The sequence below is a fragment of the Clostridium sp. CM74B_53 genome, assembly GCF_036318045.1.
Lineage (GTDB): Bacteria > Bacillota > Clostridia > Lachnospirales > Lachnospiraceae > Pilosibacter.
Window position 1 is genome coordinate 1 of sequence record NZ_JAWQDE010000004.1, and the last position, 57,671, is coordinate 57,671.

General features: G+C 50.0%; 52 protein-coding genes (1 of these 52 running past the window's edge). 39 read left to right on the forward strand and 13 right to left on the reverse strand.

Going from position 1 to position 57,671, the window contains the following annotated elements:
• Positions 1 to 129: 129 nt before the first annotated feature.
• Both V2546_RS04265 and V2546_RS04270 read right to left on the reverse strand, forming a co-directional pair.
• Complete coding sequence (locus tag V2546_RS04265; protein WP_329751628.1) at positions 130 to 1,941, reverse strand: AAA family ATPase; 1,812 nt, start codon at positions 1,939 to 1,941, stop codon at positions 130 to 132.
• 172 nt (positions 1,942 to 2,113) lie between these two features.
• Positions 2,114 to 2,893 (reverse strand): type III pantothenate kinase, encoded by a 780-nt coding sequence (locus tag V2546_RS04270; RefSeq protein WP_021904227.1) that lies wholly within the window; start codon positions 2,891 to 2,893, stop codon positions 2,114 to 2,116.
• Positions 2,894 to 3,088: 195 nt separating this feature from the next.
• Between V2546_RS04270 and coaBC the strand changes: the two genes are divergently transcribed.
• The 13 genes from coaBC (at position 3,089) to V2546_RS04335 (ending at position 18,380) form a co-directional block, all read left to right on the forward strand.
• The gene (coaBC, locus tag V2546_RS04275) at positions 3,089 to 4,282 is read left to right on the forward strand and encodes a bifunctional phosphopantothenoylcysteine decarboxylase/phosphopantothenate--cysteine ligase CoaBC (RefSeq protein WP_329751629.1); all 1,194 of its coding nucleotides are present in this window, start codon (positions 3,089 to 3,091) and stop codon (positions 4,280 to 4,282) included.
• Positions 4,283 to 4,556: 274 nt separating this feature from the next.
• Positions 4,557 to 6,149, forward strand: coding sequence for a peptide chain release factor 3 (locus tag V2546_RS04280; RefSeq protein WP_118530600.1), 1,593 nt, complete (start codon positions 4,557 to 4,559; stop codon positions 6,147 to 6,149).
• Positions 6,150 to 6,234: 85 nt separating this feature from the next.
• A complete protein-coding gene (locus V2546_RS04285; protein ID WP_118530602.1) occupies positions 6,235 to 6,684 on the forward strand; it encodes a GatB/YqeY domain-containing protein in 450 nt (149 codons plus the stop codon).
• Between the two features lie 158 nt (positions 6,685 to 6,842).
• The gene (gene pepV, locus V2546_RS04290; RefSeq protein WP_329751630.1) at positions 6,843 to 8,246 is read left to right on the forward strand and encodes a dipeptidase PepV; all 1,404 of its coding nucleotides are present in this window, start codon (positions 6,843 to 6,845) and stop codon (positions 8,244 to 8,246) included.
• 42 nt (positions 8,247 to 8,288) lie between these two features.
• Positions 8,289 to 9,110: an amidohydrolase family protein gene (locus V2546_RS04295; RefSeq protein ID WP_118530605.1), complete on the forward strand. Its 822-nt coding sequence runs from the start codon at positions 8,289 to 8,291 to the stop codon at positions 9,108 to 9,110.
• Between the two features lie 131 nt (positions 9,111 to 9,241).
• Positions 9,242 to 9,622, forward strand: coding sequence for a YlmC/YmxH family sporulation protein (locus V2546_RS15645; RefSeq protein ID WP_486463559.1), 381 nt, complete (start codon positions 9,242 to 9,244; stop codon positions 9,620 to 9,622).
• 153 nt (positions 9,623 to 9,775) lie between these two features.
• Positions 9,776 to 10,906 (forward strand): agmatine deiminase, encoded by a 1,131-nt coding sequence (aguA, locus tag V2546_RS04305; RefSeq protein WP_215703278.1) that lies wholly within the window; start codon positions 9,776 to 9,778, stop codon positions 10,904 to 10,906.
• A gap of 187 nt (positions 10,907 to 11,093) precedes the next feature.
• A complete protein-coding gene (gene aguB / locus V2546_RS04310; protein WP_118530611.1) occupies positions 11,094 to 11,960 on the forward strand; it encodes an N-carbamoylputrescine amidase in 867 nt (288 codons plus the stop codon).
• Between the two features lie 299 nt (positions 11,961 to 12,259).
• Positions 12,260 to 13,342, forward strand: coding sequence for a 3-isopropylmalate dehydrogenase (gene leuB, locus V2546_RS04315; protein ID WP_329751632.1), 1,083 nt, complete (start codon positions 12,260 to 12,262; stop codon positions 13,340 to 13,342).
• 616 nt (positions 13,343 to 13,958) lie between these two features.
• Positions 13,959 to 15,047, forward strand: a complete 1,089-nt coding sequence (serC, locus tag V2546_RS04320; protein WP_329751633.1) for a 3-phosphoserine/phosphohydroxythreonine transaminase — start codon at positions 13,959 to 13,961, stop codon at positions 15,045 to 15,047.
• Positions 15,048 to 15,082: 35 nt separating this feature from the next.
• On the forward strand, positions 15,083 to 16,249 hold the full coding sequence (locus V2546_RS04325; protein WP_215703280.1) for a phosphoglycerate dehydrogenase: 1,167 nt from the start codon (positions 15,083 to 15,085) through the stop codon (positions 16,247 to 16,249).
• Between the two features lie 350 nt (positions 16,250 to 16,599).
• Complete coding sequence (gene trpS / locus V2546_RS04330) at positions 16,600 to 17,688, forward strand: tryptophan--tRNA ligase (protein WP_118298647.1); 1,089 nt, start codon at positions 16,600 to 16,602, stop codon at positions 17,686 to 17,688.
• Positions 17,689 to 17,762: 74 nt separating this feature from the next.
• Positions 17,763 to 18,380, forward strand: coding sequence for a DedA family protein (locus V2546_RS04335; protein WP_329751635.1), 618 nt, complete (start codon positions 17,763 to 17,765; stop codon positions 18,378 to 18,380).
• Positions 18,381 to 19,101: 721 nt separating this feature from the next.
• On the opposite strand, the gene V2546_RS04340 is transcribed toward V2546_RS04335, so the two are convergent.
• The 3 genes from V2546_RS04340 to V2546_RS04350 form a co-directional block, all read right to left on the reverse strand.
• Positions 19,102 to 20,010, reverse strand: coding sequence for a radical SAM protein (locus tag V2546_RS04340; protein ID WP_329751636.1), 909 nt, complete (start codon positions 20,008 to 20,010; stop codon positions 19,102 to 19,104).
• Between the two features lie 193 nt (positions 20,011 to 20,203).
• Positions 20,204 to 20,371 carry a hypothetical protein gene (locus V2546_RS04345; RefSeq protein ID WP_182426555.1) on the reverse strand — a complete coding sequence of 56 codons (168 nt, stop codon included), beginning with the start codon at positions 20,369 to 20,371 and terminating at the stop codon, positions 20,204 to 20,206.
• Between the two features lie 191 nt (positions 20,372 to 20,562).
• A complete protein-coding gene (locus V2546_RS04350) occupies positions 20,563 to 21,054 on the reverse strand; it encodes a DNA-deoxyinosine glycosylase (protein ID WP_329751637.1) in 492 nt (163 codons plus the stop codon).
• A gap of 243 nt (positions 21,055 to 21,297) precedes the next feature.
• On the opposite strand from V2546_RS04350, the gene ftsH reads away from it, so the two are divergent.
• The 5 genes from ftsH (at position 21,298) to V2546_RS04375 (ending at position 28,269) form a co-directional block, all read left to right on the forward strand.
• Positions 21,298 to 23,388 (forward strand): ATP-dependent zinc metalloprotease FtsH, encoded by a 2,091-nt coding sequence (gene ftsH, locus V2546_RS04355; RefSeq protein WP_329751638.1) that lies wholly within the window; start codon positions 21,298 to 21,300, stop codon positions 23,386 to 23,388.
• Positions 23,389 to 23,714: 326 nt separating this feature from the next.
• Complete coding sequence (locus V2546_RS04360) at positions 23,715 to 25,289, forward strand: S8 family peptidase (RefSeq protein ID WP_329751639.1); 1,575 nt, start codon at positions 23,715 to 23,717, stop codon at positions 25,287 to 25,289.
• Positions 25,290 to 25,440: 151 nt separating this feature from the next.
• Positions 25,441 to 26,586 (forward strand): aldo/keto reductase, encoded by a 1,146-nt coding sequence (locus V2546_RS04365; protein ID WP_329751640.1) that lies wholly within the window; start codon positions 25,441 to 25,443, stop codon positions 26,584 to 26,586.
• Positions 26,587 to 26,691: 105 nt separating this feature from the next.
• Positions 26,692 to 27,669: an EamA family transporter gene (locus V2546_RS04370; protein ID WP_329751642.1), complete on the forward strand. Its 978-nt coding sequence runs from the start codon at positions 26,692 to 26,694 to the stop codon at positions 27,667 to 27,669.
• 126 nt (positions 27,670 to 27,795) lie between these two features.
• The gene (locus V2546_RS04375; RefSeq protein WP_329751643.1) at positions 27,796 to 28,269 is read left to right on the forward strand and encodes a YbaK/EbsC family protein; all 474 of its coding nucleotides are present in this window, start codon (positions 27,796 to 27,798) and stop codon (positions 28,267 to 28,269) included.
• Between the two features lie 176 nt (positions 28,270 to 28,445).
• Here V2546_RS04375 and V2546_RS04380 read toward each other — a convergent pair whose 3' ends face one another.
• Positions 28,446 to 29,810: a sodium-dependent transporter gene (locus V2546_RS04380; protein WP_118530625.1), complete on the reverse strand. Its 1,365-nt coding sequence runs from the start codon at positions 29,808 to 29,810 to the stop codon at positions 28,446 to 28,448.
• Between the two features lie 412 nt (positions 29,811 to 30,222).
• On the opposite strand from V2546_RS04380, the gene V2546_RS04385 reads away from it, so the two are divergent.
• Together V2546_RS04385 and V2546_RS04390 are read left to right on the forward strand one after the other, a co-directional pair.
• Positions 30,223 to 30,957, forward strand: coding sequence for an ABC transporter ATP-binding protein (locus V2546_RS04385; RefSeq protein WP_118321263.1), 735 nt, complete (start codon positions 30,223 to 30,225; stop codon positions 30,955 to 30,957).
• Between the two features lie 8 nt (positions 30,958 to 30,965).
• Positions 30,966 to 31,883, forward strand: coding sequence for a SufB/SufD family protein (locus V2546_RS04390; RefSeq protein WP_486463523.1), 918 nt, complete (start codon positions 30,966 to 30,968; stop codon positions 31,881 to 31,883).
• 185 nt (positions 31,884 to 32,068) lie between these two features.
• Here V2546_RS04390 and V2546_RS04395 read toward each other — a convergent pair whose 3' ends face one another.
• The 4 genes from V2546_RS04395 to V2546_RS04410 all read right to left on the reverse strand — a co-directional run bounded on the left by V2546_RS04395 (position 32,069) and on the right by V2546_RS04410 (position 35,442).
• Entirely contained in the window at positions 32,069 to 32,926 is an 858-nt protein-coding gene (locus V2546_RS04395; RefSeq protein ID WP_329751644.1) for a YitT family protein, read from the reverse strand.
• Positions 32,927 to 33,074: 148 nt separating this feature from the next.
• Positions 33,075 to 33,842, reverse strand: a complete 768-nt coding sequence (locus V2546_RS04400) for a carboxymuconolactone decarboxylase family protein (protein ID WP_215703287.1) — start codon at positions 33,840 to 33,842, stop codon at positions 33,075 to 33,077.
• A 77-nt stretch (positions 33,843 to 33,919) separates the two neighbouring features.
• Complete coding sequence (locus V2546_RS04405) at positions 33,920 to 34,390, reverse strand: flavodoxin (protein WP_329751645.1); 471 nt, start codon at positions 34,388 to 34,390, stop codon at positions 33,920 to 33,922.
• A 128-nt stretch (positions 34,391 to 34,518) separates the two neighbouring features.
• The gene (locus V2546_RS04410) at positions 34,519 to 35,442 is read right to left on the reverse strand and encodes a LysR family transcriptional regulator (RefSeq protein ID WP_215703288.1); all 924 of its coding nucleotides are present in this window, start codon (positions 35,440 to 35,442) and stop codon (positions 34,519 to 34,521) included.
• Positions 35,443 to 35,739: 297 nt separating this feature from the next.
• Between V2546_RS04410 and V2546_RS04415 the strand changes: the two genes are divergently transcribed.
• From V2546_RS04415 to V2546_RS04435, 5 genes are all read left to right on the forward strand, one after another.
• Positions 35,740 to 36,216, forward strand: a complete 477-nt coding sequence (locus tag V2546_RS04415; RefSeq protein WP_118530832.1) for a pyridoxamine 5'-phosphate oxidase family protein — start codon at positions 35,740 to 35,742, stop codon at positions 36,214 to 36,216.
• 18 nt (positions 36,217 to 36,234) lie between these two features.
• Positions 36,235 to 36,543, forward strand: a complete 309-nt coding sequence (locus V2546_RS04420) for a hypothetical protein (RefSeq protein ID WP_215703289.1) — start codon at positions 36,235 to 36,237, stop codon at positions 36,541 to 36,543.
• 36 nt (positions 36,544 to 36,579) lie between these two features.
• Positions 36,580 to 37,026 carry a MerR family transcriptional regulator gene (locus V2546_RS04425; protein ID WP_329751646.1) on the forward strand — a complete coding sequence of 149 codons (447 nt, stop codon included), beginning with the start codon at positions 36,580 to 36,582 and terminating at the stop codon, positions 37,024 to 37,026.
• 138 nt (positions 37,027 to 37,164) lie between these two features.
• Positions 37,165 to 38,607, forward strand: coding sequence for an AAA family ATPase (locus tag V2546_RS04430; RefSeq protein WP_329751750.1), 1,443 nt, complete (start codon positions 37,165 to 37,167; stop codon positions 38,605 to 38,607).
• 48 nt (positions 38,608 to 38,655) lie between these two features.
• Complete coding sequence (locus V2546_RS04435; RefSeq protein WP_329751647.1) at positions 38,656 to 39,015, forward strand: PD-(D/E)XK nuclease domain-containing protein; 360 nt, start codon at positions 38,656 to 38,658, stop codon at positions 39,013 to 39,015.
• Between the two features lie 158 nt (positions 39,016 to 39,173).
• Here the strand turns inward: V2546_RS04435 and V2546_RS04440 are convergent, their stop codons facing one another.
• Positions 39,174 to 39,785: a 50S ribosomal protein L25 gene (locus tag V2546_RS04440; protein ID WP_329751649.1), complete on the reverse strand. Its 612-nt coding sequence runs from the start codon at positions 39,783 to 39,785 to the stop codon at positions 39,174 to 39,176.
• Positions 39,786 to 40,260: 475 nt separating this feature from the next.
• Here V2546_RS04440 and murI point away from each other — a divergent pair, with 475 nt between their 5' ends.
• From murI to V2546_RS04460, 4 genes are all read left to right on the forward strand, one after another.
• The gene (gene murI / locus V2546_RS04445) at positions 40,261 to 41,034 is read left to right on the forward strand and encodes a glutamate racemase (RefSeq protein WP_118530641.1); all 774 of its coding nucleotides are present in this window, start codon (positions 40,261 to 40,263) and stop codon (positions 41,032 to 41,034) included.
• A 144-nt stretch (positions 41,035 to 41,178) separates the two neighbouring features.
• Positions 41,179 to 41,787 (forward strand): NAD(P)H-dependent oxidoreductase, encoded by a 609-nt coding sequence (locus V2546_RS04450; protein ID WP_329751650.1) that lies wholly within the window; start codon positions 41,179 to 41,181, stop codon positions 41,785 to 41,787.
• A 453-nt stretch (positions 41,788 to 42,240) separates the two neighbouring features.
• On the forward strand, positions 42,241 to 42,801 hold the full coding sequence (locus V2546_RS04455) for an RNA polymerase sigma factor (protein WP_329751651.1): 561 nt from the start codon (positions 42,241 to 42,243) through the stop codon (positions 42,799 to 42,801).
• The gene (locus V2546_RS04460) at positions 42,783 to 43,562 is read left to right on the forward strand and encodes a hypothetical protein (RefSeq protein ID WP_215703310.1); all 780 of its coding nucleotides are present in this window, start codon (positions 42,783 to 42,785) and stop codon (positions 43,560 to 43,562) included. The genes V2546_RS04455 and V2546_RS04460 overlap by 19 nt, the downstream gene beginning before the upstream one ends.
• Positions 43,563 to 43,860: 298 nt before the next feature.
• Here V2546_RS04460 and aroE read toward each other — a convergent pair whose 3' ends face one another.
• Positions 43,861 to 44,745, reverse strand: a complete 885-nt coding sequence (gene aroE / locus V2546_RS04465; RefSeq protein WP_329751653.1) for a shikimate dehydrogenase — start codon at positions 44,743 to 44,745, stop codon at positions 43,861 to 43,863.
• 481 nt (positions 44,746 to 45,226) lie between these two features.
• On the opposite strand from aroE, the gene V2546_RS04470 reads away from it, so the two are divergent.
• Both V2546_RS04470 and V2546_RS04475 read left to right on the forward strand, forming a co-directional pair.
• On the forward strand, positions 45,227 to 45,745 hold the full coding sequence (locus V2546_RS04470; protein WP_329751655.1) for a shikimate kinase: 519 nt from the start codon (positions 45,227 to 45,229) through the stop codon (positions 45,743 to 45,745).
• Positions 45,746 to 45,762: 17 nt separating this feature from the next.
• A complete protein-coding gene (locus V2546_RS04475) occupies positions 45,763 to 47,355 on the forward strand; it encodes an AAA family ATPase (RefSeq protein ID WP_329751656.1) in 1,593 nt (530 codons plus the stop codon).
• A gap of 247 nt (positions 47,356 to 47,602) precedes the next feature.
• Here the strand turns inward: V2546_RS04475 and V2546_RS04480 are convergent, their stop codons facing one another.
• Positions 47,603 to 50,524, reverse strand: coding sequence for a translation factor GTPase family protein (locus V2546_RS04480; RefSeq protein ID WP_329751657.1), 2,922 nt, complete (start codon positions 50,522 to 50,524; stop codon positions 47,603 to 47,605).
• 311 nt (positions 50,525 to 50,835) lie between these two features.
• Here V2546_RS04480 and V2546_RS04485 point away from each other — a divergent pair, with 311 nt between their 5' ends.
• The 8 genes from V2546_RS04485 to truB all read left to right on the forward strand — a co-directional run.
• Positions 50,836 to 51,303, forward strand: a complete 468-nt coding sequence (locus V2546_RS04485) for a ribosome maturation factor RimP (RefSeq protein ID WP_118298977.1) — start codon at positions 50,836 to 50,838, stop codon at positions 51,301 to 51,303.
• A gap of 15 nt (positions 51,304 to 51,318) precedes the next feature.
• Positions 51,319 to 52,503 carry a transcription termination factor NusA gene (gene nusA / locus V2546_RS04490; RefSeq protein WP_118530684.1) on the forward strand — a complete coding sequence of 395 codons (1,185 nt, stop codon included), beginning with the start codon at positions 51,319 to 51,321 and terminating at the stop codon, positions 52,501 to 52,503.
• Positions 52,504 to 52,523: 20 nt separating this feature from the next.
• Positions 52,524 to 52,805, forward strand: coding sequence for an RNase P modulator RnpM (gene rnpM, locus V2546_RS04495; RefSeq protein WP_021904668.1), 282 nt, complete (start codon positions 52,524 to 52,526; stop codon positions 52,803 to 52,805).
• Positions 52,792 to 53,097 (forward strand): L7Ae/L30e/S12e/Gadd45 family ribosomal protein, encoded by a 306-nt coding sequence (locus tag V2546_RS04500; RefSeq protein WP_118530688.1) that lies wholly within the window; start codon positions 52,792 to 52,794, stop codon positions 53,095 to 53,097. Before rnpM ends, V2546_RS04500 begins: the two co-directional genes overlap by 14 nt.
• A gap of 84 nt (positions 53,098 to 53,181) precedes the next feature.
• Positions 53,182 to 56,013: a translation initiation factor IF-2 gene (gene infB, locus V2546_RS04505; protein WP_329751658.1), complete on the forward strand. Its 2,832-nt coding sequence runs from the start codon at positions 53,182 to 53,184 to the stop codon at positions 56,011 to 56,013.
• A 22-nt stretch (positions 56,014 to 56,035) separates the two neighbouring features.
• Positions 56,036 to 56,428 carry a 30S ribosome-binding factor RbfA gene (gene rbfA / locus V2546_RS04510; protein ID WP_118298980.1) on the forward strand — a complete coding sequence of 131 codons (393 nt, stop codon included), beginning with the start codon at positions 56,036 to 56,038 and terminating at the stop codon, positions 56,426 to 56,428.
• Between the two features lie 108 nt (positions 56,429 to 56,536).
• A complete protein-coding gene (locus V2546_RS04515; protein WP_329751659.1) occupies positions 56,537 to 57,583 on the forward strand; it encodes a DHH family phosphoesterase in 1,047 nt (348 codons plus the stop codon).
• Positions 57,584 to 57,638: 55 nt separating this feature from the next.
• Positions 57,639 to 57,671 carry the 5' end (the start) of a tRNA pseudouridine(55) synthase TruB gene (truB, locus tag V2546_RS04520; protein WP_118530696.1) on the forward strand. The gene runs 870 nt beyond the window's last position, so the window shows 33 of its 903 coding nt (coding positions 1-33); the start codon lies at positions 57,639 to 57,641; the stop codon falls past the right edge of the window.

The following is a 57,671-nucleotide window of genomic DNA, read 5'->3' on the forward strand; positions in this document are numbered from 1 at the left end:
CCGGGCTTTTCGAAGCTCGGCGTTTTGTGTTGGGAATATGAAATGAGCTGCCGCACGTTAGTGCGACAGCCCCTTTGTGTTGGGAATATGAAATGAGCTGCCGCACGTTAGTGCGACAGCCCCTTCTCATTATTTTCGTTTCACAACGGCTGTTTTTCCACGAAAAGCAATCCCGATTTTTATGATCGGCCGGACACCTGCATCCCGCAATTCCGTGTCATATTTTTTCACATCTATTTGTTGGAGGGCGCGATCTGCCAGCGCATCCAGATCCACATGATCATCATTTGTGTGTTTGAATTCAAACAGGAATCCCGGAATTCCTTTTACTAATGGATTCAGTTGAATATCAAATCGGCCAAGCCCCGATTCTCGATTGGAATGAATCTGGTACCTGTTTCCAAGGATCGCACATAATCCAAGCATCATGCCATGATAAAAACTTTCATTTGCCCCATCCATAGAAGAAATACTCTGCAGCATAAAATTCTCCAGCAAAGACTGAAGCTTTTTTGCATTTCCGGAGAATATCGCCTGATTGATAGAAATCGCGACGCTGTTCTGATTTGTCCGATTTAAAATTTCTTTTTCATAGACACAGGCAATCTCTTTATTTGGAATTGCAACATCACACATGAAATTCCCATCATTTTGTGGATAAACTTCTGCAACTTTTAAGTAACCCGCAACAAGAAGAAAACTATAGATCGTGTATGGATTATTCTGGATCTCCGGATAGATCACGCTGGTATCTATATACGTAGTGATTTTTTCACCGCAGAGCAGTTTATGAAGTCCTTCCGTTATCTCGGGTGTAGCTGTCGCGATAATCTCACCAATGATTTCGTTGCTGCCGGTAGACTGCCAGAACGCCTTTGGGAAGCACTGATCGGTAATGTAATTGATCACAGACCATGGATTAAAGATTTCTGTATGACCAAATCGGTATCCGTCATACCAGCTGCAGATCTCCTGATATTTGTCCTCTTTCCCATAGTAGTGCAGAATATCTTTTACTTCTTCAGTTGTAAAGCCGAAATATTCACTGTAACTGTCGTCCAAAATCGAATTGGTTTTCAAATTATTCATGCCGCTGAAGATGCTTTCTTTTGCAACACGGAGAATGCCTGTGAGAAAGCCAAAAGCCAGATGTGGATTATCCTTCAGGCCGCCGGAAAAGAAATTACGCATGAAATTCACGATTTCAGGATAAAAATTGCAATGATGTCCCTGCTGGATCGGTGTATCGTATTCATCAATAATGATAATACATTCTTGTCCATAATGCTTGTGCAGCAACAGAGATAAGATTTGTAATCCCATCTGGCAGTCTACTTCATTCGCATTGTCACTGGCAAGGCGATGGTACTGTTCTTTTTCATAGATTCCAAGTGCAGTACTTTCCTCAAGTTCACTGTGCCGTATAAATTCCAGTGAAATCAGCTTACGGATCTTCTGAAATGTCTCCTGCCATGTCAGACATTTTACATCCTTAAATGTCAGGAATATGACCGGATACTTTCCCTGATGCCGGGTATAATCAGAACCACACTGCCATATCTGCTTATCCTTGAAATAAATGGAGGTGTCCTCCTGTGTTTTTTCAAAAAAGACCCGAACCATATCCATATTCAATGTTTTACCGAAACGTCTCGGACGGGTAAACAACGATACCATAGGTTTCGTATCCAGAAAATCACGGATCAGCAAGGTTTTATCTACATAATAATAGCTTGTGGTCGCCGTCTTGAAATCAGAAATCCCAATGGGCATCGGCTTTTTCTTTTCGCCTGAATCTGGCCAAACTGCATTTTTTGGAATCAGCCAGGAATGTCCCTCTTTCACAGCTCCGGAAATTTCGCCCTGCTTACACATCTGCTGGACTCTGCGTACAGTGATTCCCATTGCTTTTGCCGCTTCCATGCTGGATAAATAGTTCATTGAACACCTCCAAACGTAATTCTATCATAAGTATATCCCATTAAACGAAATATTACAACTCTGCATTTCGCTTATATTTCGTTTCAAACGAAATGTATAGACAGCAACAGTCGGGAGGACAATTCTGAATAAAAAAGCCGAATGAACGTTAATTTCATTCGGCAGTGAAGCTTTACGCATCTTTTGTTTCTGTATTTTGTCTGTACAGGATCATCAGTCCGCGGAGCAGAAGATCCGGATCATATGTAATCTTATGCGTACAGAGCGGGGTGATAAATCTTGCCATACCGCCGGTAGCAATAAGGGTTGCCGGTTCGCCGAGCTCTGCGGTCATGCGGTCGATAAGACCGTCAAGCATTGCGGCATTGCCGAGCATGATACCATTTCTCATACATTCGATGGTGTTCTTTCCGATCGCACGTTTCGGAACATCGAAGCTGATCCTCGGAAGCTGGGCTGTATTGGAAACGAGGGAGTTTAAGGCAACCTTTACACCCGGGAGAATCACACCGCCGATATAATTTCCATCGTGGTCTACAACATCGAGCGTTGTCGCGGTTCCCATATCCGCGATGATGATCGGTCCTTCATATTTGGCATTTGCAGCGACAGCGGCCACGATCCGGTCACCGCCGACGGTCTTAGGGTTATCCATCTTGATGTTTAAGCCCGTCTTCATGCCGGAACCGACAAGAAGCGGTTTCTTTCCGGTGATCTTCTTTACGGCGGAAGAAATCGGCGCGTTTAAAGGCGGGACAACGGATGCCATAATGGAACCTTCGATATCATTTTTCTTTACTTTATGGATCTCCAGAATATTCTTTAAGAGGATCGCGTATTCGAGACTCGTTTTTCGGTCATCGGTGGTGATGCGCTCCTCAAAATATGTTTTATTGTCGTCAAGACCTCCGACAACGATATTACTGTTTCCCATGTCGATCGCTAAAATCATTGAGAAAACTCCTTCCACAAATCTAAGTAACGTGTTATACTGTTTTTACGTGTGCAGTTGATCAAAGGTTCCGTATTTGCGGGATTTGTCAACCGTCACTGTGAATATGAGAAACGTGTGAGACAGGTTCCTCATAATTTTAAAGTTCGAATTATCTTACCATAAATTGACTAAAATTACAACGGAGGATTCCAAATGTTAGCAGGAAAAACCGTACTTTTATGCGTGAGCGGCAGTATCGCCGCCTATAAAATCGCATATCTCGCCAGCGCACTGAAAAAACTGAAGGCAGATGTCCATGTGCTTATGACCCGGAATGCGACAAATTTCATCAACCCAATTACATTCGAGACACTGACCGGAAATAAATGCCTGGTGGATACGTTTGACCGGAACTTTGAGTTTTCCGTTGAACATGTTTCCCTTGCGAAGGCGGCGGACGTTGTCCTCGTTGCCCCGGCTTCCGCAAATGTGATCGCGAAGCTGGCCCATGGTCTTGCGGACGATATGTTGACGACCACGGTTCTCGCATGTACCTGCAAGAAGATCATCAGCCCGGCGATGAATACGAGAATGTTCGAGAATCCGATCACACAGGACAACTTAAAGATCTGCGAACACTATGGAATGGAAGTGATCAGTCCGGCAAGCGGGTATCTCGCCTGCGGCGATACCGGAGCCGGAAAGATGCCGGAGCCGGAAGTGCTGCTCCAGTATATCTTAAAGGAAGTCCAGTACGAGAAAGACTTAAAAGGAAAGAAGATCCTTGTGACCGCAGGCCCGACGAGAGAGGCCATTGACCCGGTCCGCTATATTACAAACCACAGTACCGGAAAGATGGGATATGCCATCGCGAAGACGGCAGCTCTCCGCGGCGCTGACGTGACTCTTGTTTCGGGACCGGCAGAGGTGGAGCCGCCGATGTTCGTAAATTTTGTTCCGGTGGTTACCGCCAAAGATATGTTTGAGGCTGTGACAAGCCGCAGTGATGAGATGGACGCGGTGATCAAGGCCGCGGCTGTCGCTGACTACCGCCCGAAGTTCGTGAATACCGAGAAGACAAAGAAGAAAGACGGGGATATGGCGATCGAACTGGAGCGCACCGATGATATCTTAAAATGGCTCGGAGAACATAAAAAAGAAAGCCAGTTTCTTTGCGGATTTTCTATGGAGACGGAACATATGCTGGAGAATTCCAGGGCAAAATTAAAGAAGAAGAATCTCGATATGATCGTTGCCAACAATCTGAAGGTTGCCGGTGCCGGTTTCGGAACGGACACGAATGTAGTGACGATGATCCGCGAGAATAAGGAGACGGAGCTTCCGATCATGTCGAAGGAAGAGGTTGCAGGGGCGATCTTAGACGAGATCTTTGAAATTAAAAGATAGAAAATTCCAATCTTTACCAGAAAATAGAAGATTCGACTACTCAGATGCCTTTACAGGTGAAAAACGCAAAGCAGGCACAGAGTGGTGAAGATTGCTATAAATATAACGAATTTTAGGGCTTTCTTCTTGACGAAACTCTTAAATACTGGTAAAAATTAATTGGAATAAGAGCAGCAGAAAAAAACGGCAGTCAATGAAGGACCGCGGTTCTTTTGTGCTGTCAGCAGGAAAATATTGTTAGACGAAACACAAGATAGATTTGGAGGAAAATTTTTTGGCTTCATTAAATGATGAAATAAAGAGACGACGGACATTCGCGATCATTTCTCACCCGGATGCCGGTAAAACGACACTGACCGAGAAATTCCTGTTATACGGAGGCGCGATCAACCTTGCCGGAACCGTAAAGGGACGCAAAGCGACAAAGCACGCAGTCTCCGACTGGATGGAGATCGAGAAGGAGAGAGGTATCTCCGTAACATCTTCCGTACTCCAGTTCAATTACGAGGGATACTGCATCAATATTCTTGATACCCCAGGACATCAGGACTTCTCCGAGGATACCTACCGTACCCTGATGGCAGCGGACTCCGCGGTCATGGTCATCGACGGATCAAAGGGTGTCGAGGCGCAGACCATCAAACTGTTCAAGGTCTGTGTGATGCGCCATATCCCGATTTTTACCTTTGTAAACAAGATGGACCGTGAGGCGAGAGACCCGTTCGAGCTCATGAGCGAGATCGAGGAGGTTCTCGGAATCCATACCTGCCCGATCAACTGGCCGATCGGCTGCGGAAAGAGCTTCAAGGGCGTTTATGACCGCCAGACAAAGAAGATCACGACCTTCACGGCTGCCATGGGCGGACAGAAGGAAGTTGCCACAGAGACTTTCGACGTGGAGGGAACAGACGTGGATTCCGTCATCGGTTCCGATTTCCACGCTCAGTTAAGGGACGATATCGAGCTTCTCGACGGAGCGAGCGATGAGTTTGACCAGGAGCTTGTCAGCGCCGGAAAGCTTTCACCGGTGTTCTTCGGATCTGCTCTCACAAACTTCGGTGTTGAGACATTTCTGGAGCATTTCTTAAATATGACGACTTCTCCACTTCCGAGAAAGACAACGACAGGCGTGATCGACCCGTTCCGGGAAGATTTCTCCGCGTTCGTATTTAAGATCCAGGCAAACATGAACAAGGCACACCGTGACCGTATCGCGTTCATGCGCATCTGTTCCGGTAAGTTTGAGGCAGGAATGGAAGTAAACCATGTTCAGGGCGGTAAGAAGATCCGTCTGACCCAGCCGCAGCAGCTGATGGCCGAGAGCCGTAAAATCATTGAGGAGGCTTATGCCGGAGATATCATCGGCGTTTTCGATCCGGGTATTTTCTCCATCGGTGACACGCTCTGTACGTCCAACGAGAAGTTCCAGTTTGAGGGTATCCCGACCTTTGCGCCGGAGCATTTCGCGAGAGTCCGCCAGATCGATACCATGAAGAGAAAACAGTTCTTAAAGGGTGTCAACCAGATCGCTCAGGAAGGTGCGATCCAGATCTTCCAGGAGTTCAATACCGGTATGGAGGAGATCATCGTCGGCGTTGTCGGTGTCCTGCAGTTTGAGGTCCTGACCTACCGCTTAAAGAACGAGTACAATGTCGATGTCCGTCTGGAACAGCTTCCGTTCGAGTATATCCGCTGGGTTGAGAACCCGGAGGAAGTGGATGTGGCGAAGATCCAGGGCACATCCGATATGAAACGCATCTGCGACCTCAAGGGCAATCCGTTATTGTTATTCATCAACAGCTGGAGTGTCGGCATGGTCGAGGAGAGAAATCCGAACTTGAAACTCAGTGAGTTCGGAAAGAACTAATCAAGTTTACAAAATATATCATCACAGGAACATGTGGAACCAGTCGTTTTGACTGGGAATACTGCATAGACAGGAGGAATATAAGATGAGTAAGATCGATGTTGTAAGAGCAGCTATGGTCGAGGCGATGAAAGCAAAAGATAAAGAGAGAAAGGATTCCCTTTCCATGCTTCTCTCCGCATTAAAGAACGCGCAGATCGATAAGCGCGAAGCTCCGCTCACCGAGGATGAGGAGAACGCGATCGTAAAGAAAGAGATCAAGCAGGTCAAAGAGACGATCGATACCGCTCCGGCAGACCGCGCTGATATCATCGAAGAGGCAAAGAAGAGACTGGCTGTATATCAGGAGTTCGCTCCGGCAGATATGACCGAGGACCAGATCAGAGAGACGATCCAGAAAGTTCTCGCAGAGCTCGGAATCGAAGCTCCGACCGCAAAGGACAAAGGAAAGATCATGAAATCCCTAATGCCGCTTGTAAAGGGAAAGGCAGACGGTAAGATCGTAAACGAGATCCTGGCAGGATTCATGAAGTAATGAGCGCGGATCCGTGAGTCTAAACAAAATTATCAGCGGGGCTGGCTTTATATCCTGGAAACGCCCGGGACGAGGCGGCCCCGTCTGTCTTTCTTTACGCGAAGCGTGTTTTCACTTGTTGGGAAAATGGTATATAGAGAATAATGGAGGCAGAAATTATGTACAAAGAGAAGATCAGCCGGTATATTGATGCACATAAGAAAGAGATGCTGGAAGATATCGAGGAGCTTTGCCGGATCAACAGCGTGAAAGGCTCTTACCGGATCGGAAAACCGTATGGGGAGGGATGTTCCGAGGCACTGCGCACAGCGCTGCATATCGCGGAATGTTACGGCTTTTCCATCAACAATTATGACAATTATGTCGGCACCGTGGACATGAACAACAAGGACGCCCAGCTGGATATTTTAGCGCACCTCGATGTCGTTCCGGCCGGAGATGGATGGACGGTCACAAAGCCGTTTGAGCCGGTCGTGAAGGACGGAAAGATCTACGGGCGCGGAACTGCGGACGATAAGGGACCGGCAGTCGCGGCTCTCTATGCGATGCGTGCGGTCAACGAGCTCGGGATCCCACTGAAAAAGAATGTCCGGCTGATCCTCGGAACGGATGAGGAGTGCGGAAGCTCCGATATCACCCACTACTACAGTGTGGAGAAGGAAGCACCGATGACCTTCTCACCGGATGCATCCTTCCCGGTCATCAACATCGAAAAAGGCCGGATCGAAGGCAATTTTACGGCAGAATTTGAGCCGTCCGACAAGCTCCCGAAGATGGTCTCCTTCAAGTGCGGGACAAAGGTCAACGTCGTTCCGGCGGCAGCGGAAGCTCTCTTTGAGGGACTTGACGGGGATGAGACGGAAGCTCTTGCAAAGAGCATGGAGGAAGAACTCGGGATTACATTTACCGTTTCTTCCGAAGACGGATGCTTAAAGATCGCAGCGTCCGGAGAAAATGGACATGCATCAACTCCGTGGAAGGGAAAAAATGCCCTGACAGGTCTTCTGGCGCTGATCGAGCGTCTGCCGCTCGCAGAGTGCGGACAACTCAAAGCTGTCCGTGCGTTAAATCATCTGATGCCGCACGGTGACTGGTTTGGCGCCGGACTGGGGATCCAGATAAGCGATGAGGAGTCCGGAGAACTGACACTCGCATTCAGCATGCTGGACATCTCCGAAAAGAGCCTGGAAGGCGAATTTGACAGCCGCTGCCCGATCTGTGCGACAAAGGAGAACACGATCGACGTGATCCGGAAAAATATGGAGGCAGAGGGGATTTCCTTCAATACCGAGGAACTGGAACCGCCGCACCATGTGCCGGCAGATTCCGACTTCGTAAAGACTCTTCTTTCTGCTTACGAGTCCTATTCCGGAAGAAAGGGCGAGTGCATCGCGATCGGAGGCGGAACATATGTCCACCACTTAAAGAACGGTGTCGCATTCGGTGCCTGCCTTCCGGAGACCGAAAATCACATGCATGGTCCGGATGAGTTCGCGGTGGTCGACGAGCTCTTGATGAGCGCGAAGATCTTTGCACAGGTGATCGTGGATCTCTGCAGCTGACCGGAAGATACATGATCATGTGAAAGAAAGGACAGGATACGGATGAACTGTAAGATCATCGATATCCACACCCATATTTATCCGGTCGCGCTGGCGAGGCGGGCAATGGAAGTCACCGGACAGGAGCATGATGATTTCAAAAATCTCCCGATCCGGGAGAATCTCCTGACACGGATGCAGGATGCCGGGGTGACACTCTCCGTCAATCTGCCGGTCGTCTCAAAACCGCAGAATCAGGCGGAGGTAAACAGGTTTGCGAAGGAGTCTGCCCGGAAAAACATCATTCCGTTCGGCGGACTTCATCCGGACTGTGAAAATGTGGCGGAGGAGCTGGAAAAACTGAAGGACATGGGAATGGCGGGGATCAAGTTTCATCCGCCGTTCCAGAAAGTCCATCTCGAAGATCCGAAATATGAGGAAATGTGGCGGCGGATCAATGCGCTGGGATTTCCGGTGCTGATCCACTGCGGAACTGCGAAGATCGCGCGCCCGTATGACCTCTATCCGTCCGGAGTGCGGAAAATCTTAAAATATGCCCCGGATATCCCGATCATCATGGCACATATGGGGAGCTTCTGCATGATGAAAAATCCGGAGGAGACGCTGGATGATCTTCCAGAAAATGTCTTTATCGACACGGCGATGAGCGCGGAGCTCGAGGATTCCGGGGAGTTCGAGGAGATCATCCGGAAATTCGGGCCGGAGCGGACCATGTACGGCTGCGATTTCCCGTACGGGAGCCAGAAAGCCGCGATCGCAAGGATCAGGGACAGCAGCTTTTCCGACAGCGAGAAAGAGGAGATGCTGTGGAAAAACGCTGCGAAAATATTAAAGTCGGTGAGGAAACTGCCGGAGAATTTTTAGAGAGCATTTCTGGGGGAATATGTCAGAACTTGTGAAAATACCGGTTTTGGATGAAAACGAATCAAATATGGCGTGTTCTGCATATCATAGACTGATTACATAAAAACTGTCCGGGAGATGATCGGATGCGGATGAGCGAGCTGAAAAAGCGCGAAGTGATCAACGTCTGTGACTGCAGGAGACTGGGATTTGTGGGCGATCTCGATATTGACCCGTGTTCGGGAAAGATCCTTGCGATCATTGTGCCGGGACCGGGCTGCGTCTGCGGATTTTTAGGGCGCGAGAAAGATTTTGTGATCCCGTTTGACGATATCTGTCAGATCGGGGACGATATCATCCTGGTCCGTCTGGAAGAAAAGAAAGAAAAACCTCCGAAGCCACCAAAACCGGGACCACCGCCGGGACCGCCCTGCCGACCGTGCCCGTGTCCGCCGCCATGCGAACCGGAATGCGGCTGCGGCGACCCAAAGAAATGGGAAAACGGGCGGTGCGGGAGAGAAAAATTCTGGTGAGAGAATAAAACAAAAATCCCATCGGCGAAGCTGAATTGGAATGAATTTTTGCCCGTAATTTGCCATGCATCCGAAGGGAAGCTCCGGGGGAGGTTCCTGCAGGTGTGAGGGTACTGAACAGTTACTAATAAAGACAGAAAGAGGAAACAGAACATGAAGAAACTTCACACACTCCCGGCCGCGGATGGATTCCGCATGCCCGGGGAATTTGAACCTCACCGGGGCTGCATCATGATCTGGCCGAAGCGTCCGGGAAGCTGGAACTACGGCGCAAAGAAGGCCAGAGAGGCATTTAAGCGTGTGGCATGGGCGATCGCCGAGAGCGAGGAAGTCTTTATGCTGGCGGAAGCGGATGTGGAAGAGAACGCGAGAGAAATGCTGACCGGAAATCCGGGACATGAGATCCATGTGATCCGGATGGAGTCTGATGACGCCTGGGCGAGAGATGTAGCTCCGACGTTTGTGGTGAACGATGAAAAAAATGTCCGCGGGATCGATTGGGAGTTCAATGCCTGGGGAGGCGATGTGGACGGACTCTACGCACACTGGGAAAAGGATGATCAGGTTGCGGAGAAGGTCTGCGAGGAACTCCATTATGACTGCTATGAGGCGCATCCGTTTGTTCTGGAAGGCGGCTCGATCCATTCGGACGGTGAGGGAACGGTCCTCGTGACAGCAGCCTGCCTTTTGAGTGCGGGAAGAAATCCAAAGCTTTCAAAGCAGGAGATCGAACAGAAGCTCTGCGATTATCTCGGAGCGCAGAAAGTGATCTGGCTGGAGCGCGGGATCTACAACGATGAGACGAACGAGCATGTGGACAATATCTGCGCTTTCGTGAGACCGGGGGAGGTCGTCCTCGCCTGGACGGATGACGAGACGGACCCGCAGTATGCGATGTCAAAGAGCTGTCTGGAGATCCTGGAGCGCGAGACGGACGCGATGGGACGAAAGATCAAGGTTCATAAGCTTCCGATTCCGAAAACACCGATCTGCGTCACAGAGGAGGATCTCGGCGGCTATGAGTTCGAGGACGGAGAGGACACGAGAGAAGTCGGAGAGCGGCTGGCGGCAAGTTATGTAAACTTCTATATTTCAAACGGCGGAGTGATCGTCCCGCAGTTTGGGGATGAGCATGATGAGGCGGCAGTGGAGATCTTAAAAGCGGCATTCCCGGAGCGGACTGTCTATCCGGTGCCGGCGCGGGATATCCTGCTCGGAGGCGGAAACATCCACTGCATCACGCAGCAGATCCCGGAAGGAAAGAGCAGAGAGTCACAAGCCTGAATAACATCAGAGTACCGGAAATGGGAAAATGAGATTTCTATGTCCGGAAAATTTTTAAATATCTGAAACTGAAATCTGGAGTCATGAGGGTACAGCTGAGTTTCAGAAACCCAAAACAAAGTCTGCGCAGGCAAAAAAAGAGCAGATGCGCAGAGAAAAAATAAGATCACTGGCAGGAGGAAGAAGAATGCGAAAGGTGAAAGTTGCGGCGGTACAGATGCGCTGCACGAGAGATGTAAATGAAAATATCGCGAACGCGGAACGGCTTGTAAGAAAAGCGGCGGCGGACGGTGCGCAGATCATCCTGCTGCCGGAGCTCTTTGAACGCCAGTATTTCTGCCAGGAGCGCCAGTACGAATACTATGAGTTTGCGAAGCCGGTGGAGGAGAATGATGCGGTAAAGCACTTTGCGAAAGTCGCAGAGGAGCTTTCTGTCGTCCTTCCGATCAGCTTCTATGAAAAGGACGGGAAACGCCTGTTCAACACGGTGGCGATCCTTGATGCGGACGGAACGAACCTAGGGATCTACAGAAAGACCCACATCCCGGACGACCACTATTATCAGGAAAAATTCTATTTCACACCGGGAGATACCGGATTTAAAGCATTTAAGACCCGCTACGGGACGATCGGCGTCGGCATCTGCTGGGACCAGTGGTTTCCGGAGACCGCACGATTCATGGCGGTAAAGGGCGCGGAGCTCTTATTCTACCCGACCGCGATCGGAAGCGAGCCGATCCTCTCCGTGGACAGCATGCCGCACTGGAGACGCTGCATGCAGGGACATTCCGCATCGAACCTGATGCCGGTGATCGCGGCAAACCGTGTGGGCCTGGAAGAAGTAGAACCTTGTGAGGCGAACGGAAACCAGAAATCCGCCCTGAAATTCTACGGTTCCTCCTTCATCACGGACGGAGCAGGAGAGGTGATCGAGTCCATGGACCGCGACAGCGAGGGCGTGATCACAGCGGAGTTCGACCTGGACGAGCTGGAGCGCGAGCGTTTCTCCTGGGGACTTTTCCGTGACCGCAGACCGGAGATGTACCACGAATAAAGAAAAAGAGAACAAAGGCAGATACCGATGGATTTTTCCGGGGTATCTGCCTTTCTTTATCTTGGCCGGATAGGACTAACTTTTTTACCGATGTCGAATCATTTTTGAGGAACAATCAGAATATAACCCTGATTCATACAACAGATAGAAAACATGTATGCCGGTAATTTCTCCCGATTTCTTGAAAAATAAGAAAATTTAGAGTATGATTACATGGAAAAGAATGGGTCGGGATGGATCCGGAATATAAAAAGAAGATCCCTGGATTCAAGTCCATGGGATTATGGAGGGTAAAAGAGATGGAATACACGATCGCAGCGATCTCCGGCGACGGGATCGGTCCGGAAATTGTAAGAGAGGCAAAAAAAGTTTTAGATAAAATTGGACAGAAATACGGCCATAAATTCAACTACGAGGACGTCCTCATGGGCGGAATCTCCATCGACACCTACGGGGTGCCGCTGACAGATGAGGCGCTTGAGACTGCAAAGAAGAGCGATGCCGTTCTTTTAGGCGCAGTCGGCGGAAATGTCGGAAACTCCCGCTGGTATGATGTGGCTCCGAACCTGAGACCGGAGGCAGGTCTTCTTGCGATCCGCAAAGGCTTAAATCTGTTTGCAAACATCCGCCCGGCGTACCTCTACAATGACCTTGCCGGTGCATGCCCGTTAAAGAAAGAGATCATCGGGGACGGCTTTGACATGGTCATCGTCCGCGAGCTTACAGGTGGTCTGTATTTCGGCGAGCGCCACACAGAGACGGTAGACGGTGTGGAGCAGGCAACAGATACTCTTGTATACAGTGAGAAGGAGATCCGCCGCGTAGCGATCAAGGCCTTCGAGATCGCAATGAAGAGAAAAAAGAAAGTGACGAGTGTCGATAAGGCAAACGTTCTTGATTCCTCCAGACTCTGGAGAAAAGTTGTAGCGGAAGTCGCAAAGGACTATCCGGAAGTTACACTTGAGAACATGTTAGTTGATAACTGCGCAATGCAGCTTGTCATGAATCCGCGCCAGTTCGACGTCATTTTAACTGAGAACATGTTCGGCGATATCTTATCCGACGAGGCGAGCATGATCACAGGTTCCATCGGAATGCTGTCCTCCGCAAGCTTAAACGAGAGCAAATTCGGTCTCTACGAGCCGAGCCACGGTTCCGCACCGGATATCGCAGGCAAGGACATCGCAAACCCGATCGCGACGATCCTCTCCGCAGCGATGATGCTCCGCTTCTCCTTCGACCTTGATAAGGAAGCAGATGCGATCGAAGACGCAGTGAGAAAAGTCCTTGCGGACGGTTACCGCACTGTGGATATCATGGATGAGGGCATGAAGCAGGTTGGAACGACCGAGATGGGCAACCTGATCTGCGAGAGGATCTGAGAATGACCGGGCCCGGATTTCTCAGTGAGAGAAAAAAGGGAGAGATCACGCAGATACAGAAAGTAAAATAGAAAGAATACAGAAAGACAGAGTACATATAAAACATATGCAGTCTGTCTTTCTTTTTTTTACGCCAAAGTCCGCTGCTTGCGCGAGACCTTGGCGACTGTCGCGATAACAAGGGGAAACTCGCGAAGCGTGTTTTCACTTGTTACCGAATCAGGGAAGTCCGCTGCTTCTATTGAGTAAAGATATAACTGACGTACCATAATTTTACACGATAGGGAAATGAAAATCTAACATGGTTTATCTGCTTGAGATAAAATCCGATTTTCCCAGAGAAATCTAATAAAATTCGGAACTGTCTCATCGAAATTGTAAAAAAAGAGACTAAAAAAAGAAGAAAGTTTACATAATTTCCGAAAATAAAAAATTTTATCATTGATTTGCCGGGTGACTTGTGCTAGGATATATGACAAATCAGCCCGATTCGAGACTTCACATTGGTAGAGAAGAGACAAGGTGAAGTAATACAACGGATCATGCGACTGGGCTGGATTCGTGGCCGCCCCTGAGAGGAGAGACCATAGAGCAATCAGAGAGGGGAACAAAATTTATGAGCAGAGTTTACAACTTTTCCGCAGGTCCGGCTGTGTTGCCGGAAGAAGTATTAAAAGAAGCAGCAGCAGAAATGCTGGATTATAACGGAACCGGAATGTCCGTTATGGAGATGAGCCACCGCTCAAAAGCGTTCGAGGAGATCATCCAGACGGCAGAGCAGGATATCCGTGATCTTTTAAAGATCCCGGACAATTACAAAGTCCTGTTCTTACAGGGCGGCGCACACCAGCAGTTCGCTGCAGTTCCGTTAAACCTGTTTAAGAACCGTGTCGGCGATTACATCATCACTGGACAGTGGGCAAAGAAAGCATGGAAGGAAGCAAAGCTTTACGGAACCGCAAATGCTATCGCATCCAGCGAAGACAAGACATTCAGCTATATTCCGGACTGCTCCGATCTTCCGATCGACGAGAATGCTGACTATGTCTACATCTGCGAGAACAATACGATTTACGGAACAAAATTCCACACACTCCCGAATACAAAAGGAAAAACACTTGTCTCTGATGTCTCCTCATGTTTCCTCTCAGAACCGATGGATGTCACAAAATACGGCGTGATCTACGGAGGCGTCCAGAAAAATATCGGACCGGCCGGCGTTGTCATCGTGATCATCCGGGAAGACCTGATCCGCGAGGACGTTCTTCCGGAGACACCGACGATCATGCGCTACGATGTACAGGCGAAGGCAGGCTCTCTCTTCAATACTCCGCCGTGCTACGGAATCTATATCTGCGGCAAGGTATTCAAATGGCTGAAGAGACAGGGCGGTCTGGAAGCCATGAAAGTGAGAAATGAAAGAAAGGCAAAGATCCTCTACGATTACCTGGATCAGAGCAAAATGTTCCATGGAACAGTAAGAAAAGAGGATCGCTCGATCATGAACGTACCGTTCGTGACAGGTGACAAAGACCTCGATGCCCTGTTCGTAAAAGAGGCAGAAAAGGCCGGATTCGTGAACTTAAAAGGTCACCGCACCGTCGGCGGTATGAGAGCCAGCATCTACAATGCAATGCCGGAAGAGGGCGTTGTAAAGCTTGTAGAATTCATGAAAAAATTTGAGGCGGAGCACGCGAACGCGTAAGGCTGCCGGATCGAAAAGATTACAGGAGAGACATTATGAGAAAGATTTGCTGTTTAAATCAGATCTCCCACTACGGTACAGACCGCCTCACAGGAGATTATACATTTGTAGATGACATCAAAGATGCGGAAGGAGTCATGGTCCGCAGCGCATCCCTTCATGAGACAGAATTCCCGGAGAGACTTCAGGCGATCGCGAGAGCCGGAGCCGGAGTCAACAACATCCCGCTCGATGAGTGCGCGAAAAAGGGAATCGTCGTATTCAACACACCGGGTGCAAATAAGAACGGTGTAAAAGAGCTTGTACTTGCAGGCCTGTTCCTGACATCCAGAGACGTTATCGGCGGCGTGGAATGGTGCAGAGAGCATGCAGGTGAGGAAGATATCGCAAAGAAGATGGAAAAGAGCAAGAAAGCCTTTGCAGGAAATGAGATCAAGGGCAAAAAGCTCGGTGTCATCGGACTCGGCGCGATCGGCTGCGAGGTAGCGAATGCGGCTGCAGCTCTCGGAATGGAAGTATACGGATACGACCCGTTCATCTCCGTCAACGCGGCATGGATGCTGTCCCGCTCCGTAAAGCACATCATGGACGTCAACACGATCTACCAGGAGTGCGATTACATCACTGTTCATGTTCCGCTTCTGGATTCCACGAAATATATGATCAACAAGGACGCTTTCGATCAGATGAAGGACGGCGTTGTGATCTTAAACTACGCGAGAGATCTTCTTGTCAATGACGATGACATGGAAGCAGCATTAAAGGCAGGAAAAGTAAAGAAATATATCACAGACTTCCCGAACGCAAAGACATCCGCGATGGAAGGCGTGATCGCAACTCCGCATCTCGGCGCTTCCACAGAGGAATCTGAGGACAACTGTGCGGTGATGGCTGCGGATGAGTTAAAGGATTACCTGGAAAACGGAAATATCAAGAATTCCGTAAACTACCCGGCATGCGACATGGGGGTATGCCAGGTTGCAGGAAGAATCGCCCTGCTCCACGCAAATGTTCCGAACATGATCGGCCAGATCACCTCGATCCTTGCGGCTGAGGGGATCAACATCGCGAACATGACAAACAAGAGCCGCGACAAATACGCCTACACACTTCTGGATCTTGAGGACCCGGCAAAGGCAGAGGCGGTGAGCCATCTGGAGAAGATCAGCGGAATGTATAAAGTCCGCGTGATCAAAGGATGAAAACAGATTTACAGGCCCGATGTGTACGGATAAAAACGGAAAACGGTCTGTGATCTCATAATACTGAAAATGATAGAAAGATCCGGTCATGGTGAGAAAACTCATCGTGACCGGATCTTTACTTGTTACGCGAACAACGAGCCAAAGTCCGTAGAATCCTGCAAAAAGAGCGGTTATGCTTGCAAAAGAGGCGAATCCGCTTTATAATTCTATCATAACGCCTCCGGGTGCCGTGACCACGATCAGATGGATCAGGGCGCTTTGGAATAAAAGAGAAAGATCCAGGCCGCAGGAAGGTCTAAATGACCGGAATGGCTGCCTGCTAACACAGAACAGAAAGGAATATTGTTGTGGGAAAAGTAATTTTAACAGGAGACCGCCCGACCGGACGTCTTCATGTAGGACATTATGTAGGATCTTTGAGAAGAAGAGTGGAGCTTCAGAACTCCGGAGAGTACAGCGATATCTATATCATGATCGCTGATTCCCAGGCACTTACAGACAACGCGGATAACCCGGAGAAGGTCCGCCAGAATATTCTGGAGGTTGCCCTGGATTACCTGTCCGCAGGTCTTGATCCGGAGAAATCCACGATCTTTATCCAGTCCATGGTGCCGGAGCTCTATGAGATGACCGCTTACTATATGGATATCGTTACCGTTTCCAGATTACAGAGAAACCCTACTGTAAAGAGCGAGATCCAGATGAGAAACTTCGAGGCGAGCATCCCGGTCGGTTTCTTCACCTACCCGATCAGCCAGGCTGCCGATATCACCGCATTTAAGGCAAACGTGGTCCCGGCCGGTGAGGACCAGATGCCGATGGTTGAGCAGACAAGAGAGATCGTTCACAAATTCAATACGGTATACAACACAGACGCACTCGTGATGCCGGAGATTCTTCTTCCGAGCAACGACGCATGCCGCCGTCTTCCGGGAATCGATGGAAAGGCGAAGATGAGCAAATCCTTAGGAAACTGCATCTATCTTTCCGATCCGGAGGAGGAAGTAAAGAAGAAAGTCATGTCCATGTACACAGATCCGAATCACTTAAAAGTCAGCGATCCGGGACAGGTGGAAGGAAATACCGTCTTCACATATCTCGATGCATTCTGCAAGGACGAGTACTTTGCAGAGTTCTGGCCGGATTACAAGAATCTCGACGAGGTGAAGGAACACTACTCCCGCGGCGGACTCGGCGATGTAAAGGTGAAAAAGTTCTTAAACCGTGTGCTTGAGGAAGAGCTTCGCCCGATCCGTGAGAGAAGAAAGAAATGGGAGCAGGACATCCCGGCTGTATACGAGATCTTAAAGAGCGGAAGCGAGAAGGCAGAGCGCGTGGCTGCCCAGACCTTAAAAGAGATGCGCGAGGCGATGAAGATCAACTACTTCGATGATGCGGCGCTGATCGCGGAGCAGAGCCAGAAATATAATGGCTGATCGGAGAAAAAGGAAATGAATAATGCAGATCAGCTCCACATATATTGTACCCATGGCAAAGCGGGGGTGCGTGTATGCGGGAGCTGGTACTGGAACTGATGGGGGAATACGGAAATCTTGCCGTATTCCTCCTTATTTTAGTGGAAAATCTGTTTCCTCCGATCCCTTCGGAGGTGATCCTGACATTTGGAGGTGTCATGACGACCTGCACGGACATGACGCCCGGCGGGGTGATCCTCTTCTCAACGGCCGGGTCCATGGCGGGAGCAGTCATTCTTTACGGAGCCGGGAGATTCCTTCCGGATGAGATATTTCGGAAACTGCTCTGTGGAAAGGCCGGACAGCTGCTCCATTTCAGACCGGAGGATGTCGACCTCGCGAAAAACTGGTTCCGGGATCGCGGGAAGTCTGCAGTCTTTTTGTGCAGACTGGTCCCGATCGTCCGGAGCCTGATCTCCATTCCCGCAGGGATCGCCAGGATGCCGGTCGTCCCGTTTCTTGCTTTCACGGCGGCGGGGAGTTTTCTGTGGAATACGGTTCTTGTCTATGCAGGCAGGATCGCCGGAGATTCCTGGGAGAAGGTGTCAGCTGCGTTCGGGGTGTACTCAGATCTCTTTCTGATGGTGGCGGGGATTTCTGTCACATTTGCAGTATTGTTCCGGGGATGCGGGGAGAGAAAAAGAAGGGGATAACCCAGAGGATTTAAGACGAATGCAGATGAACGTTGGTGCATCCTCTTAGTCAGCGCAAGCTGGTAGATGCGGTATTCTTGCAGAGTAAAAATCCGGGGCGGAGAAATCCAGTAATATACAGAGAATACTGACAGATAAAATTATTTGAATAATTATATACAATGCAACAATTAACTAACAATAATAAAATAAATAAAAATATTTCTAAAAACATGTTGACAAAATGGGACTTATCGCATATAATAAAGACATCAAAAAGAAAGAGAGAACAAAGCAAAGAAGACGAAAAGGTTCGTACTTAAAAGATTCTAAGTAAAGGAGGTACAGTCCACCGAACACATAAGTCTCGTTCCATTTTTCAAATCTGAAAAATCCGGAACAAAGGAAACACACAAAACCGGGTAATTGATCGAAAAAAAGATTATTTGAAATCCTTCGAGATATGACGAGAAAGTATCGAAAAGAGAAATACAATGATCGATATGAGAACAAAAAATATAAACTTTCGGAAAAAGCCGGCGGAGTGAACAAGAAAAACTTCATATAGAAACAAAATCTAATGAAAACGAGGTAAGATCCATTGGATAACGCAGAACATTAAGGTGGGTATCGAAACAGAAAAATTGATTCGGTACCCACCTTTTATGATGTTTGTATCCAGGAAGCTGCCGGTGCTGACGCTGTCATCATCAATCCTGTCGGTCTGAACTTCTACCGGCTCTCAGATCCCCTCACAGTCAAACGGCGGCGTATATTCTTCTTTGGCGCTGCTTCTTTCCTGCATGAAGCCCTCGGTGAGACCGAGATCGATGGCGGTATCAACGACCTTGTTATACTCGTATGAGGTGATCCGGCGGTTGATTTCTGGGTAGTCTGCGCTCCTGTAAAACGGCGTGTACTGGCTCATGATACTGATGAGATATTGGTGCTCCGGGAGGTTCTCTTTGATCCAGTGCAGGAGCCGGATCGAATCATCCTTTGCCCCCGGAAGGACCATATGGCGGATGACGACGCCGCGGTCCAGCATGGACGGGCTCTTTTGACTCCAGGTAAGTCCGCCGGTGAGGCGGATCATTTCTTTTATCGCGGCGGAAGCTTTCTCAAAATAGTCCGGAGCGGCAGAGTATTTTTTTGAGAGACCGCTGTCCATGTATTTGAGGTCCGGAAGCCAGATATCGACGTAGTCGGCGAGATCCCGGATCGTCTCGATCTTTTCATATCCCCCGCAGTTGAAAACAACCGGGATCTGAAGCTTTGGCTTTGCGAGATCCAGGGCACGGATGATCGACGGAGCGAACTGCGTCCCGGTCACGAGATTGATGTTTGCGGCGCCTTTTTCCTGAAGCTCCAGGAAGATATCAGAGAGCCGGGAATCGGAGATCGTCTTTCCGTAGTTTTCATGGCTTAACTGGAAATTCTGGCAGAACACACAGCGCAGTGTACAGCCGGAGAAAAAGACGGTCCCGCTTCCGGTCGTACCGCTGATGCATGGTTCTTCCCACATATGTAAGGCGGCTCTGGCGGCGCGCAGTTCATGTCCGGCGCCGCAGAAGCCTGTGGATACTGTCCGGTCAACATGACATTCCCTCGGACAGAGGGTGCATGACCGGTAGATGGATTCATTTAACATAATCGTTGTACTTCTTTCTTTATTTGATCATATTTGGCTTGCAAGTTTCCGGTGCATCGAGAGAAGTTTCCGGATGCACGGATGAGTAGAAAAAATGGTTCCTGCACCACAGAGCGAAAATATCTAAACGAAAAATCCCGTATTATGCAGTTGTGAATGCATATTTTGCAGATATGGTCCGTGAAAGTCGGACTCATTTTTTTTCGTCAGGTAGATAATGGTAGAGATCCTGATAATGCTCAAGCTCTGCGTCACTTTCCGGGAGCGCCGGGATCAGACCGGTACAGTCGGTGGCGGAGCAGGACTGGATGTCGATCTCCCAGTCGGTATCAGCTGACTTATTTTTTGATGGTTCTTTCATACGATCACCTCCTGGCTGATAGTTTTCGATGGTGAGAGGGAAAACATGCAGGAAAGTAATTCATAAAAAATTTTATCATGAAAAATGCCGGCAGAACAGACGATGCTGGAGCAAATGAGTGCAGGAACCTTCTGTTACAGTGCGCGGGCATGGCGCGTGTCCTGTAAACATTCATACCGGGGCAGCGTGCATTATCTGATATACGGAAGGATCACATTCCATGCACCCTTTAATTTTTCGAGCGACCACGCCGCATTCGCCGGACTCGTGGACGGCAGGGAGACGGCGGGGATCCCGGTCACGGCTTCCTGATATTTCCTGTAATAATTCCAGGAAGTCTTTCCGTTGCAGAAGATCGCCCGGATATCGGCGGTGGACAGGATCACGGAGAGGTCGTTCGGCACGACATCGCGGATCGAACTGTCGCTGGAACCTTCGATCGAGCAGGAGGCAATCACATCCCAGAGCGCGATGCGGTGGGAGAGGAGAAAAGTCTTTTTCTCATCGATCGTGTCCGGAACCGGAACGTCCAGGACTCCGGCCAGGGTTTTCCAGAAGCGGTTCTGCGGATGATGGTAGAAAAAATGTCCTTCCCTGGATTTGACGGACGGGAAAGATCCGAGGATCAGGATCTTTGAATTCCGGTCAAATACGGGCGGGATCGGATGAATCACAGTGTTCATGATCATTTGCCTTTCAGATATGATAAAACTTTCGGACGGAACGTACATCTTGTATTGTAGCCTTTCTGAAAATTCTTGTAAACACGTAAATTTCATACTTTTTTTATTGCCTTATGGGGAAACTCAAATTATAATGATTAGGTATAACTATTTGAACAGTTACAATAGTTATAATTTTATATCACAGAATGCGGGCAATGTCCCCAAAAGGTGATATATGCGCTAAAGAAGTGGAGAAGATAAATGGACAACAACAATCAGAACAGAAAGCGGCCCAGCGGACAGAATATCGGGGTTCTCGCCCTGATCCTCGTGATCACGCTGATCGCTGTGACCGTCATGAACAACATGGTCCGCAAAAACCAGACCCAGGAACTCGGGTATGAGGAGTTTGTGGAATACTTGAAAGAGGGAGAGATCGATACGGCGAAGATCTCCGGCAACAGGATCTATTTAACGCCAAAGACTTCTTCCACAAAGCTTTCACGTTTTATCCAGTATTATACAGTGAGAATTCCGGACTCTGAACTTGCGGAGCGTCTTTTAGACTCCAACGGAGTCCATGTGGTGGCAGAAGATACGAGTACGAGTGCCAGCATCCTGAATTTCCTGATGGGATGGGTACTTCCGTCGGCACTGATGATCGGACTTCTCTATATGATGTACAGCCGGATGGGCGGCGGAGGAATGATGGGCGTCGGAAAGAGCAACGCCAAGGTCTACGTCCAGAAGGAGACCGGAGTCACGTTCGCGGATGTTGCAGGTGAGGATGAGGCGAAGGAATCCCTTGTGGAGATCGTCGATTTCCTGCACAACCCGCAGAAATATACAAAGATCGGTGCAAAACTGCCGAAGGGAGCGCTCCTCGTGGGTCCTCCTGGAACCGGTAAAACACTGCTCGCAAAGGCGGTAGCCGGTGAGGCGCACGTTCCGTTCTACTCCCTCTCCGGTTCCGATTTCGTTGAAATGTTCGTCGGCGTGGGTGCGTCCCGTGTCCGCGACCTCTTCAAACAGGCACAGCAGTCCGCCCCGTGTATCATCTTTATCGATGAGATCGATGCGATCGGACGCAGCCGTGACAGCCGTTTCGGCGGAAATGATGAGAGAGAACAGACCTTAAACCAGCTCCTCTCCGAGATGGATGGATTTGATTCCTCCAAGGGACTTCTCGTCCTCGGAGCGACAAACCGTCCGGAGATCCTGGATCCGGCGCTTTTAAGACCGGGTCGTTTTGACCGGCGTGTCATCGTCGATAAGCCGGACCTGAAAGGTCGTGTGAGCATCCTGAAAGTACATTCGAAGGATGTGCGTCTGGATGAGACGGTAGACTTCGAGGAGATCGCCCTTGCGACTTCCGGCGCCGTCGGTGCGGACCTTGCGAATATGATGAACGAGGCAGCGATCAATGCGGTCAAGAACGGTCGTCAGGCTGTCTCCCAGAAAGATCTCTTCGAGGCAGTGGAACTTGTCCTTGTCGGTAAAGAGAAGAAAGACCGGATCCTGAGCAAAGAGGAGCGCCGGATCGTCTCCTACCATGAGGTCGGACACGCGCTTGTAACCGCTCTCCAGAAGGATGCAGAGCCGGTCCAGAAGATCACGATCGTTCCGCGAACAATGGGCGCGCTGGGATATGTGATGCAGGTTCCGGAAGAAGAGAAATTCTTAAATACGAAGAAAGAGCTCAAGGCAATGCTCGTTGTCTCTCTTGCCGGACGTGCGGCGGAGGAGATCGTCTTTGATACCGTGACGACCGGAGCGGCAAATGATATTGAACAGGCGACAAGAGTCGCAAGAGCGATGGTTACCCAGTACGGAATGTCGGATAAATTCGGTCTGATGGGTCTTGAGACGCAGGAAAACCAGTATCTGACCGGACGCACCGTGATGAACTGCGGTGATGCGACAGCTGCCGAGATCGATACGGAAGTCATGAAGATGTTAAAAGAGGCCTATGCGGAGGCGAAACGTCTTCTCTCTGAAAACAGGGATGTGATGGATAAGATCGCAGCATTCCTGATCGAGAAAGAGACGATCACCGGCAAGGAATTCATGAAGATCTTCCGTGAGGTCAAGGGAATCCCGGAGCCGGAGGAAGACCAGAAGGACGATCACAGCCGGATGGGCGGCGAGAGCGCTGAGACTGTTGAGTCTGCAGAGAACGGGAACAGGCAGCCGGAGATGGCAGCGGGATCTGAACAGCCGGCAGCTGAGCAGGTTCAGAATCCGGTGCAGGATGGAAACAGCGTGATGCCGCAGGATCCGGAGCAGAAGACAGCAGAAACTCAGAACGGTCAGCAGGGATCGGACAATGGTCAGGGACCGGCGGAGCTGTAACAGCCTGATCCGGATCGACAGGATTCTGCGAAATTGCAGTCGGTGGATCGAGACAACCGGAAAATGAAATACAGAGGTAGAATGATATCGGAAGATGTTGTTCTGCCTTTTCTTTTTAGACCGTATTTGGCGCTGCATTTACCTAAAAACAAAAAAGTTCATAGAAAATACAAGAATATCTGGTAGAATAAACATTGGTTTGAGTATGATAACGTTGTGACCGCGGATGTTGCTGAGCCGGAATGGGAAGCGAAGCAACGGCAAGATCCTGTTACAGTGTGCGGGCATGGAGTGTCTGTGTACTGTGACCAGAAAAGAGAGTGGATATGCAGCAGAAATATTTGAAAAAGAAAAGAGAAATTTCTAAAATCGCGGCGGGAATCCTGGCGACAGCCCTGCTCGCCTCATCGGGGCAGCCGCTTATGGCTTTCGCCTCGGAAAAGATTCAGACGAATGACCCGTCCGCCTTGGAACAGTGGGCTTTTTTCAATGACGGTTCCTTTGCAGCGGAGGAGATGAGGAAGTATCCGGTGTATTCGGATCCGTTCGGACAGCCGACGGAGAATGCGGAGCTTCTGGGAACTCTTGTGGAGGTGAAAAAGCGCCAGGCGGTATCCGGCGTGGATATCAACCTGGAGCAGGCATGGAAGACGTACGGAAACGGAAATCATGATACGATCGTCGCGATGATCGATACGGGCATCGACTACACGCATGAAGATCTGAAGGATACCCTGTGGGTGAACACGGATGAGATCCCGGGAAATGGGATCGATGACGATGGGAACGGATATGTGGACGATGTCTACGGATGGAATTTTTATAATAACAACAACCAGATCTTCACCGGGGAAGAGGACAGCCACGGGACCCACGGAGCCGGGACGATCAGTGCCGGGACGGGAAACGGGATCGGAATTGCCGGGATCGTTCCCGGAAACCGGGTGCGCGTGATGGCGCTGAAGGCATTAGGAGGCACGGACGGCGGAGGGAGCACGGCAGCAGTCATCAAGGCGATCAGGTATGCGGAGGACAATGGAGCCGTGATCTGCAACCTGAGCCTGACATCGACGGTGGATGACAAGGCGCTGTATGAGGCGATGAAGAATTCCAGTATGCTCTTTGTTGTGGCGACAGGAAACGGAAATCCGAAGACCGGAAAGGGAGTTGACACGGATGCGATCCCGTTTTATCCGGCGGCTTATGATCTCGACAATATCATTTCTGTCGCGAATCTAAGTATCGACGGAATGCTCTCCGCAAGTTCGAACTATGGAAAGAAAACGGTGGATCTCGCGGCTCCGGGAAGCTATATCCTGAGCACAACGCCGGGAAATACATATGGTTACATGAGCGGTACTTCCATGGCGGCGCCGATGGTATCCGGTGCAGCGGCGATGGTCTATTCCCATTTTGACGGGATCGGAGTCGCAGACGTGAAGGAGATCCTGATGTCCACGGTGACGCCGATGGAGAGCCTGAAAGACGTGACGGTTTCCGGCGGAATGCTGAATGTCGGAGCGGCATTATCCTACGATATCAGCACGCTCTCAAGAAAGGGATTCCAGAACGGCGGAACGAGACCGGAAAATGGGACGGCACCTCATATCGAGATGCAGACCTCGAGCAGGAATGGAGGAAATTATCTGACCGTGCGCGTTATCGACATCGATGGGGATCTCGACAAACTTCTCTATGCAAAGGGAGAGCACACGGCGGAGGAATTTGCGAACGGGACGGTGGAAGGAACGCCGTTTACGGTGAATGACAAAGATACCGCGGCATTTCAGATCACGGAAAAAGGAACCTATACCTTTTATGCGGTTGACAAAAAAGGAAACGGAGCCGTAAAACTCGCCAGATTCGTGTCGGAGAGCGATGGGCCGGGGGCGTTTCAATAAAACTCGCCATACAAGGATGCAGGTAAGATCCTGTGGGGGAATATCTGCAAATCCCACTGCGTTATTGCAGGAAATTTTGCCGGACAGGAATGTGAAAACGAAGGAAATGAGTCAGAAAAAAATTATGGGATATGAAAAAGGAGAGAGACAGATGAGAACAAGGAGATTGGGGAAAACAGGTCTGATGGTGAGCGAGATCGGCTTTGGCGGCGAGTGGCTTGAGCGCCATCCGGAGGAAGAGAGCATCGAGCTGATCAAATATGCATCGAAAAAGGGGATTAACATCCTGGACTGCTGGATGGCGGACCCGAAATCAAGAAATATCATCGGTGAAGGGATTAAAGAGAACCGCAGCCAGTGGTTCATTCAGGGACATATCGGATCAACCTGGAAGGACAACCAGTATTTCCGCACGAGAGACATGAAATACGTTCGCCCGGCTTTTGAGGACCTTTTAAAGAGACTGCAGACCGATTACATCGATCTCGGCATGATCCATTACGTGGATTCTGAGGAAGAATGGGAGAAGATCCAGCATTCTGACTACCTGGACTATGTGATGGAATTAAAGGAAAAAGGCATCATCCGCCATATCGGAATGAGCTCCCACAACCCGAGGGTTGCGATGAAAGCGGCGGAATCCGGCTATGTGGAGATGATCCTCTTCAGCATCAATCCGGCGTTTGACATGCTGCCGGCGAGTGAAAATATCGACACAATGTTCGCGGATGAGTTTGATGCAGGGCTGAAAGGGACAGATCCGGACCGTGCAAAACTCTACAAGACATGTGAGGAGCACGATGTAGGGATCACGGTCATGAAAGGATTTGCGGGCGGAAGACTCTTCGATGCGAAACGTTCCCCGTTCGGCGTCTGTCTGACTCCGGTGCAGTGTATTCACTATGCGCTCACAAGACCGGGTGTCTGTTCCATCATGTGCGGGTATGACACGAAGGAACAGGTGGATGCGGCAGCAGGATACGAGACGGCTTCTGAGGAAGAGAAAGACTATGTGTCCGTGCTTGCGAACGCGCCGTTTCACTCCTACCGCGGGGAGTGCACCTACTGCGGACACTGCAAGCCGTGTGTCGCAAATCTGGACATTGCCATGATCAACAAATTTTATGATCTGGCGACCATGCAGCCGGAGGTCCCGGCGACGATCCAGTCCCACTATGAACTCCTGGACCATAAGGCATCTGAGTGCATCGGCTGTCATGCCTGCGAATCCCGCTGTCCGTTCGGAGTTCCGATCGCGGAGCGGATGGAGAAGACTGCGAAGTTATTTGGGTGTTAAGTGTTGACAAAACCTTTCAGGTAATTCCCTTGCGCGAACCGGGAATCGGATATATAATAAGCAGGTCCATTTCGGGCAAATACGAAAAGAGGGAAGAAAAAGCATATGTGGTTTTGGCTTGCACTGACAGCACTGTTGTGCTGGAGTGGCTCGGATCTGTTTTCAAAGATCGGTTGCCGCGGAAATGATAAGTACGCCCACTTAAAGATGGTTATTGCCGTCGGAATTGTGATGGGAGTACATGCACTTTATACGATCTTTGTAGGAGGTACGGTGGTAACATGGCATATCGCCATGGTGTATCTGCCGGTATCCCTGCTCTATATCTCGTCTATGACGCTTGGTTACATCGGTCTGAGGTACATTGAGCTTTCGATCTCCTCACCGATCTGCAACTCCTCAGGCGCTCTCGTTGCGGTGCTCTGCTTCTTAACGGGTGCCCTGGACGATGCGATCGAGGGGAACATGCGTCTTGCGGTGATCGGAGCGGTGGCTCTCGTGTGCATCGGCGTGATCGGGCTTGGTATTGTTGAGTCGAGGGAAGATGATGAACTGCGCCGGGAGCGCCAGGCTGCGTCCAATTATAAGTATGCGAAGTCCTGGCTGGCGCTGTTTCTGCCGGTGGCGTACTGTCTGCTCGATGCGGCCGGTACCTTCGCGGACACCATGGTGCTCGACAAGCTCGCAGGAGAGGCGGAGGCGGCCGGAATGTTCGCAACGGCAGAGGAATGCTCTTCCTACGCTGCGTCTGCGGCAAACAGCGCCTACGAGCTGACATTCCTGTTTGCGGCTTTCTGCTGCATCATCTACGTCGGTTTCATTAAGAAACAGAAGTTCACAGCTGCCCAGGAAGGTCCGAAATATCTCGGAGCTCTCTGCGAGACAGCCGGTCAGTTCGCGTATATCTTCGCACTCTCCGACACGGTCCACGCAGCGATCTCCGCGCCGATCATCTCCGCATACTGCGTCGCGTCAGTCGTATGGAGCCGGATCTTCCTGAAAGAGAAGCTTTCCTGGAAACACTATGCGATGATTGCACTGGTTGTGGTCGGGATCGTGATGCTCGGGGTGTTTGATATCTGATCGATGTGTATGTAAGAAAGACTGCTGTTGGTGACAGATCATATGCTGCCATCGACGGCAGTTTTTTTCACCATTTTCGGTGAAACGTGATAGAATAGGGACAGCTTGCAAAGGAGGAAACACATCATGTCATTAGAAAAAGCAAAAGCAGATCTTGATAAAAAAGGTTTTCTGGATCATGTGATCGAACTTGCAGATTCGACAGCAACGGTCGCAGAGGCGGCGGAGGCGCTTGGCGTAGAACCGGGAATGATCGCGAAGACGATGTCATTTTTACAGGGAGACGCGCCGGTCCTGATCCTGACGGAAGGAACCGCAAAGATTGATAACCATAAATACAAAGAAACCTTTCATGTGAAGGCGAAGATGATCCCGTTTGATGAAGTGGAAGAAAAGATCGGCCATGCGCCGGGCGGCGTGTGCCCGTTCGGGATCAATGACGGGATCGCGGTATATCTGGACGAGAGCTTAAAGCAGTTTACGACCGTTTACCCGGCAGCCGGAAACGACCACAGCGCGGTAAAACTCACGATCCCGGAGCTGGAGAAAGTCGCCGGTGCGAAAGGCTGGGTGGATGTATGTAAGGAGCCGGAAGAGTAGGGAAAACGGATAGTCCGGAAATCTGTACATCATGTTCAGGAAATTCATTGGAAGGCGATGAAATGCAGTTTCGCAAAAAATTCACGAAAAAAGAATTTCGCGGAATGTCAGAAAAATATAGAAAAAGAAAGAGTCATGTCATCCGACGAGAATGGCACGGCTCTTTCTTTTTACGGTTACATCGAGATCCACCCAAACGCATTCGCCACGGAGCTCACAAGAATGATCGCGGCAAAGATCGGGCAGAGGTATTTGATCATGAACTGGAAGATGGCTTTCCGCTTGAACGGGTGGCCGCCCTCGGTAACTTCGTTCTCGATCTTTTCCACACCGATGACTCTCGATACGAGCAGGCAGGTCGCGATCGCCGCGATCGGCATCATGACGGAGTTGGTCAGAAAATCGAAGAAATCAAGGAACTGCATTCCGATCACGGTAATGTCCGCCAGCGGACCATATCCGAGGCAGGAGAGTGTTCCGAGAAAGATCATGACAACGGTCATAAAGACGGTCGCTTTTTTCCGGCTCCAGTGCAGCTCATCCTCGAAGGTGGATACGGCGCTCTCGGTCAGGGCGATGGAGCTTGTGACCGCCGCAAACAGGACGAGGAGAAAGAACAGGATCCCTGTGCCTGTTCCGAATCCCATGCCCGCAAATACCTTCGGAAGTGTGATGAACATGAGGGAAGGTCCAGCCTGGAGAGTATCCGGGTCGCCGCCGGAGAAGGCAAAGACGGCCGGAATGATCATGAGTCCGGCCATGATCGCGATCGCAGTGTCAAAGATCTCAACATTTTTCGTCGAATCCTCGATCGAGGTGTCCTTTTTCATATAGGAGCCGAACGTGACGAGGATTCCCATCGCGATCGACAGGGAGTAGAACATCTGCCCCATCGCGGAGACGACGGTCATCCAGGAGAAGTTTTCGAGGTTTGGAACCAGGAAATATTTCACGCCTGCCATCGCGCCCGGTCTTGTCACGGAGTAGACCGCGATGATCACGGAGAGGATCACGAGGATCGGCATCATAAATTTTGAGACTCGCTCGATCCCGTTCCGGACACCCATGTAGATGATCACAACTGTGAACATGGTGAAGATCAGGAAGCAGATCTCCGCGGAAAATCCGTTGGAGATAAAGCCGGAGAAATAGTCGTCAGCCGCGAGTGCCTGTCCGTGTCCCAGAAGATACTCAAACAGGTATTTGATGACCCAGCCGCCGATCACGGAATAGTACGGCACGATCAGGATCGGGATCACGGCGTTGATCCAGCCGCCGGCGGACAGGAGTTTTGACTTTCCAAAGGATTCGTAGGCTCCGACCGGGCTTTTTTTCGTCATGCGCCCTAAGGAGGTCTCCGCCATGATCATCGTGTAGCCGAAGGTCAGCGCCAGGATGATATAGATCAGTAAGAAGATCCCGCCTCCGTATTTCGCGGCGAGATACGGGAAACGCCAGATGTTTCCCAGTCCCACGGATGCGCCCGCCGCCGATAAGACGAAACCGAGTTTTCCGGAGAACGAACTGCGTTTATGATTCATAATATAGTCTCCTCGTGTTTTTTTCACAAATACATTTGTGCGTGTAAGAGACAGTCTATCATAGAACATGCGAAAAAGCAATTTGATCTGCGGGAGACGGTGAAAATGGAATAGAGAGGCCGCCTGTCATAGTTTCAGCACATGGAATGACAGCGGATGTGGCAAACATCAGAGGAAGGTCGGGATAACAAATTTTGGAATCTGGAATGAAAAAATTCCGTGAAACAGAACATGTATAAAAAGAGGAACATCCGGAGAATCCTATAATTTGATGGCGAAATTGATAATTTTGCGCTATAATACACTCATACCTACCGGAAAATAGGATTTAACAAAACTCAGCGGTATTCGTGACTGGAGAAAAATGAGAGATTGTCAGAGTACGGGGGCATAGATACAGAGAGGTGAAATTGTGTTAAAAGCAGAAAATTTAGTCCTCCATGTGGAGGATAACGGGACGAAAAAATGTCTCCTGGATCATATTTCTTTCCAGGTGGACGATGGAGAAATGCTGGTGATCACGGGACCGAACGGCGGCGGTAAGTCTACGCTGGCGAAGGTCCTGATCGGGATCGAGAAGGCGGAGAGCGGAAAGATCTTTTTAAACGGGGAGGATATCACGGATTACGATATCAACCACCGTGCGAATGCCGGGATCGGCTACGCGTTCCAGCAGCCGCCGAGATTTAAGGGAATGACGGTGCAGAGACTTCTCGCACTGGCAGCAGGAAGAGAAATGTCAGACGTCGAGTGCTGTAAGTTATTATCGGATGTCGGACTCTGCGCGGAGGAATATTTAAACCGCCAGATCGATGGAACGCTCTCCGGCGGCGAGATGAAACGGATCGAGATCGCGACAGTTCTTGCGAAGGAACATACCTTATGTATTTTTGATGAGCCGGAAGCCGGGATCGACCTCTGGAGCTTTTCCATGCTGATCCATAAATTCGAGGAGATCCACAAAGAGAAAAAACAGAGTCTGATCGTGATCTCCCACCAGGAGAAGATCATCAGCATGGCGGACCGGATCATGGTGATCGATGATGGAAAGATCAAGGCGGAAGGTCTCAGAGAAGATGTCCTTCCGTGCCTGAACGGTCTCGATAAATGTCATACATGTGCAGGAAAAGCGGGGGTGAGAGCGTAATGGTAGAGCTGGATCATGTAGTAGAAGAAGTATTGAAAGTCATCAATGACAATGGATTTTCCCAGAAAGGCGCTTTCAACCTGCGTCAGAACGGAACTTCCATCTGCCACGGGGACAGTGAGCACATCAAGATCAAAAAGAAGACGGACAAGCCGGGGATCGATATCTATATCGACGGCGAGACAAAGGGCGAGAAGGTCTATATTCCGGTCGTTGTCAGCGTTTCCGGCATGACGGATCTTGTATATAATGATTTTTACATCGCAGATGGCGCGGACGTGACGATCGTTGCGGGATGCGGGATCCACAACAGCGGCTGCAATGAGAGCCGTCATGACGGGATCCATACCTTCCATGTCGGAAAGAACGCGAATGTCTGTTATCAGGAAAAGCATTACGGAGAGGGAAACGGGACCGGCGGTCGTGTGCTGAATCCGGTGACGAATATCTATGTGGGAGAAAACTCCGTATTTACGCTGGATACGGCGCAGATCAAGGGCGTTGACTCTACGGTCCGCGAGACGCTTGTCGAGATGGAGAAAAACTCCAGACTGTATGTGACTGAACGCCTGATGACCGAGGGAGAGCAGACGGCGGAGTCCAACATCGAGGTCCGCTTAAACGGGGAGGAGAGCTCCGCACAGATCATCTCCAGATCCGTCGGAAAGGGAAATTCCGTCCAGACGTTCCACCCGAAGGCGGTCGGCAACAACAAGTGCCAGGCGCATATCCAGTGTGACTCGATCATCATGGACCATGCGGAGATCGGCTCGATCCCGGAGATCCGCGCGCGTGATCTCAACGCGGCAATCATCCATGAGGCGGCGATCGGAAGGATCAACGATGAGCAGTTATTAAAGCTCCGGACTCTGGGACTTACCGAGGAAGAAGCGGAGAACGTGATCATCGAGAATTTCCTGAATTAAACGGGAAGCTGAAGACGGGAATTTTATATAGAAAGATTTCGTACAAATCCAGATTGATAAAAAACAGGTCCGCAGGTGAAGATCACCGGTGCGGACCTGTTTGATTTACGCGAACAACGAGCCAAAGTCTGCGCTTGCGCGAGAACTTGGCGACTGTCGCGATAATAAGGGAAATATTGTTTTTTTTAGAAGTACGTCCGTCTCTTCGGTGTATTCCAGCTTCCGACAACGCGCTTTACGTTGGAGATCGTGACAAACGCGTTAGGATCTTTTGACTGGACATAGTCCATAAACTGACCATATTCCTTCTTTGTGAGGATCGCCAGGATCTCGCTCTTCTGGGCATCGCTGTAGCCGCCGGTGGCCGTGTAGACAGTGATGCCGCGCTGGAGATTCTCGATCACATAGCGGCGGAATTCATCGTTGTGCTCGGAGATTACGCACACCCGGATCTTTCCGGTGAACTCATCGATAAAGTAGTCCAGAACGAGACCGCTGAGGTAAGTGGACAGGGCGCCGACGATCACGGTCTGGAGATCGTAGGCAAAGTAGGAGCTTGCGACGGTCACAAGACCAGCGATGATGATGGATTTTCCGAGATCCATATGGAGATATTTGTTCATGATTTTCGCGATAATGTCGAGACCGCCGGACGCGGCGTTTGCGTTAAAGAGGACGGCCTGTCCGTAGCAGATCACAACGATCATGCCGACTACGTCCAGGGCGATGTTCCCCGTCGGAGATCCCGGATCCGGGAAGGCGGTTTCAAATACGAAGAGAAGTACCGGGAGCAGGATGGAGATGAAGATGATCTTTGTCCCGAAGGTCTTATCGATAAAGAGAAACGCCAGGATGATGCAGATGATGTTTAAGATCAGCGTCATGACGGAGAGCGACAGCGGAATGAAATTTACGAGGACCACCGCGAGTCCGGTGATGCTTCCGCTGACAATGTGGTTCGGATTCATGAAAAAATAGACTCCCACGGCGATGATGAAAGTACCGAAGAAGATCGTGGAGAAATATTTTAGTTTTTCGAACATACTGTACGTCCTTTTTCTGTCAGATTTTTGCAGAGTTTCCAAAAACAGGAGACACTGTCTGCGTGTAAATCATAGAGAAAAAAGAGCGGATTGTCAAACAGGCGCTTTGCAGTGTGAGCGCTTGTATGCGGCAAAGTGCGGGATCATCCTATTTCAGTTTCCCGTACTCCTCATCAGAAACGGTCTCACACCATTCGTTGGAGTTCTCTTCGCCCGGAACTTCGATGGCGAGATGGGAGAACCAGGAATCCGGAGCGGCACCGTGCCAGTGTTTGACTTCCGCCGGAATATTGATGCAGTCGCCCGGCTTCATCTCGATGGCTTCTTTGCCTTCCTCCTGATAGTAGCCGCGTCCGGCCACGCATACAAGGATCTGTCCGCCGCCGCTCTTTGCGTGGTGGATATGCCAGTTGTTGCGGCAGCCGGGTTCGAAGGTCACATTGAACACACCGACCTGCTTGGTGGATACCGGTGCGAGATAGCTCTGACCGACGAAGTATTTTGCGAAGGCGTCATTCGGGGCGCCGATCGGGAAGATCATGGACTTTGCATGGGCTCTCATGGCCTCGTCCTTGTAAGGAAGATCGCCTTCATTCATCTGCCATACTTCTTTTGCAAGGTTGAAGACGGCCCAGCCCTTCGGCCAGCCGACGTAGAATGCCACATGGGTGATGATCGCAGCGATCTCTTTCTGGGTGACGCCGTGTGCTTTTGCATTCTTTAAGTGGAACACGAGGGAAGAATCCGTGATCCCGGAGGACATGAGTGCCACAACGGTGATGATACTTCTAGTTTTTACATCGATGTCCTGGTTGTTCCAGTTTTCTCCGAAGAGGACATCGTCATTAAAATGCGCGAACTGGGGAGCAAATTCGCCCAGCGCGTTTCTTCCTGCTGTCTGTACAATTTTTGCCATGTTTTTTCTCCATTTCCGGATCGACTGCAGGCTGCATGATCCTGGATCATGTCAGTCTGCAGCCGGTTTCTGCTTTATTATAAGGATTTTACCCAATCAGCGATCTCCTGTCTGGAAGATCTGTTTAAAAGCTTTCCTTCCACGATCTCTGCACCAGGTGCGGACGGTTTTAATTCTTTTACTGTGTTGCCGAATCCGCTGCCGCCGGATGTCGCGAAGAGGACGATCTTCTTGCCTGTAAAGTCGTAGGACTCAAGGAAGGTGTTCACGATTGTCGGAGCGACATACCACCAGATCGGGAAGCCGAGGATCACGGTATCATAAGCGCTCATATCGATATCCGCCTTTACGATCTCCGGTCTGAATTTCTTGTCATTCATCTCCACGCTGCTTCTGGATTTTTTGTCCATCCAGTTTAAATCTGCTGTTGTATATGCCACCTTCGGTGTGATCTCGCAGAGATCAGCGTTTCCTGCTTCTGCGATCTGCTCTGCAATTTTCTTTGTTGTTCCGCCTGCACTGAAATATGCGACTAATTTTTTTGCCATTTGAATTACCTCCTGTGAAAACAAGTTCGCGTAAATAAAAAGGATGCAGAAAGAAGATATGGATCTTCTTATGCATCCATTGTAGTTCTAAGATTTTTGAATGTCCAATACCTATATCAAATCATGATTTATGCCTTGCAGGCATTTAACGAAATCAGAGAAGTTCCTGCATCATGAGTGGCCACGGAACTGATGATCTCGATAAATTTGTTGACCGCATGGGAGTTCGGCAGATTTCTCTGCCATGCGATCACGGTACTAGAGGTGATCTCTGGGAAGAGTTTCCGCTGAACGAGCAGGTCAGGCCGCCAGTATCTTGCCGCACCGGCGACAGATACCGGGTATCCCAGCCCGTAAAAGGCCATGACTCCGGCATTTGTTCCGAGATTGCTGGTGAATGCGATCTGGAGCTTATCGAAGTCTTTTCCGAACCAGTTTGCGATCTCACTCTGGACTCCGGTGCGCTCCGGGAGGATCAGCGGTTTCCCGAGGAGATCCTGCTTTGTGATGAATTCTTTCCCGGCGAGCGGATCGTCCGGGCGCATCCCGACGACCCAGTGGTCACTTTCCGGGATCCGGATGTAGTCGAGACCTTCTGTATCCACAGGTTCCAGGAACATCCCGATGTCCACGAGACCTTTTTTCATCATCTCGTAGACCGTATCCGCCGTGGCGGTGTGGATCGCGATCTGTACGAGCGGATATTTTTCACGGCAGACTTTGCAGATTTCTGCCAGGATCTCGACGGCTGCGAATTCCCCGCAGCCGATCGTGACGCTGCCGTCGATGACTTCCTCGGTCCCTTTCAACTCCTCCAGAGTCCGCTTTTCGAGATCCAGCATTTCGAGAGCGCGGCGCTTTAGGAGAATCCCCTCGTCGGTCAGGGTGATCGTCCGCCCGTTCCGGTTAAAGAGAGAAATGCCGAGCTCTTCCTCGAACGCGGCTAACTGCCTGGAGAGAGTCGGCTGGGTGATATGAAGCTGTTCGGCGGCTTTTGTGAAGCTTTGTTCTTTGGCTACTGTGAGAAAGTAGCGGAGTATTCTGAGATCCATATAGAAATTCCTTTTTTGAGTCGGATGATTTTCAGTAATCGTGAAGAGGCGGAACAATTTCGATTTTTAGAGGGCCGTAACTGGGAGAGTAGGGAGTAGTTCCGATAATTCTATATTAACTGGAATTTCAGAATTTGTCATCCGGGTTTTTTGATAATTGTTGTCAGGGCGGTAATGTGGTAAAATGAGGAAAATATGTTTTATGGAAACAATCATGACTTTTTGCAGATATGTACAGGAAAGTCTGATGAGACTGAAAATGGAAAAAAGAGATTATTCGGGAGATGGAGGAGAGAGATGTTCAGGGAAATTCGGAAAAAGAAAAATGCAATTACGGCTGATGCGGCAGAATCACTTCTGGAAAAGAGCAGACGCGGTGTTCTCGCGGTAAACGGGGATGACGGTTATCCGTATGCGATCCCGGTCAACTATTTTTACGACAGAAACGAGCAGAAGATCTATTTCCATGGCGCGCGCGCAGGACACAAGGTCGATGCGCTGCGGGCTTCGGATAAGGTGTGCTTTACGGTTTACGGAAATGAAACGATCCGGGAGGAAGCATGGGCGCCGTATATGCAGAGCACGGTCGTCTTCGGCAGATGCCGCCTGCTTGAGACGGGGGAGGAGACGCTTGCCCTGTTGAAACGGTTTGCAATGAAATATTACCCGGATGAGAAACTGGCGGATGAGGAAATCGCGCAGGCGGGAAGAGCGGCACAGGTCTTTGAGATCGAGATCGAACATCTCAGCGGGAAAGAAGTTCAGGAACGATAAAACTTACGGAGGCAGAGTTTGAAAGTAGAACAGGATGTGATGGCTTACGGAGTGGAGAAGGACAATGCGGGCTGCTATTTTATTGAAGATGAAATCATCCTGAGAAAGCCTGAAAAGATCGAAAACAACAAAGAATTCTGCGACTGCAGCTTCCGTTGGAAGTTTACGGAGAACGATGCGCACGGCGTCAGCATCGGAAAGACACTCCCTGCCTATCCGACAGATGTAAAAAACGTGTATCCGAAGGAAGCGTTTACCGCAGAAAATGCGGCAAAGATCCCGTGTGAGCAGGTGCTGGGGACGTATTGGGTTGTGTTTGAGAGATAGAAAAGTATTATAAAGAACCGGGAGAGGAAGATTAACATGGCATATACGGTAGGAGAAACGGCGAGGATGCTTCATGTTCCGGCATCCACGCTCCGATATTATGATAAAGAGGGACTTCTTCCATCTGTAGAGCGGACGTCCGGTGGAATCCGGATGTTCAAGGATGATGATATTGAGTGGCTCAGGATCATCGACTGTCTGAAAAAGTCCGGGATGTCGATCCGGGATATCCGCGAGTACATTGCGCTCGTAGCGCAGGGAGATTCGACGATCAATGAGAGACTGCAGCTTTTTTACCGTCAGCGCGAGATCTTAAAGGCGCAGATGCGGGAACTGCAGAAAACGCTGGACACACTCGACTATAAATGCTGGTTTTATGAGACCGCAAAAGAGGCAGGAACCGTTGAAGTCCCGCAGCAGATGGCGGCAGAGGAATTGCCGGAAAGGTTCCGGAGTGTGCGTGCACAGCTGCAGGAACTTTAAGGGAGAAAGAACATGAATAATACAGGAACAATGTGATATATATATATGACATAATTCCGAAACAAAATTGACAAAGTTCTTTTTGCAAGGTATGCTGTAGCTATAAAAGATGTCAGGAGGTGTTGCGAAGTGACGGAAATGATCCCGGTCAGAGAAGCGGCAAAACGCTGGAATATAACAGAACGAAGAGTTTCAACTCTGTGCAAAAACGGAAAAATTGATGGAGCAGAAAAGCAGGGAAAACGCTGGATGATCCCGAAAGACGCGCAGAAACCGGCAGATCAGCGGATAAGGACGGGCGTTTACCGGAAAGCGGAACGGCCAGCAAAGCTGCCTCTGCCGATCGGAGTTTCCGATTATTGTCTTGCATCATCGGAATACTACTACATCGACAAGACGATGATGATCAAAGATTTTATCGATGAGCGTCCAATGGTAACCTTGTTTACCCGTCCTCGCCGCTTTGGCAAGACTCTCAATATGGATATGCTGCGCACCTATTTTGAAAAGAGCGACAGGGATACATCCATCTACTTCAACAACAAAAAAATATGGACCTGCGGACAGAAATATAGAGATTATCAAGGAAAATACCCGGTGATCTTTCTCACGTTTAAGGATGTAAAATTCAATACCTGGGAAGAAACATTTGCGGCTATCCGCGATATTTTTGCTAAAGAAACCAGACGCCATAAAGAACTGCAGACCAGTGAAAAATGCGATGAATATAGCAGACAGATCTATGCGAACTTAGCGGCCGGAAAGACGGGGGAGGTGGAACTGGCTTCTGCACTTCTGGATCTGTCAGCAATGCTTCACAGCCATTACGGCATAGCCCCCATTATCATTATCGATGAATATGATACTCCGATCCAGCAGGGATATATGAAAGGCTTTTATGATAAGGTCATTCAGTTTATGCGAAACCTGTTTTCAGGTGGCTTCAAGGATAATAAACATCTTTCGTTCGGCTTCCTTACTGGAATTTTAAGGGTTGCAAGAGAAAGCATTTTCAGTGGGATGAATAACCTGGCGATCAACTCGGTGCTGGACAATAAATACAGTTCCTATTTTGGATTTACAGCAGATGAAGTGAGAGAGATGGCGGAATATTATGGAGCTGCAGACCAATATGATGAGATCTGTCAATGGTATGATGGCTACCGGTTTGGCAGGACTGAGATCTTTAATCCATGGTCAGTAGTCAGCTATTTCAGCAGCGAATGTGAGCCGAGACCGTACTGGGTATCCACTGGCAGCAATGACATTATCGGGGAGATCCTGGCGGAGGCGGATAAGGAGATCTATAGTCGTCTGACTTCGCTGATCAATGGGGAAACTTTCACCACCTATATTGATACAGGAGTGATTTATCCGCAGATCAGGAGCAATCCATCGACCATTTACAGTTTCCTTTTGATGACCGGATACCTGAAAGTCCTGAAAACTATGACGTCGTTCATTGGAGATATTATGTGCGAAGTTGCCTTGCCAAACCGTGAGATCGCACTTGTGTATAATAAAGAGATTCTTCAGCGGCTTGGGAACATGATTCCTCAATCTACGGCGATTGCGATTTAGGAAGCTATTTTCTCTGGAGACAATCACAGACTGAAAACGCAGATACAGATGCTGTTGACCCAGTCCGTGAGCTCTTTTGATACGGCAGGAGAAAATTTTTATCATGGATTTATGCTGGGATTGTGTGCTTTGATGAACGGCGCTTTTGCAACATCCAACAGAGAATCCGGAGATGAACGTTACGATATTCAGTTAAAACCGATCCGAAAAGGTCTTCCTGGAATTCTGATCGAACTGAAGGCGGAGAAAAACTGCAGCGCTGAAAAACTGAAAAAACTGTCAGAGACCGCTTTGAAACAGATTGAAGACAAGAAATATGATACAGAACTACTTTCCGCCGGCGTTACAGGGATCTACAAGTATGGTGTAGCTTTCAGTGGAAAAAAGGTTGAAGTGACAGCAGGATAAAGAAGGAGAAAGGGGATCACACCTCAGTGGGTGGATCCCCTTTTTGAAAAATGTTTAAGTTTTCTGTGAAACTGCTAAAAAAACTGGCGGCGCCGCCCACAGGGGAGCAGTACCGCCAGTTTTGATTTTATTTGATAAATTATTCGATCCCAGAGCAATTACTTGGTCTCTTTGTCATCTGCAGCTGCTGTGCCAGGAGCTGTTGTCACTTCAGTAGCCGGAACAACGTTGTGAACCGGGATGACGGAGAGTACAACTGCCTCCGGATCAGTCTTTAAGTCGATGTCTTTGTTCTTTGCGATCTCGAGATCTTTCACGTGGACAGTATCGCCGACCTTCAGGCCAGCGGCATCCAGAGTCGTTGTCTCAACAAGAGCGGACGGGAATGCCTTATAAGCAACCTCGCTTAAGTCTTCCTGAAGAACACCGCCGATAACGGCTTCACGGTTCAGGATCACGATCTCAGCAGTAGAAGAAACTTTCTCATCGCTTACCAGTGCCTGGAAATCGATCTCATCGATCTTTCTGGTCATGGAATTGTAATCAACTTCCTTGATCAGGACATCGTAAACCTGACCTTCGACATCAAGATTGATCTGGCCGCCTTTATGCTCTGTCTTTAAAAGACGATCAACATCCATTGCATTCATCTTTACCGGGATAGAACCTTCGATGGCATGTCCGAAAACATTGCCTGTAACAAATCCTTCTCTTCTTAATCTCTTTGCCTTAACATCCATGCTTCTTTTTTCAGCTTTTAAAGTAGTCATTTATCTTTTCCTCCAAAAATCTGATTGCCGGCAAACAACTTCTTTTGTTCTGCCGGATTCGCTTAGCAGCCCTCAGCTTTGAAAAGGGGGTTTTGTTAAGTTTGGTTGAACATTTGCTGTTCTCTTTGTTACAGCGTTAGTATAGCAGCATTTTGCAAAACAGATTAACCAAAAATGAAAAATATTTTGACAAAAATCTTAAAAATTGCACAAAAAGCGAAAGCGGGGAGGCTGTGGATGGTCAAGCGGAGGAAAATGTGGTAAGATGGATGAAAGATGGAAAATCCAGTAACAGTGGAGAGGATTGAAAAAGCAGACTCCGCAGATATGAGGGAATACCATGTTGATATTGTGCCAACAGAGCGGACTCCCTGAAAGAAGCGATGGGAGAATTGCGGCAGGAGATTCAGCGATACGGAAGCTCTGGCAGGCAGAGTGATATATAAGAACAGAAAAACGGTGAGGTGACAGAAAAATGAGTACAGACAATCGCCCGATTGGCGTTTTGGATTCCGGACTTGGCGGGATCAGCGTGTTAAGAGAGCTGGTCAAACTGATGCCGGGAGAAGATTTTATTTATTATGGAGATTCGGCGAATGCCCCATACGGAACGAGAACGCCGGAGGAGGTCATCGACCTGACAAAAAAAGATGTGGAATTTCTGCTGGAGCGGGGCGCAAAAGCAATCGTCGTGGCCTGCAATACAGCGACAAGTGTGGCGATCAAAGAACTTCGAGCCGCATATGAGGAGGTTCTCCCGGTGATCGGGATCGAACCGGCGTTAAAACCTGCGGTCAAGGCAAAGGAACATTCCAAAGTCGTCGTCATGGCAACCCCGATGACGCTGTCACAGACGAAATTTAATTCGATGATGCATATTTATGAGGACGATGCGAACATCATCAAGATGCCGTGTCCGGGACTTGTGGAATATATTGAAAGCGGCGTGCTCGATGGACCGGTTCTCGATGCTTATCTGGAAAAACAGTTTGCACCGTACGACAAAGCAGAGATCGATGCGGTCGTTCTCGGATGTACGCATTATCCGCTGATCCGTGAGGTGATCCAGAAACATCTGCCGGGAGTTTTCGTTTACGACGGCGGATTCGGGACCGCAAAGCAGACGAAAAGGCGTCTTGAGGAGCGCGGACTTCTCTCGGACCGGGAATCCGGCGGAAAAGTTGAGATCTTCAACAGCAGGAACACGGAGGAGATTCTGGAGCTGTCGAGACAGCTGCTGAATATGTGACAGCCAAAGGAAAATCTGTGATAAAGACGGTCTGAAATGTGTGCAGAAACAGTGAAATTGCTTTTGGCTTCATGATAAGTGTAAAAGCTGGATCAATATAGCAGAATCAGGTGCATGGGTAAAACATAAACAGGGAGATCAGCTATGAAAAAGTTATTATTCATTGATGCCTGCGTCAACCGCGGCATCTCAAGGACGGAACAGCTCGCACAGACGTTGTTAAAGGAAATGAATCAGAACGGGGAGTATGAGATCGAAACTTTAAATCTTGAGGATGAAGATCTGAAACTCTTCACAGGTAAGGAGAGTGCACTCCGGGAATCGCTCACAAGAGCAGGAAATTTTGAGGGACCGCTTTTCATTTACGCGAAGCAGTTCGCAGCTGCGGACCGGATCGTTGTTGCAGCTCCGTACTGGGATTTCTCATTCCCGGCGCGGATGAAATGTTATCTGGAGCAGATCTGCGTGACAGGTCTGACGTTTACATTCTCCTCCAAGGGCATTCCGGGCGGTCTGTGCCATGCAGACAGTCTCCACTATGTGACGACCAGCGGCGGATCCATCGGGGAGCTGAACCTCGGATATGAGTATCTGGAGAAGCTCTGCAAGGTCTATTACGGGATCCATGAGACCGTATGCTATACCGCTGAGGGACTCGACATCGAAGGGAACTCGGTGGAGGAGATCATGAAAGAGGCGGAAGAAAAGGCAGTTCAGAAGTACAGGGAGTTTACAAGCAGGAGCAAACTGTGACGAATCATATTCAGGAAAACGAAAAGCAGAAAGTCAGGAAATTTACGCTTGATGGCAAGCTGTGACTGAGAGAATATGAGTCTGGCATGTACGGAGCCCCTGAAAAAGAACGATCGGTCTGTACGGGTCAGGATCGCGGACCGGATGTGCATGCGTGTAAACTAAATAAACGGATCATGATACAGGACAGTGCGTCGACAGAAATGTGGAGCACTGTCCTGTTTTGTCTGGCAGGAAATTCCGATGAAATTTCCTGATAAATAAGAAGGTACGATGTGTCAATGATGCGTACTTGTGCGAAGGTGCGGATTGCTGCAGACAACTTAGCGTTAAGACTGAATGTGACGAAGCCAATTTTTTGTCTTTTTTATATAAATTATTAGAAAAAATGAACTTTCCTCAAGGTTCCTGTCTCTATAAGACAGATGCATCAAAAAAGAGAGGAGGCAGGACATGGATGAAGAGAATATCGTGAGACGGATGATCGATGGCGACATGGAGGCATTCGGAACGTTGATGGAGCGATATGAGAAGCCGGCGCTCAGAGCCGCATGGCTGATATCCGGAAATGCTGCGGACAGTGAGGACATTGTCCAGGAGACATTTACCGCCTGCTATTTAAACAGAAAGAAGCTCAGAGAGCCGGCGGCCTTTAAGACATGGTTTTACCGGATCCTCACGAGGTCGGCATGGAAGATCTGCAAAAAGACAGGGCGGGAGCGTCCGGAGGAGGAACCGGCATCCGGGCAGGAGGACACAAAACGGTCGGTCCTGGAAACCTGCATCATGAAGGAGGAGGAACGGATCCTTTTTGAGGCGGTGGAGAAGCTGCCGCCGAAACAGAAAACGGTTCTGATCCTTTACTATTATAATGACATGCCGATCCGCGAGATCGCGAAGGTCTGCGGAGTGTTCGAGGGCACGGTGAAATCAAGACTGTACCATGCGAAGGAGCAGTTAAAGAAGGTCCTCACGCAGGAGGAAGGAGGAAAAACATGGACGATCCTATCTTAGAAGAAAGACTGAAAAAAATGTTTGAGAGCCGCGCAGGAGAACTTCCGGATGAATCCCTGCGGGAGGTGCGGATCAGGAAACGTGTATATGAACAGATAGAAAGAGAGGAAACTCATATGAAGAGAGGATTTATGAAAAAGGCAGTGATCGCGGTGGCAGCGATCTGTGTATTTGGCAGCATGACAGCATTTGCGATCGGGAACATTGCGGGAGTGACATCGCACAGTGACCGGAGAGATGAGGTGCATACTTATGAACAGGCGTTAAAGCTTCAGGAGGAACATGGCCCGAAGGTAAATTTCCCGGAACAGTTTTCCAATGGATATACGTTCGAGAGTGCTGTCCCGGTGAACTATGAGACGAGTGACAAGGATGGAAATAAGCTGGGCAAGGGGATCCATCTCGACATTACTTACGGAAAAGAGGGGATGGAACCGATCACATTTTCTGCGGAAGTCGGTCTGGACGGCGGGAGCGCTCCGACGGATGTAAAGACGTGCGGGGATGGCACGGAACTTCGATTCTATAAGACGGTCAACAAATTTGTGCCGGCCAATTATGAACTCACCGAGGAGGACAAAAAGGCCCAGGAAGCGGGCAACTTTGACCTTGCTTACGGCAGTGATGAGATCGAGATCACAACCTCCTGTATGGTCGAGTGGGACATGGACGGTCAGGGGTACAGCCTGTTCAAGTTTGGCGAGGAGCTGAGCGCGGAGGAGATGTTCGCGATGGCGGAGGAGATCATCGATGCACAGTAAAGCGGTATATTTACAAATAAGGAGCGATTCGGGCAGCTTTTCATGGGTAGGGATGTTCTGAACGGAAAATGAGGTATTGAGGAAAATAAAAGAATCAGATCAACAAGTGAAAACACGCTTCGCGAGTTTCCCCTTGTTATCGCGACAGTCGCCAAGGTCTCGCGCAAGCGCGGACTTTGGCTCGTTGTTCGCGTAAATGAAAAAGCCGGTGAAATCGGGTGGAGCTACCCTGATTTCATCGGCTTTTTGTGAAATCCGGCATATCCGGGATGCAGGATCAAAAACTTGCAGAACTGTCTTATCTGGAGAAAAACTCACGTTTGATCTGCTCCACCGGCATCTCTTTTCCGGTCCAGAGGCGGAACGCCTCGGCGCCCTGGTAGAGGAGCATGTAGGAACCGTTGAAGAACGGGTTTCCCTGATGTTTTGCCATGGAGAGGAGTCTTGTCTCACGCGGATTGTAGATGATGTCGGATACGATGAGACCGTCCGGGAAGACGAGATCTTCCGGGACCGGGCAGGTATCCTCGTGCGGGGCCATGCCGACGGAGGTTCCGTTTGTGAGGATGGCGCTGTCTGCGAGTTCCTGTTTTAAGAGTTCAGCGTCGGAAAAATCGCAGATTTTGATCTTGCAGTCGGTGATCTTTGTGAGTTCGTCCACAGTATGTACCAGGCGGTCATAGAATCGGCTGGTCGGTCTCACGAAGACAGAGATTTCCTTTAAGCCGTCGAGTGCCGCCTGGACCAGGATCGCGGTCGCGGCGCCGCCGGCTCCGAGAAGAGTCATTTTTTTGCCGATGATGTCATAACCGGCATCTTTTACGGACTGCATGTAGCCGATGCCGTCGGTGTTATGGCCGATAAGGCGTCCGTTTTCGTTTACGACCGTGTTGACAGCGCCGATGATCCGGGCAGCGGTGGAGAGTTCGTCGCAGAGGGAGACCATGAGGTTTTTATCCGGCATGGTCAGGTTGAAACCGCGGGCACCGAGGACTTTTAAGCCGGCGACAGCGGTTGGAAGTGTTGCTTCATTTACGTCAAAGGCGAGATAGCGGTAGTCGAGACCGAGTGCTTCAAAGGATGCGTTGTGCATCATTGGGGAGATGCTGTGGGCGCAGGGACTGCCGAGAAGGCAGATCAGGGCGGTGTGGCCGGTGATCGGGGTGGGTGTATGATGTTCCATTTTATGGGTACCTCCGGGGGATTATTTTCATTTTTTCTATTATAGCAGTGGGGATGGGGGAATGCAATGGAGAGTGTGGGAATGGCATCTGTTAGATTGTTGGCGAGTGGTACGCGGTGAGTTTCCGGGCAGGAGTGCGGGGATGCGGGGAGGGTTCCTCTAAGCCCCCGGGAGACTGCTAAGAACGGAGAATCGGGGACACAACTCGCTGCGCTCAGACAAGTGTCCCCGATTCTCCAACGCAGTCACCCGCGAGCTAAGAGGAAGCCAGCTCCCCGCATCATGCACTCCTGCCCGGAAGCTCACCGCTGGGAGATATTGGGTGCTAAGAAGGATGCGCTGGCGGAAGCTTACTGCAGTGCCTGCGCTAATCCCCGGCTTGCAGTTCTTTTTTATATCTGCTATACTTTTCTTAATGATACCTGTGAGGACAGAACGGAAATTCTGTGTGGCACGGGCGGCGAAAGAGGAGAATGTAAGGATGGCAGGACTGAAGGAACATATTTTTCTGATCGGATTTATGGGATGTGGAAAGAGTACGAATGCGGCGCGTCTGGCGGAGATGACCGGGGCGGAGCAGGTGGAGATGGATCAGGAGATCGTGAACGGGGAACAGATGGAGATCGCGGAGATCTTTAAGGAGAAAGGTGAGCCATATTTCCGGTCACTTGAGACGGAGCTGATCCGTAGTTTTTCAGACCGGGATCCGGCGGTGATTTCGTGCGGGGGCGGAGCCGTGCTGAAGGAGGAGAATGTCCGTCTTATGAAGAAATGCGGAAAGATTGTCCTTCTCACAGCGACACCGGAGACGATCTACGGGAGAGTCAAGGACAGCACAGAGCGCCCGGTCCTGAATGGAAATATGAATCTTTCTTACATTGAGGATCTGATGGAAAAGCGTCGTCCGAAGTATGAGGCAGCCGCAGATATCACCGTTGCAACGGATGGAAAGACAACGGAGGAGATCTGTGGGGAGATCCTTGGTAAGTGCGGAAAATAAAGAAGGGAGGATTTCACATGGGAAGTTACCTGAATCCGGGAAGCAAGGGATTTCAGGAGAGCCTGAATTCTGAAATTTATGTAGATAAGACAGGTCTGATCGAAAAAACGAATGCAGTTTTGGATACAAGACAAAAGTTCCTATGTGTGAGCCGACCAAGACGTTTTGGAAAATCAATGGCAGCAGATATGCTTGCTGCTTATTATGAGCGTGGGGAAGATGCAGATTTATTGTTTCGTTCGCTGAAGATCAGCAAAGCGGAATCCTATCGTGCTCAGTTGAATCAATATGATGTGATCAAGGTAAACATACAGGAATTCCTCAGCATGACAGGAAGTATGGATGAGATGCTTTCGATGTTGAAAAAATATCTGGTGTTTGATCTCATGGAACATTTTGATGATGTTCGTTTTCGGGATGAGAGTAATCTGATCCAGGTAATGAAAGATATTTATGCAAAGACGAAACGAGCATTTGTGATCCTGATCGATGAATGGGACTGCCTGTTCCGGGAATACCAGCAGGATCAGGATTCACAGAAGAAATATCTGGATTTTCTGCGGGCATGGCTGAAGGATAAAGAGTATGTTGCTCTTGCGTATATGACAGGCATTCTTCCGATAAAAAAATACGGATCACATTCTGCGTTAAATATGTTTACAGAGTATTCCATGACAGATCCGGGGGAGCTTGCGGAGTATTTTGGATTTACCGGACAGGAAGTGGCACAGCTCTGTCAGAAATATGAGATGGATTTTGACGAAGCAAAGGCATGGTATGATGGATATGGGCTTGTCGCACACCGGCAGTCCGGGGATCAGTATTATTCCATGTACAGCCCGAAATCTGTTGTAGAGGCCATGCTCAGACATAAGTTTGGAACATACTGGAATCAGACGGAAACTTATGAAGCACTGAAGATCTATATCCAGATGAATATGGATGGGCTGCAGGATTCAGTCGTCAGAATGCTTGCAGGCGAGGAAGTGTACGTCAATATTGGTACATTCAGTAACGACATGACGACTTTTGCGACAAAGGATGATGTCCTTACGCTCTTGGTACATCTTGGATATCTGACTTATAATAGTACGAATGGGACAGTGGAAATTCCCAATAAGGAAGTTTCGAAAGAATATGTCAATGCGATCAGTACCATGAGCTGGCATGGAGTTGCGGATTCGGTGGAAGCATCCCGCAGATTACTGGATGCACTGTGGAAAATGGATGCTGATGCAGTGGTAGCAGGAATCGATAAGGCACATGAAAAGATTTCTATTCTTCAGTATAATGATGAAAATTCACTTAGCTGTACGGTCAGTCTTGCATTTTATTTTGCGAGAGAATATTATGCGATCGTGCGTGAACTGCCATCAGGAAAAGGATTTGCTGATATCTGTATGATCCCACGGAAACATCATCTGGATAAACCGGCAATTATCATAGAATTAAAGTGGGATAAAGGTGCGGATGCCGCGCTGGCACAGATAAAAGAAAAGCAGTATGGGAATGCATTGAAAGATTACCATGGAAATTTACTGCTGGTGGGGATCAATTATGATAAGAGTACAAAGAAACATGAATGCGTAATCGAATCCATGAAAAAATAATGGATCGGATAAGATAAAAAAGAGACCTTCACGGTCATCCCAAAATTTTCAGAAGCTGAATATGTCAGCGGCAGAAAATTGGGAAGACAGGTGAATGTCTCTTTTTTTGTTCTCCGGGAAAATTAGATGAAACTTTCCGGAAAAAGGCAGTATGTGCCAGGAATGTGCACTTGCGAGAAGCCTGAGAATGCCGCAGGCAACCGCGCAAGGCAGAAAAATGAGAAATTCCGCCATTTGCGAAAAATGACTACGGCATCTCCGGTTTCTTCCCCAGCCGCACATCTTCTAGATATTTTCTCGTCTCCTCATCGGCGTGCAGGAAGAGGTAATTCTTCGCACTGCCGGTATGCTTTCCTTTCTCCTCGGAGATCAGCTTTCCGACACGCTCGATCTCCTCACGGAAATCCCTCGCGGACCAGAGGATGCACCCCTGACTGCGGATGATGAGCTGGATCACGCCGTCGGAGGTTGCTACGGTGGTGCGGTAACGCCTGCCGATACGGATCGCGACTTTTTCGATGTACTGGTCTGCGGTCTCCGCTTCTTTTGTATACACAACGTGGATGTTGTGATATTTCTGGACTTTCTCGACACCGCCCGGAACCTTGTAGGCGTCGAAGACAACGATGACGCAGATCTTCCGGAATCCCTGATAATTGCTCAAGATGTCCATGAGCTTGTAGCGGGCCGCATCGATATTGACGGCGGCAAGCTCACTCAGCTCGTCCCATGCAAAGATGATGTTGTAGCCGTCGACGAGAAGATATTCGTCTTCCGGCTCCTCTTTCTCTTTTGACGGTTTTACAGGAGCTGTATTTTTGGCTCGGATCACGGTGCGGGAGTCATAGTCCGAGGCGAGTTTTCGCTTCGGTTCGCCGTATGTACGGGTGAAGATCGCCTGGAGTTCCTTATCATCATAGAAGGAGAGAGAGCCGTCTCCGCGGCCGCGGGAAGAGCCGGAACCTGTATTTGCAGCAACCGCTGCCTCAGAAACAGCACCAGAGGGACTGCCGGAACGAAACTTTGTACTGCCGCCGGCTGCTCCGGCCGGAACCTTCCCGGCCGCCACATCGGCCTCCATCGCCTGGAGCCGTTCATTTGCCTCTCTTAAATCCCGCTCCTGCGCTTCCTTCGCAAGCTGCTTTGCGAGCGGACTCTCCACATGCATATAGTTTTTCACTTCGTTCCACGGAACGACAAAGCCGGCGCCGTGGGAGCAGAAAACAGATCCTGCCGGGTCCTGAAGGTCAAAATCGAAATCATATCCGGAAGCAGCGATGACTTCCTCCGCGTTGTGGCACGGTTCATACCCGGAAAGGCTGAGCGTCAGTCTTCCGCGTCCTTTCGTGTAGGAGATCACATCCCGCTGGTAGTTCCGCATCGTGGAAACCGGCGCGGTCCCGGTGAGCAGAGCCATTGCGCCGTCCTGCTCCGGTGCGGAAAATTCACCCTGCATCCGGTCGAGGTCCGCCATCGCGCGTCCGAGATTCTCGGACGGAACCTCCAGACGGAATGCGTAGTAAGGCTCCAGGAGCACACATCCCGCCTCACAGAGTCCCTGACGGACGGCCCGGTAGGTCGCCTGACGGAAATCGCCGCCCTCGGTATGTTTCAGGTGGGCGCGTCCTGCGATCAGCGTGATCTTCATGTCGGTGATCTCGGAACCGGTCAGGATCCCGCGGAAGCGTTTTTCTTCAAGATGCGTTAAGATCAGACGCTGCCAGTTCTTATCCAGCATATCTTCGCTGCAGTTTGCTGCAAAGACCATCCCACTTCCCGGTTCGCCCGGTTCCATCAGGAGATGGACTTCCGCATAGTGGCGGAGCGGCTCAAAATGGCCGACTCCTTCGACGGTCTTTGCGATCGTTTCTTTATATACAATATTTCCTTCCCCGAATCCGATCTCCACGCCGAAACGGTCTTTTACCTGGCTCTTTAAGATCTCCATCTGCACATCGCCCATGACCTGCGCCTGGATCTCGCCGAGTGTCTCATCCCAGACGATGTGGAGCTGCGGGTCTTCTTCCTCGAGCATCCGCATGTTTTTTAGCATCGTGTGGGAATCGGTCCCGAACGGCAGCAGGATCCGGTAGGTGAGGACAGGCTCTAAAAGCGGGAGAGAACTCTCGGAGGCAGATCCGAAGACCTGCCCCGGTCTTGTATCGGAGATGCCGGTGACAGCGACGATCATTCCTGGTTCCGCTTCCTTGAGCGCCTCAAATTTTGCTCCGGAGTAGAGGCGGATCTGGTTGATCTTTTCCTCAGAATCAGTAAGAGAATCCCGGACTTTTAAACTGCCGCCGGTCACCTTGAGATGTGTCATCCGAACACCGGCTTCGTCGCGGGAGATCTTAAACACTTTTGCACCGAAATCTGCCGGATAGTCCGGACATGACGCGAATTCGCCGAATGCGGTCAGAAATTCCCGGACACCGGTAAGCTTTAAGGCAGAGCCGAAAAAGCACGGGAAGAGCTTCCTGTCGTGGATCGCTTTACGCACATCTTCTGTTTTTAAGACTCCGTCTGTCAGGTAGGAGTCCAGGAGCTCTTCGTCACAGGTGGCGATCTCCTCAAAAATCTCTTCACCGGATCTCTCATTTCCGGAACTGGACCGTGCGAAAGAGTCCACTGTCATTCCGCTTCCGGAACCGTCTGACGAAACATTTCCAAAGTCAAGAATCTCTCCGTATCCGGAAATCCCCGTAAAATCCACGATCGCCGGATCCAGCCGTTCTTTTAAGGATGCCAGGACCGCTTCTTTATCCGTCCCTTTCTGATCCATCTTATTGACAAAAATAAATACCGGGATCCGGTAGCGTTTTAAGAGTCTCCAAAGAGTTTCCGTATGTCCCTGCACTCCGTCGGCCCCGCTCACGATGAGGACCGCATAGTCGAGGACCTGCAGCGTCCGCTCCATCTCCGCGGAAAAGTCCACATGTCCCGGCGTATCAAGGAGCGTCACGGAGGCGTCGCCTAACGGAAAGACCGCCTGCTTCGAAAAGATCGTGATGCCCCGGGCGCGTTCCAGCGCGAAAGTGTCTAAAAACGCGTCCCGGTTGTCCACACGCCCCATTTTCTTTAATTTTCCTGTTTCATATAAAATTGCCTCGGACATGGTCGTCTTGCCGGCGTCGACATGTGCGAGGATCCCGATCACGAATCGTTTCATATATTATCTGGTCTGCTTTCTAAATAATTAAGATAGGAACAGTATATCAGAAATCCGTCATCCATGCAATGAGACGGAAGAACCATCGGTAAAATCCTGCTGCAGCGCGATGACAGAGGGAGAACGATCCGGCAAAGATGCACAGAAATCCCGCAAATAGGCATATTTCCAAGTAAACCCCTTGATTTTTCCGAGCTTCTGTGGTACGATAACTATCGATAACATAAGTAACCGGTCAAAAGAGTGGACGAAACGTCCACTCTTTCGTTTTGCATAACCGGAAAGATCCGGCAGAGAGGCGGTGGAAACCCATGGCAAGAAGAGAGGAATATGAATCCAGGGTCGAGAAGTTTTTAACCCCGATCATGGAAGAGAACAATTATGAACTGGTCGACGTGGAGTACGTGAAGGAAGCTGGTACCTGGTACCTGAGAGCGTACATCGACAAAGAGGGCGGTTTTACAGTGGATGACTGTGAGATGGTATCGAGACGTCTGAGCGACTGGCTCGATAAAGAGGACTTTATCGATGACAGCTATATCCTAGAGGTGAGCTCCCCGGGACTCGGAAGACCGTTAAAGAAAGAGAAAGACTTTAAGAGAAGTCTCGGTGAGGCGGTCGACATCAAGCTGTACCGCGCGATCGACAGACAGAAAGACTTTTCAGGGATCCTCACAGCATATGACGCGGACACCGTGACGATCCGCTACGAGGATGGTTCCGAGAGTACATTCAATAGAAAAGACATTGCCTTAATTCGTCTGGCATTCGATTTTTAATAAGGAGGATAAAAAATGAACAAGGAACTGATGGAATCGATGAACATACTCGAAAAAGAGTACAACATCAGTAAGGACACATTGCTGGAGGCCATCGAGAACTCCCTTCTCACTGCCTGCAAGAACCATTTCGGCAAGGCCGACAATGTGAAAGTCATCATTGATCCGGATGGCTGCGATTATTCCGTATATATGGAAAAAGAGGTCGTTGAGAACGTGGAGGATCCGATCACACAGATCAGCCTCGCCGACGCAAGAATGATCGCTCCGAGACATGTCCTTGGCGACATCGTCCAGATCCCCATTGATTCCCATGATTTCGGCCGTATCGCGACCCAGAACGCAAAGAACGTGATCTTACAGAAGATCCGCGAGGAGAGCCGGAAATCCCAGTTAAGCGAGTGGCAGTGCAAGGAGAAAGAGGTCGTTACCGGTATCGTTCAGCGTTACATCGGCCGCAATGTCAGCGTAGATCTCGGAAAGATCGATGCGATCCTCCCGGAGGCTGAGCAGGTCAAAGGCGAGACCTTCCAGAGAACCGAGCGTATCAAGGTTTATATCCTGGAAGTCAAGGACAGCCCGAAAGGACCGAGAATCTCCGTATCCAGAACCCATCCGGACCTTGTGAGACGTCTGTTTGAGGCCGAGATCGCAGAGGTTCGTGACGGTACCGTTGAGATCCGCGCGATCGCCCGTGAGGCAGGTTCCAGAACAAAGATCGCAGTCAGCTCTACAGATCCGAACGTAGATCCGGTAGGCGCATGTGTCGGCTTAAACGGCGCGAGAGTCAACGCGATCGTAAATGAGCTCCGCGGTGAGAAGATCGATATCATCAACTGGGATGACAACCCGGCATTCCTGATCGAGAACGCACTGAGCCCTGCAAAGGTCATCTCCGTTGTTGCGGATGAGGACGAGAAAGAGGCACAGGTCATCGTTCCGGATTACCAGTTATCCTTAGCGATCGGTAAAGAAGGACAGAACGCAAGACTGGCTGCAAGACTGACCACCTACAAGATCGATATCAAGAGCGAGACACAGGCGAGAGAGCTTGGACTCTTCGATGATATGGACTTCGGCGAGGAAGGTTTTGAGGGCGAGTACGAGAAAGATGTAGAGCCGGCAGGAGAAGAAGCTCCGGCAGAAAATGAAGCTCCGGCAGAGGAGACTTCCGAAGCACAGGCCGAGACAGAAGAATAGGAGAGAAGGGAACGACGACAGTGAGTACAGTAAAGAAGGTTCCGCAGAGACAGTGCATCGGCTGCGGTGAAATGAAAAACAAGCGGGAGCTGATCCGGGTTTTAAAAGGTACTGACGACGTGATTTCCATCGACGCGACCGGGAGAAAAAACGGACGCGGCGCATACATCTGCCCATCCATGGCATGCTTTGAAAAGGCAGTGAAGAGCCGTGGACTGGAACGCTCCTTTAAAATGGCAATTCCAAAAGAAGTTTACGAAAGTCTGAAAAAGGAGATGGAACAGATCGATGAACAGAAATAAGATCCTTGGACTTTTAGGACTCGCGGAGAAGGCCGGAAAGGTCAGAAGCGGCGAGTTTTCCACAGAAAAAGCGGTAAAGTCCGGAAAAGCCGGGCTGGTGATCGTGTCGGAAGAATCTTCGGACAACACGAAGAAAATGTTCCGGAACATGTGTACTTACTATAAAGTCCCGTACTTTGAGTTCGGAAACAAGGAAGAACTCGGCCACATCCTGGGAAAGCAGATGAGAGCGTCCCTGGCGGTGATCGATCCGAATTTTTCCGAGGCACTGTTGAAGCATTTTGCCGATTAGGAATGTGAAGCATCGGCAAGATCCAGTTGCGGTACACGGGCGAAAAGTGGCTGTGCACTGTAACGTGATTTGGAGGTAGCGAGCGTGAGTGAGTTTGAAAAGGATTTAGGAAAGAAAAAAGAGGGAACAGATACATTGAATCAGAATCAGGAGAATTCCACAAAGCCGGCAGTTCCGGCTGAGGGAGAAAATAATGCGCCGGCAGCACCGGCAAAGAAGAAATTTGCTGCGGTTTATCGTCCGCAGAACAGTACACAGAAGCGCCCGGCGGGAAACCGTACACAGGGCGGACAGAGACCGGCAAGACCGAACAACGGTTCCGGCATGCAGGTAAGACCGACGACAGGAAACGCACCGGCAGAAGCACCGGCAAAGACAGCCGAGACACCGGCAGCACCTGCACAGAAACAGGAGACAAAATCTGAGGCACCTGCAAAGGATCTCAGAGAGAATGTCCGTCCGCTCCCGAACCAGGGAAGAACAGACGGTCAGTCCCAGCAGAGAGAGAGCCGTCCGTTCCCGAACCGCGACGGCAATCGTGACAACCGTCAGGGCGGCTATCAGGGCAATCGCGACAATCGTCAGGGCGGTTACCAGGGCAGCAGAGACGGCAATCGTCAGGGCGGCTATCAGGGCAGCAGAGACGGCAATCGTCAGGGCGGCTACCAGGGAAGAAACGATGGAAACCGCCAGGGCGGCTACCAGGGAAGAAACGACGGAAACCGCCAGGGCGGCTACCAGGGAAGAAACGACGGAAACCGCCAGGGCGGCTACCAGGGAAGAAACGACGGAAACCGCCAGGGCGGCTACCAGGGAAGAAATGATGGAAACCGCCAGGGCGGCTACCAGGGAAGAAACGACGGAAACCGTCAGGGCGGCTATCAGGGAAGAAACGACGGAAACCGTCAGGGTGGCTTCCAGGGCAGAAATGACAACCGTCAGGGTGGAAACCGCGGCGGAATGGGCATGTCCAAACCGTCCTTCGATACTCCGCTTGCACAGAAGCAGCAGAATACGAAGCAGAGCAAGAATGCTTACAAGAAAGAGCATGACGCAAAGAAAGACCGCGACATGGAGATGAAAGGCAAACCAGGAAAGGGCCAGAAGGGCGTAAAAGCTCCGGTTATGCCGCAGCCGAAGAAGGAGGAGGCGAAGGTCGAGGAGATCAAGACCATCGTGATCCCGGAGGTTATCACCATCAAGGAACTCGCGGAAAAGATGAAATTACGTCCGGCTGATATCGTTAAGAAGCTCTTCTTACAGGGCACGATCGTGACGATCAACCAGGAGATCGACTTTGAGAAAGCCGAAGAGATCGCAATGGAATATGACGTTCTCTGCGAGAAAGAGAAGAAAGTCAATGTCATCGAGGAACTCTTAAAAGAGGATGAAGAGGACGAGAAGGACATGGTTCCGAGACCGCCGGTCATCTGCGTAATGGGTCATGTCGATCACGGTAAAACTTCTCTTCTCGATGCGATCCGCCAGACAAACGTTACCTCCAGAGAGGCAGGCGGCATCACACAGCACATCGGTGCTTATGTTGTAGATTACAACGGCCAGAAGATCACATTCCTCGATACACCTGGTCATGAGGCGTTCACAGCCATGCGTATGCGCGGTGCCCAGGCAACCGATATCGCGATCCTCGTAGTAGCAGCGGACGACGGTGTTATGCCGCAGACCGTTGAGGCGATCAACCATGCGAAAGCCGCAGGCGTTGAGATCATCGTTGCGATCAACAAGATCGATAAGCCGAGCGCAAACGTAGAGAGAGTAAAACAGGAATTATCCGAGTATGAGCTGATCCCTGAGGACTGGGGCGGAAATACCGTATTCGTACCGGTTTCCGCACATACAAAAGAGGGAATCCCGGAACTTCTCGAGATGATCCTTTTAACAGCAGAAGTAAAAGAGCTAAAGGCAAACCCGAACCGCCGCGCAAGAGGTCTTGTGATCGAGGCGCAGCTTGATAAGGGAAGAGGACCGGTCGCAACTGTTCTCGTACAGAAAGGTACGTTAAGAGTCGGCGACGCAGTAGCGGCAGGCTGCTGCTACGGTAAAGTCCGCGCGATGATGGACGACAAGGGCAACCGTGTCAAAGAGGCAGGCCCGTCCACTCCGGTCGAGATCCTCGGTCTCAATGACGTTCCAAACGCAGGCGAGATCTTCATCGCCCACCAGAACGAGAAAGAGGCGAGAAGCTTCGCTGAGACATTCATCGCTGAGAGCAAGAACAAGCTGATCGAAGATACAAAGGCAAAACTTTCCTTAGACGACCTGTTCTCCCAGATCAAGGCCGGAAATGTCAAGGAACTTCCGATCATCGTAAAAGCCGATGTACAGGGTTCCGTAGAGGCTGTAAAACAGAGTCTCGTAAAACTTTCCAACGAGGAAGTTGTTGTCAAAGTCATCCATGGCGGCGTCGGCGCGATCAACGAGTCCGATGTTTCCCTTGCATCCGCTTCCAACGCGATCATCATCGGTTTCAACGTTCGTCCGGACGCACAGGCGAAGTCCATCGCAGACCGCGAGAAAGTCGATATGCGTCTGTACCGTGTCATCTACCAGGCGATCGAGGATGTCGAGGCAGCTATGAAGGGTATGCTCGACCCGGTATACGAGGAGCAGGTAACCGGTCATGCGGTTGTCCGCCAGACATTCAAGGCATCCGGAGTCGGCACGATCGCTGGTTCCTATGTGCTTGACGGTAAGATCACCCGCGGAAGCAAGGCACGCATCACAAGAGACGGTGAGCAGATTTTCGAGGGACCGCTTGCATCCTTAAAGCGTTTCAAGGACGATGTGAAGGAAGTTGCAGCAGGTTACGAGTGCGGTCTTGTATTCGAGGGATTCAACGATCTCCAGGAAGACGATATGATCGAAGTTTACATCATGGTAGAGGTACCGAGATAGGTTTTAAAGAAGAGGTAATATCATGAGAAAAAACAGTGTTAAAAATATCCGGATCAACGGCGAGGTTCAGAAAGCTCTGAGCGAGATCATCCGCTCCGAGCTCAAGGATCCGCGCATTCATCCGATGACAAGCGTGGTCCAGGTCTCGGTCACACCGGACCTCAAGATCTGCAAGGCGTATATCAGCGTTCTTGCGGATGAGGAGCAGGCAAAAGATACGATCCGCGGCTTAAAGAGCGCGGAGGGCTTTATCAGGACCCAGCTCGCGAAGAAGATCAACCTCCGGAATACTCCGGAGATCTTCTTCGTGCTGGATCAGTCCATCGAGTACGGCGTCCGCATGTCAAAACTCATCGATGAGGTGACAAAGGATCTGCCGGATGAGGATGATAAGGAAGAAAACGACAACCAGTAGAAAATCTGGGGAATGATCGGAGCGGTCCGGAGGAGTATCCGGGAGTCGGCACGATCGGAACAGAAGACGCACCGCGGCTGCGGAAATGAAGCAGCCGCGGAGGATCATATGGAGGAATCCGGTCAGACGCGCGCGGCGCGGATTCTGCCGGATTTTTCTGATTACGAGGAGGCGAAAGCATTGGGAATTCTTGATGAGATGCTGGAGGGAAAGAAGAGCATCGTGATCTTAGGACATGTAAACCCGGATGGGGACTGTATCGGATCCTGCCTGGGACTTTATAATTATCTGAAGGAAAATTATGAGGGACTTGAGGTTTCGGTCTATCTGGAGAAAATGGGAGTGAAATTTTCCTATCTTTCCGGTTATAATGATGTACACACAGAATATGACGGAACAAAAACATTCGATCTTTGCATCACATCGGATGCCAGCGATGTTCCGCGCCTCGGTGCGTTCGCACCTTACCGGGAGACGGCAAAGGACACGTTCTGTATCGACCATCATATCACAAACAAAGGTCTCTGCAGGGTCAATGTGATCGAAAGTGGGGCGAGCTCCGCGAGCGAAGTGCTGTTTGGTCTCCTCGATCAGGACAAGATCAGCAAAGCGGTCGCAGAGTGCCTGTATACAGGGATTGCCCATGACACAGGCGTCTTCAAGTATTCCAACACCTCCAGGAAGACCATGGATATCGCGGGGTTCCTGATGGAGAAAGGGATCGATTTCCCGAAGATCATCGATGAGAGCTTTTTCGCAAAGACATACGGTCAGGCAAAACTTCACGGACGTGCGCTCCTCGACAGTGTCAGGATCCTCGACGACCGCTGCATCTATACTGTGGTGACAACGGATGAGTTAAAGGAATACGGGTGCACGGTCAAGGCGACGGACGGGATCGTGGACCAGCTGCGAGTCATTGAGGGCGCAGAGGTCGTATTCCTGCTCTATGAGACGGGAAATTCGGACGAATATAAGGTGAGCCTCAGGACGAACTCGGAGGTTGATGTGAGCAGGATTGCCCAGAGCTTCGGCGGCGGCGGTCATGTAAAGGCTGCAGGCTGCACGATGACAGGAAAGCCGGAGGAGATCGCAGAGAAGATCAGCGGAAAGATCAAAGAGCAGTGGGATGAAAATGCTGCTTTTCACGGGTGAAAATTTTCTGGAATGAAAATTCCGGGACCGTGTGTCCATAAGAGCGGAGGAAAGAATGTACGACGGAATTATTAACGTATATAAAGAA

Excerpts from the sequence above, each read along its gene's own strand:
- V2546_RS04265 (WP_329751628.1), bottom strand. The coding sequence starts at position 1,941 with ATGAACTATTTATCCAGCATGGAAGCGGCAAAAGCAATGGGAATCACT.
- V2546_RS04270 (WP_021904227.1), bottom strand. The coding sequence starts at position 2,893 with ATGATTTTAGCGATCGACATGGGAAACAGTAATATCGTTGTCGGAGGT.
- coaBC (WP_329751629.1), top strand. The coding sequence starts at position 3,089 with ATGTTAGCAGGAAAAACCGTACTTTTATGCGTGAGCGGCAGTATCGCC.
- V2546_RS04285 (WP_118530602.1), top strand. The coding sequence starts at position 6,235 with ATGAGTAAGATCGATGTTGTAAGAGCAGCTATGGTCGAGGCGATGAAA.
- pepV (WP_329751630.1), top strand. The coding sequence starts at position 6,843 with ATGTACAAAGAGAAGATCAGCCGGTATATTGATGCACATAAGAAAGAG.
- V2546_RS04295 (WP_118530605.1), top strand. The coding sequence starts at position 8,289 with ATGAACTGTAAGATCATCGATATCCACACCCATATTTATCCGGTCGCG.
- V2546_RS15645 (WP_486463559.1), top strand. The coding sequence starts at position 9,242 with ATGAGCGAGCTGAAAAAGCGCGAAGTGATCAACGTCTGTGACTGCAGG.
- aguA (WP_215703278.1), top strand. The coding sequence starts at position 9,776 with ATGAAGAAACTTCACACACTCCCGGCCGCGGATGGATTCCGCATGCCC.
- aguB (WP_118530611.1), top strand. The coding sequence starts at position 11,094 with ATGCGAAAGGTGAAAGTTGCGGCGGTACAGATGCGCTGCACGAGAGAT.
- leuB (WP_329751632.1), top strand. The coding sequence starts at position 12,260 with ATGGAATACACGATCGCAGCGATCTCCGGCGACGGGATCGGTCCGGAA.
- serC (WP_329751633.1), top strand. The coding sequence starts at position 13,959 with ATGAGCAGAGTTTACAACTTTTCCGCAGGTCCGGCTGTGTTGCCGGAA.
- V2546_RS04325 (WP_215703280.1), top strand. The coding sequence starts at position 15,083 with ATGAGAAAGATTTGCTGTTTAAATCAGATCTCCCACTACGGTACAGAC.
- V2546_RS04335 (WP_329751635.1), top strand. The coding sequence starts at position 17,763 with ATGCGGGAGCTGGTACTGGAACTGATGGGGGAATACGGAAATCTTGCC.
- V2546_RS04340 (WP_329751636.1), bottom strand. The coding sequence starts at position 20,010 with ATGTTAAATGAATCCATCTACCGGTCATGCACCCTCTGTCCGAGGGAA.
- V2546_RS04345 (WP_182426555.1), bottom strand. The coding sequence starts at position 20,371 with ATGAAAGAACCATCAAAAAATAAGTCAGCTGATACCGACTGGGAGATC.
- V2546_RS04350 (WP_329751637.1), bottom strand. The coding sequence starts at position 21,054 with ATGAACACTGTGATTCATCCGATCCCGCCCGTATTTGACCGGAATTCA.
- ftsH (WP_329751638.1), top strand. The coding sequence starts at position 21,298 with ATGGACAACAACAATCAGAACAGAAAGCGGCCCAGCGGACAGAATATC.
- V2546_RS04360 (WP_329751639.1), top strand. The coding sequence starts at position 23,715 with ATGCAGCAGAAATATTTGAAAAAGAAAAGAGAAATTTCTAAAATCGCG.
- V2546_RS04365 (WP_329751640.1), top strand. The coding sequence starts at position 25,441 with ATGAGAACAAGGAGATTGGGGAAAACAGGTCTGATGGTGAGCGAGATC.
- V2546_RS04370 (WP_329751642.1), top strand. The coding sequence starts at position 26,692 with ATGTGGTTTTGGCTTGCACTGACAGCACTGTTGTGCTGGAGTGGCTCG.
- V2546_RS04375 (WP_329751643.1), top strand. The coding sequence starts at position 27,796 with ATGTCATTAGAAAAAGCAAAAGCAGATCTTGATAAAAAAGGTTTTCTG.
- V2546_RS04380 (WP_118530625.1), bottom strand. The coding sequence starts at position 29,810 with ATGAATCATAAACGCAGTTCGTTCTCCGGAAAACTCGGTTTCGTCTTA.
- V2546_RS04395 (WP_329751644.1), bottom strand. The coding sequence starts at position 32,926 with ATGTTCGAAAAACTAAAATATTTCTCCACGATCTTCTTCGGTACTTTC.
- V2546_RS04400 (WP_215703287.1), bottom strand. The coding sequence starts at position 33,842 with ATGGCAAAAATTGTACAGACAGCAGGAAGAAACGCGCTGGGCGAATTT.
- V2546_RS04405 (WP_329751645.1), bottom strand. The coding sequence starts at position 34,390 with ATGGCAAAAAAATTAGTCGCATATTTCAGTGCAGGCGGAACAACAAAG.
- V2546_RS04410 (WP_215703288.1), bottom strand. The coding sequence starts at position 35,442 with ATGGATCTCAGAATACTCCGCTACTTTCTCACAGTAGCCAAAGAACAA.
- V2546_RS04415 (WP_118530832.1), top strand. The coding sequence starts at position 35,740 with ATGTTCAGGGAAATTCGGAAAAAGAAAAATGCAATTACGGCTGATGCG.
- V2546_RS04425 (WP_329751646.1), top strand. The coding sequence starts at position 36,580 with ATGGCATATACGGTAGGAGAAACGGCGAGGATGCTTCATGTTCCGGCA.
- V2546_RS04430 (WP_329751750.1), top strand. The coding sequence starts at position 37,165 with ATGATCCCGGTCAGAGAAGCGGCAAAACGCTGGAATATAACAGAACGA.
- V2546_RS04435 (WP_329751647.1), top strand. The coding sequence starts at position 38,656 with ATGCTGTTGACCCAGTCCGTGAGCTCTTTTGATACGGCAGGAGAAAAT.
- V2546_RS04440 (WP_329751649.1), bottom strand. The coding sequence starts at position 39,785 with ATGACTACTTTAAAAGCTGAAAAAAGAAGCATGGATGTTAAGGCAAAG.
- murI (WP_118530641.1), top strand. The coding sequence starts at position 40,261 with ATGAGTACAGACAATCGCCCGATTGGCGTTTTGGATTCCGGACTTGGC.
- V2546_RS04450 (WP_329751650.1), top strand. The coding sequence starts at position 41,179 with ATGAAAAAGTTATTATTCATTGATGCCTGCGTCAACCGCGGCATCTCA.
- V2546_RS04455 (WP_329751651.1), top strand. The coding sequence starts at position 42,241 with ATGGATGAAGAGAATATCGTGAGACGGATGATCGATGGCGACATGGAG.
- V2546_RS04460 (WP_215703310.1), top strand. The coding sequence starts at position 42,783 with ATGGACGATCCTATCTTAGAAGAAAGACTGAAAAAAATGTTTGAGAGC.
- aroE (WP_329751653.1), bottom strand. The coding sequence starts at position 44,745 with ATGGAACATCATACACCCACCCCGATCACCGGCCACACCGCCCTGATC.
- V2546_RS04470 (WP_329751655.1), top strand. The coding sequence starts at position 45,227 with ATGGCAGGACTGAAGGAACATATTTTTCTGATCGGATTTATGGGATGT.
- V2546_RS04475 (WP_329751656.1), top strand. The coding sequence starts at position 45,763 with ATGGGAAGTTACCTGAATCCGGGAAGCAAGGGATTTCAGGAGAGCCTG.
- V2546_RS04480 (WP_329751657.1), bottom strand. The coding sequence starts at position 50,524 with ATGAAACGATTCGTGATCGGGATCCTCGCACATGTCGACGCCGGCAAG.
- V2546_RS04485 (WP_118298977.1), top strand. The coding sequence starts at position 50,836 with ATGGCAAGAAGAGAGGAATATGAATCCAGGGTCGAGAAGTTTTTAACC.
- nusA (WP_118530684.1), top strand. The coding sequence starts at position 51,319 with ATGAACAAGGAACTGATGGAATCGATGAACATACTCGAAAAAGAGTAC.
- V2546_RS04500 (WP_118530688.1), top strand. The coding sequence starts at position 52,792 with ATGAACAGAAATAAGATCCTTGGACTTTTAGGACTCGCGGAGAAGGCC.
- rbfA (WP_118298980.1), top strand. The coding sequence starts at position 56,036 with ATGAGAAAAAACAGTGTTAAAAATATCCGGATCAACGGCGAGGTTCAG.
- V2546_RS04515 (WP_329751659.1), top strand. The coding sequence starts at position 56,537 with ATGGAGGAATCCGGTCAGACGCGCGCGGCGCGGATTCTGCCGGATTTT.